Origin of the sequence: Lentilactobacillus otakiensis DSM 19908 = JCM 15040 (assembly GCF_001434145.1) — a bacterium.
Taxonomy (GTDB): Bacteria; Bacillota; Bacilli; order Lactobacillales; family Lactobacillaceae; genus Lentilactobacillus; species Lentilactobacillus otakiensis.
In genome coordinates, this window is sequence record NZ_AZED01000013.1 from 1 (window position 1) to 57,671 (window position 57,671).

The window sequence follows — 57,671 nt, forward strand, 5'->3', positions numbered from 1 at the left end:
TCGTTGTTGGAAGAGATGAATCATCTCTCGCGACAACTATTTAAATATACCACGCTGATCTTTTCATGTCAACAAACAATTTCAATCGATTTGATTGGCGTCACTCGTTAACAACAAAAACAGCATCTATAAATATATCTAAAATTCATCGATCAGTCAATACCTAATTGCAAATTAATCTCGATTTGATTATTTTAAGTATCACCAAAAATCATTTAGCCAAAACAAAAAGGCAAGACACTATCGTCTTGCCTGATCATTCTAAACTTTATTTTAACTCTGGTGCATCTGTCTTATATAGATTCATCGTTGACTTGCCATCGTTCTTTGCTTCGATACTCGTTGGTGCTTCCTTCTGTGCCTTCTTCAAATTATCCAAGGCTTTGGTGTACTGATAAGTGAAGTCTTTGCGATTGACCTTCTTAAATCCTTTTGGTGTATAGAATCTAAGCAGATCTCCCCAAATGACACGATCAGATAAGGATAATTCAGTTGTAACATGGTTTTGAATGCTTGCCAACTGACGTTTCTGTTTAGCATTCGGCTTGATTTCTTTTCCAGTCTTAGTCAAATAAACATCGCTACCAACCTTGGTGTATTCCGGTGTGACAAAATCGCCATCACGGAAGGCAACTCGTTGATCATGCTGTTTCGAAAGCAAGTCTGTACCAAATTGAATGGTGTTATTATTCTTGTCGCCCAACAAATGCAAAATCGTTGGTAAAACGTCAATTTCACCACCATAGGAATGATCGATTCCACCTTTGAGTCCAGGAGCGTGGATCATAAAGGGTACCTTCTGAAATTGAGCCAAATCATAATTGTTAACGGACTTTTTGTGTAAGAGTTGGGCAATTGCGGGTCGATGGTTGTTTGAGATCCCATAATGGTCACCATACACAACAATCATACTGTCCTTCATCAAACCGGTCTTCTTTAAGTAATTCATAAACTCGGCAAACGCCTGGTCAAGATAATGGGCTGTCTGAACATATGGATCAACTGTCTCATCCCCTGTCTTGGTAGCAGGGAAATCCGTATTCTGTTTATCCAACAGGTATGGATAATGGTTCGTCAAAGTAATCAGCTTTGCATAAAACGGCTGAGGCAATTGTTGAATATAATTGGCAGCATCGCGGAAGAAGATCTTATCTTTCAATCCATAGCCAACACTGTACGACGGTTTAGTCTTATAGTACTGAGAGCTGAAGAAATAATCATAGCCCCAAGACTTGTAGGTGCTGTCTCGGTTCCAAAAGCTTGGAACATCCCCGTGAAAGGCCGCAGTAGTATAGCCGCGTTGATCTAAAATGGCAGGTGCCGCCTGGTACGTATTCTGAGCACCATAGGTAACCATCGCAGATCCCTGTGGCAGACCATACAAGGAATTCTCCAACATCATTTCAGCATCGGAAGTTTTACCTTGTGCCACTTGATGATAGAAATTATCAAATCCAATGGTATTTTTGTTATGGAAAAATGCATTCAAGTGTGGTGTAACTTCTCGGCCATCAACTTTATAGTCAATTAAGAACTGCTGGAAACTTTCCAAATGAATAATAAAGACATTTTTACCCTTGGCCTTACCAAAATAAACCGGGTTGGCTTTTGCCCGACTGTGATTCAAATATTTCAAAATACTATCCATATCACTGGCTTTGGCTTTTGAACGAGTTGCAGATTCTTTCTGCGTTTGATAAGCGTTGAACGCCGCATATTCATTAAGCCCGAGATATTTAACAATGTAGTTGTTATCGAAAGTTCTGGTCAGCAAACCAGAGCGATCCGTACTTGCGAGGCCATATTCACCGCCCATTAGCAGAAAAGAAACGAAGGTAATGAGGAGCGCCCAACGCTTTTTAAACGGTTCTGCATCAATTCGAATCACATGAAACGCCAGCAAAATAACTAAAATGATGATATCTAGGAAAATAAAAAAGTCACTGAAATGAATGATTTCAGCCAAACTCTTCCCCAAATTGTTTTGAACATTGCCACTTCCCTTAATGATTCCCAAGGACAGGAAGTCAGAGAATTCACGATAATAGGCGATGTTGGCAAAAATCCAAACCGTCTCCAAGGTATCAATAATCATCATCAGCCAATACGACAAACGGCCACTAAAATAAAGGGCAATCCCCAAAGTTAACAGAGCTGCCGGGATCGGATTGACTGCGAGCAGAAACTCCTGCATGCCACCTTTAACACCCAAACTAAATTTGGTCTGATATGCAATATAAGTCTTAATACAAAATAAAAGGACCACCAGTAAAAAGAAGCCAATCCTCGTGTTTAAAAGATTTGAAAAACGATATTTCTTATCCGTTAACATTCCTGTTCCTCCAAATATTTCTTATAATCAGCTATTTTACCCGATTATCAGAATCATCAACTTTATCTGGTTTGACTAATAAAGCCCCGGCTCCAGCGGCCATTCCAAAGTAATACGTTAAAATTCGCCAAATAATCATTGCTAATACCAGCTTGCTGTTACTCGACATAAAGCTGTGGAAAAGTGACTCGAAACTGAATTCAGCACCACCGGAACCACCTGGTATCGGAAACAATGAAATGATCATGACGATCATAATATGCAAGCTTGTCACCATAATCACGTTAACGCCCGTGTAACCAAGCGACAACATGATAAAGTATGGAATTAAGTAATAAAAAAGCAGTTGGAAAAAGGTTAAAACAATGATTTTCAATAACAGTTTGGGTTGGCGGCCAATGCGAACACTTTCTTCGAACAAATTATCGATTTTTGAATACATCGTTTCCCGCATTGCGTAAAACTTTTCGTCTTTTATAAACCATTTTACAGGATGAAAAAGCAATGTGGCCAATTTTTTTGTGAACGACGGCCAATACATGATGAGTAAAAGGCCAACAATAACAAAAAAATGAATTAGAAAGCCAAAAATGACAAACAGTGCCAAAAAATGAAGCTTGCTGGCAACAAAATGAAAGCCAATTAGTAGACTAATGAAAAAGTTGACCACAATCATCCCTTGGTAAACAACGAATTTCATCAGTAAAGCAGAACTGGCGCGTCCACCATCGATTCCCGTCTGCAGCATCACAATCAGTTGACCTGGCTGGCCGCCAGATGAAAATGGTGTGATCCCGTTGAACAACTGCTCAACCAGTGGCACTCGCAAAGCATCCTTAAAAGTAAAGTTCTCAACTCGATTAGACACGAGTACCTTGGTAATCACACCCTCAATTAACAAATAGGCGCAAATACATAAAAAAGCCACCAGGATCCACCACGGGTTCAGCGTGAACAGGTCATGAATCAGCAGACTCAGTTTAACGTCCCTCATTGAGTATGCGATAATCGCAATCCCAATTATCACCATCGTAAAGAGGGTAATTTTATTATTTCGTGACATTATTAACCTTCCTTAGCCTGTTGATTATAAAAATCATACCAAACTTTAGCTAAATGATTTTCAGAATAACGCTCGCTGGCAATAGTGGTCTCCTTTTGAAGGGCTGCCAATTTGTCGGGGCTTAAAAGAAGCTCGTGAAGCTGATCGTTCATTTGATTTTCATCAGTTGCGGGCAGATAGTAGCCGCTGATGATGGATTTGTACAAGTCCAAATCTCGCAGCATGACTGGTGTATTTGTCGAAAATGCCTCGAGGACAGACATTGGAAACAATTCATTATACGACGGCAGTAAAAACAAGTCGGACATGTTGTAGTATTGCACCATTTTGGCCCGATCAATAATGCCTGGAAATGATAGGTTGCTGGGTGGATCCTTCACGATTTTCTCGAGGTCCGCATAACCCTCGGTGATTTTGCCAAATGAAAAGCCACCAGTCCAAATGAACTGAACACTTGGGTTTTGTTTGGCGAGTTTGACGAAATCCAAAACGCCCTTTCGCGTTTGAATCTGACCACTGCCTAGAACCGTAAAACGGTTTGGATCATAGCCGTGCTTAACTCGAAGGGATCGTTTAGTTTGATCATCAACGTCATAAAACTCATCTTTGCTGACAAAATTAGGAATGTACGTAATTCTCTCTTTGGGAATCCCATAACGTTCCAACTTAGGGATAAATGACGGGTTGACCACAACGATGTGGTCCATTCGTTTATAAAACGCAATCACGTACTTATAGAAAATGGTCTTGAATGGTTGGGGAATTTTGATGCTGCCTTCTAAGGTTTCCGGGATAAAATGCACATAGCCGATTTTACGACCACGTTTTTTCGAAAAAGTCGAAAAATAAAAACTGGGATTAATTGTATGATAGTGGCTAATATCCGCAGAGGCGTAGCTATTAATTTTGATATCAAAGTCATTTGGAAAGTGGTCTTTAAGCATTCGGACAAGCTCTACATAAGCACTGCCAACCCCCTGCCCTTTGACCTTATCTGCGGTTGAGAACATATTAATCTTTAACATACAAACTCCTTATGGAAAAATTCTAATCTATGTTAGTTGTTGCATCGTCTTGTAATTCTTGTGCAACGGCAACTGAATGGTAAAAATCAATGACGCGTTTACCAAATGTTTCAGCGGAAATAGCCGTCAACTTCGTCTTTAAAATCTGTTGGGCCTTTGGCGTCTTGGTATCAACCTCATGCTTCAAGTAATGAGTCACAATTCCAACAAATTCGTCATCTTGTTTAAATGTTTGACCAAGAGTTTCAGCATTTAGCAAGCCATTGGTATAGTCACTTGCAGCGACAACTACCGGCAATCCAGCTGCCATGGCTTCAATATAGGTCAGGCCTTGAGACTCGGATTTTGATGTTGATACAAAAACATCACATGCTCGGTAAAATGCGTTGACATGATCATTTTCAACTTCGCCAGTAAAGATAACGTGATCATCAAGCTGCAATGCATGGGTTTGACTCATCAAATCATCTTTGGCAGGGCCGTCACCAACAATCATTAACACGGCGTTAGGTACCCGCTGCAAAATCTTTGGCAAATAATCGATTACTTCAGAAATATTCTTCTCATATGCGAGTCGACTAATTGAAAGCATCAATGGCGTATCCTTTGAAATGTGATATTCCGCGCGAATATCGGTTTTGATTTCTTCAGCATACATATCCACATCAATTCCAGTTGGGATAATCCGGATTTCACTTTTAACACCATAATCGGTTAATTTGTCCAACACTCGATCACTAGGTGCAATCACGCCGGACAAGTGGTAACAAAACGCCAAGGTGCCTTCTTTGACATGAACAGGCTTGAGCAATTTACCATTGGCGACATAATGCAGATAATCTTCATACATCGTATGGTAAGTGTGGACAACTGGAATGTTCAAATTTTTGGCAACAAATTTGCCAATCATTCCCATAGAGAACTCGGTTTGTGTATGAACAATATCCAAGTTGAGTTCTTTAGCTATTTCATAGGCTTGGAACAACCCACGAACCGCGATTCGCCGGTCAGTAAACGAAATAAATGGAATACTCGAGAACCGGAAAATATTTTGCTCATATGTGTCCTTATCAACATGGGGATCAGTCGTTGTAAAAATATAGACCTGATTTCCCTGTCGCTCCAATTCATTCTTAAGTGTCTTAATCGAGGTTGCAACACCGCTTACCTGCGGAAAATATGTATCGGTAAAAATTCCAATATTCACGGCTGACACCCCTTTCTGATAAAAATCGGTATTGATACGTTGAATCACGTCGTTACCTTGCGTAAACACACGGATTCACAATCATTGTAATTATATTTGTTTAGTTCTGGTATTGCAAACCATCCAAACAAAAAGGACAAGCCGACAACAGACGGTTTGACGCCCTTGACAGCTTGTTCTTTAAGTTATTTATAAATCTATTGGATTTCATTAGTTGCCTGGCGAATGAACGCGGTGACTTCTTCACTTGTACTGGCCATGGTAACTGCCTTATTGGCAAGGGTGACCATTTCTCTGGAATCCAGGCGCTTAATCAGTGCCCGAGACTTCAAAATCGAGGACGCACTCATGGAGAATTCATTGAGGCCCATGCCAACCAGAACTGGAATAGCCGTCTGATCACCAGCCATCTCCCCACACATGTAGGCAGGGAGATTGTTATCGTGACAGGCATCGATAATGTTTTTAATTAATCGTAACACGGCTGGATTGTATGGTTGATATAAATATGAAACCATCCGATTACCGCGATCAGCTGCCATGACATACTGGATCAAATCATTGGTCCCGATACTCATGAAGTCAACTTCATTGGCAAATTGATCAGCCAACAAAGCAGTCGCTGGTACCTCAACCATAATTCCAATTCTAATAGGCTTTACTCGAACCTTGTCCCGAATCAATTTAATCCGTTCCTGGTTCAAAATGTTTTTGGCCTTTTTGAGCTCATTAATCGTTGTCACCATCGGGAACATGACGGATAGGTTTCCAAATGCTGAAGCCCGCAAAAGTGCCCGCAATTGTGTCCGGAAAATATCCAACTTATCCAGACTCATCCGGATTGCCCGATAGCCTAAGAAGGGGTTGGCTTCTTTAGGCACATCTAAGTAAGGCAAATCTTTGTCCCCACCAATATCGGCGGTTCGAATGATCACCGGTTTATCCCCCATCTTCTGGAGAACGGTCTTATAAGCATTAAATTGTTCGTCTTCGGTTGGTAAATGGTTGGAATCCATGTATAAAAACTCAGTTCGAAATAAGCCGATTCCCTCGGCACCATTTTCAACCGCACCATCAAGATCGTCTAAAGTTCCAATATTGGCGGCAATAATTGGATGCTTCCCATCGGAAGAACTCGTCTCCCGATACTTAAAATCAGCCAGTTGAGTTTTTCGTTGTCGATAATCAACTTGTTTTTGAGCATATTCATCTTTTTGCGCATCGGATGGATTCACAATGATATTGCCGGTCGATCCGTCAACAATCACCGTATCGCCATTTTTAATTTCAGCAAGGTTGCCTTTAAAACCAACCACTGCCGGAATCTCCAAAGAACGGGACATAATCGCTGAATGAGAAGTTCGGCCACCCATATCTGAGACAATCCCTTTTACATAAGTTGGCACAAATTGAGCGGTATCGCTTGGCGTTAAGTCATGGGCGATAATAATCACCTGATGATGAATCAGAGCTGGATCAACTAACGGCACACCCAAGAGGTGACTTAACACACGTTTAGTCACATCATGAATATCGCTTGAACGCTGCCTAATGTATTCGTTATCTGTCATCGAATTGAAGATTTTAATATAACCATCAGTCACTTTGTTCAAAGCGTATTCGGCATTTACCTTCTCCTTTTCAATCGTGGATTTAACCCGCTTGAGCAGTTCAGGATCGGATAAAATTGCCACATGAGCTTTAAAGACCTCAGCTTCACTGCTGCCGAGGTCTTCAAGTGTTCGTTGTTGAATTGTTAAAAGCTCATCTTTTGAGACATCAATTGCGGCATAAAGCCGCTTAATTTCATCAGAGGCATTAGTAATGCTCCGCTTCTTAAAGCTTAAATCAGGTTCAGTTAACCGAAATGCAGATGCAATGGCAATTCCATCACTTGCGGCAATCCCCTTAAACTCTTTCATGAAATTATTCAGTCAGTCCTTCTGCTTTCATTGTTTCAGTAATTGCATCAATTGCTTCTTTTTCGTCATCACCGTCTGCGGTAATGGTAACAGCGGCACTTTGGCCAACACCAAGTGACATAACACCCATGATTGACTTCAAGTTAACCGACTTTTCTTGGTATTCAAGTGTAATGTCTGAATTGAACTTGCTGGCAGTTTGTACCAATAAAGTTGCTGGACGTGCATGAATTCCTGTTTCTGCAATGATATTAAATTGACGTTTTTCCATTATTAATCAATCTCCTCTGATAAGATTATAAATTTTGAAGATGATGCTCAAAATTTAAATTTATTCTTTACTTAATTAAGAATAGCAATATATAAGGGAAAATACAAGTTTAAACTTAACCGCTTACAGGGTTTTTAAGACTTTTTTTCTTTGTTGTCACTTTCATACACATAAGTAATCACACCACCCTCGGTTGCGGAACCAATCACCCGTTTTCGATGGTCAAAGTTCATGTAAGCCGTCTGGAATTGCATGAACGATTCCGGCTTGACTTCAATCTTGTCAATCTCACCAGATTCCAATTTTGCTAACAATTGGCTGTAGTCTTGCTTTTCGTCTGCCAAAACACTTCATCTCCTTTCATCTCAATTGAAGTTCAATTACTTGATTACAAATAATCATGTTGTATAATTATTTCAAAGGTCAAAGTTGGTCAGTGATTATCAGATCCCCCTTGTCCTTTTATTTCTATATTAAAGGAGGAAAGCAATTAATGCTATGTCAAAATTGCCATAAGAACCCAGCAACAATTCACCTATACACTAACGTGAATGGGCAAAAGCAAACTATTAACCTTTGCCAAAATTGCTATCAACTCCTATCCAATAAACAACGTAATACAGGAGGTGCTCAAGATATGGCTCAAGATCCATTTGGTTTTGGTGGATTAGATGACATTTTCCGTGCCATGCAAGGCGGAAATGTTGACCCAACTAACGGTCAACAAGTGCCACCAACCCAACCGATGGGACCCAACAATGGTGGACCCAACCGACCGCGAACAGGCGGCCAGGGTGGAAATTCACTGCTTGGTCAATACGGTATCAACCTGACTCAGCTTGCTAAAGACGGTAAGGTTGACCCAGTTATTGGTCGTGATAATGAAATTCAACGTGTCATTGAAATCCTTAATCGCCGGACAAAGAATAACCCCGTTTTGATTGGGGAAGCCGGTGTTGGTAAAACTGCCGTGGTCGAAGGACTTGCGCAAGAAATTGTTTCCGGCAACGTTCCTTCAAAACTTCAAAATAAACAGATTATCCGTTTGGATGTCGTTTCGCTGGTTCAAGGAACCGGTATCCGTGGACAATTTGAACAAAGAATGCAGCAGTTAATTAAGGAAGTTCAAGACAACCCAGACATCATCCTGTTCATTGATGAAATTCATGAAATTGTTGGTGCTGGTAACGCTGAAGGCGGTATGGATGCCGGAAACGTTTTAAAGCCAGCTTTGGCTCGAGGCGAATTCCAGTTAATCGGTGCCACGACTTTAAAGGAATACCGTGATATTGAAAAGGATTCAGCATTGGCTCGTCGTTTACAACCAGTTACGGTTGATGAACCAAGTCCAGAAGAATCCATCAAGATTTTGAAGGGTATTCAAAAACGTTATGAAGATTACCACCACGTTAAGTACACTGATGATGCGATTGAAGCAGCTGTTAAGTTGTCCGACCGTTACATTCAGGATCGATTCTTGCCGGACAAGGCGATCGATTTACTTGATGAGGCTGGTTCACGTAAGAACCTGACCATCAATGCTGTTGATCCTCACACAGTTGATGAAAAGATTCAAAGTGCTGAAAAGCAAAAGCAGGCTGCTTTGAAGAGTGAAGACTACGAGAAGGCCGCCTACTACCGTGATCAAGTAACCAAACTTGAAAATGCCAAGAATAACGATAATGTCGATTCTGCAGACACACCAAAAGTGACTGCTCAAGACATGGAAAAAATTGTTGAAGAGAAGACTGAAATTCCAGTTGGTGAACTTCAAACCAAGGAACAACAACAGCTTCGTAATCTAGCCCCTAACCTTGAAAAACACGTTATCGGTCAAAATGAAGCTGTTGAAAAAGTTGCTCGGGCAATCCGTCGTAACCGGGTTGGTTTCAATGGAACCGGCCGTCCAATTGGTTCGTTCCTGTTTGTCGGCCCGACCGGTGTTGGTAAAACTGAAATGGCTAAGCAGCTCGCTTATGAACTGTTTGGCTCAAAGGATTCCATGATCCGGTTTGACATGTCTGAGTACATGGAGCCGCATTCAGTGGCTAAGCTGATCGGTTCACCTCCTGGCTATGTTGGGTACGAAGAAGCTGGTCAGTTAACTGAACAAGTTCGTCGTCACCCATACTCATTGATCTTACTCGATGAAGTTGAAAAGGCCCATCCTGATGTTCTTCATATGTTCCTGCAGATTCTTGACGATGGTCGTTTAACCGACAGTCAAGGACGAACAGTTTCATTTAAGGATACCATCATTATCATGACCAGTAACGCCGGCCAGGGTAATGCGGAAGCCAACGTTGGTTTTGGTGCTGCAGCCAGTGGAAAGACTCATTCAATTATTGATAAGTTGACCGACTACTTCAAGCCTGAACTGTTGAACCGTTTCGATGACATTGTCGAGTTCCACTCATTGTCAAAGGACAATTTGATGAAGATTGTTTCTTTGATGATTAACGATGTCAACGGCATGCTCAAACAACAGGGTTTGCAGATCAACGTGACTGACAAAGCGAAAGCCAAATTAGTCGACTTGGGCTACAATCCAGCTATGGGTGCCCGTCCACTTCGAAGAGTCATTCAAGAGCAAATCGAAGATAAAGTTGCCGACTACTATTTGGATCACGAAAATGCTGCAACCTTAACAGCTGACGTGGACACTAAAGGTAACATTGTCATCAAGAGTCAAGCCAAAGCTGAAGCAAAGACTTCAACCAAAGCAAAACCCGATACCAAGAATTCAGATAAATAAGCATTTACTAAAGGCTGGGACAAAAGTACAAACTTTTATCTCAGCTTTTTTTAGTGGTTTCATTATTACGTAGTCAACACGTGCTCAAATCGGCTGATCCCGGCCATTTAAGGGAATAAACCAATCATTCCAGAACCGGGAATAATTGGTTTATTCCCTTAAATTCTGGGATCAAAACGCCTTTTCCCACTCTCTTATTTTACATAAATAATTCTTAAATTTACTTGAGCCAATGGTGATTATGCTATAATTTTTATTAGAAGATTTATGAAGGAGTTTCAAAACGATGAAGTTCGTGGATTGGCTTAAACAAAAATTAAATACGTTTGTGTCGCCGCAATCTCACGGTCAGTTGAATCGTCGTGGTTGTCGACATGATTACCATCAACGTAAACGTTGGCAAGGTCGAAATTCTGAGCCAGTCGAAGATGTGGATGATGGCAAGGTTGATATCCAATCAGAATCGGTTGCATCCGATAGCGAATCCGACGATCTGCTTCAGCAGCAAAAACCGGCTCCAGTTGAAGTTGAACCAATTCCAAAAATTCAATCACGGGTCACCTTCTTCTATCTTGATGAAGACGACAACCCGATTAAAGAACCTGATATTTTAATTGGCAACAGTGGTGAACGTTTTTCAATTCAGCTGCCCAGCTTCGATCGGTACTATTTGAGTGCCATTGAAGATTTTTCAACTTATTTTGAGGATGACGATCAGGAAGTCACCTTGAGATACGCCTTAAAGGACGGCTTACCGGTTCTAGTCTACTTTCTAGACATTGACACCGGTAAAGTCCTCCATCACGTCAGAATCCTCTCTGACAAGCTTGGTAAGCCCTATGACGTCCACGCGGAGGATATCCCGGATTACCGGGTCATTAATAACACAGGGCAGACATACGGCTACTTTGACGATCGGACACATGGTATCATCTTTTACTATCGTCGAATTAATTGGCAGACGGTTCAGCCGGTTGAATATTATGTCCGCTTAAAATCAGATCACGACGTATTTGATGAACCAAGTGGCAAGGTGCTGAAAACCGGCTTGCCAGCTAATGTCATTGCTAAAATTTTTGCGCGCATTGATACGACCGACAATCAAAGTTGGTTAAATATTGGCGGCTTTGAATGGATTCAAAATGATCATCTTGAGCCCAGCGACCCGCCAACCAACCACTTGATTCCGCCGATCACTAAAACTTCCAGAAATCCAGTGATGCTGTTTGGAACGATTAACTTCGTTGCCGGACAGCAAATCGACGTCTTTGATGAACCATATGGAACCACGATTGGTGCGTTGGAAGACGGCAGTCGGGTTTCAATTAAAGCGCGGATTGTGGATGATCAGGGATTGATTTGGTACGAATTGGCAGATCAATCAATTATCTTTAGTGAATATGTTCGAATAGATGAATAATGTAAAAAGCGGTTGAAATCAGAGCTTTTCTCTGACTTCAATCGCTTTTTTGTATTTTTGACTATCTTTCTGTAAATCAAGCTCAAACTTAGCCTACAGATTTTTATCCATATTAAATGTCAACTTCGACAAAGTCAATCCCTTTTCAATCAATTGATGATTGAAGTGCTCCGTTGCAATCCGCATCATTTTAACAACTTCATGATTTTGTTCGGTCAAGTAACTGGTAAGTTCTTCACCTTTGAGTACTTTACCCTCGTCAAACGTGTTTTGCACGTGACGGCGTAACTTTTCTTTAACGTCGGTCAAGAAGTCGACATCATCTTGAATAAATTCAGAATAATGGGATTCCACTAACATTGATAGCTTGCGATACATCCAGTAAGCACTCACATCATCACAATGAACTGGTGTGTTGGCGTAAGTGGCGTCCGTATCCGTCGCATTAGCAAAGAATGGGACATATGGTGAAAATGCTGGCACACCAAAGCATAACCACATAATCGCATTACTGTTATTGGCAATGTCATTGCGAATCTGTAGAACATGCGAGTTCTGGGTCCGGTTCATTGAAATCGGCCGGAATAGTGTTTTTGTGTCTTCATGGCCCCTACTAAATGGGTCATATGGCGTCTCATTGTAGTGTGAACTCAAAATGTACTCAACATCTTCAACGCTGATTTTATGATCGGTGTGACAAATAAATGGCAGGTTGGAAGAAGTTGGTGACTGTTCAATTTCTGGGTTGAGATATTTTTGACCAAACCAAACCCGAGGTGTGTTGTAATGACGATCCTTCTCGTTGTCAGTGCCAAAAATGTGACGGAAGTTAAAGCCTTCCTGATCAGTATTCAAGTGAAATTTTTCGACAAATTCTTGAATACCTTCTGAATACATAAAGTTATCGGGATCATTAAAGTCAACTTGTTGGATGGCAACTTGGTTGGCAGCAATTGCATAGGCATCATCCGGAATCCGTTGGGCAACCCAGTGATGACCAGTGACAATTTCCATGTACCAAACTTCATTGTTGTCACTGAACAAGACACCATTGCCTTCAGGCGAACCATACTGTTTGATCAACTTGCCAAGATATTGAACACCATCTCGTGCAGAGTCAATGTATGGCAATACCATGGATTGCAAAGAGTCTTCTGCTAAGCCGTCTTTTACCAATGGATCAAATGCCAATGCCCGTTCATTGCCATAGACACTTTCTGTGGCACTCATGGCAACATTCTTTTCGTTAAAGCCACTTTCGGCGTAGACACCCTCTTTGTCGACTTCCACATTTGGCGTCAACGAATAACGATAGGCTTTTTTAGGGAATGGTGCTTTAAACCCGTTTTGGTTTGAAGCCCACTCACCAGTTTGGTGATCGTTAGCCGGCTCAACATAGAATCGTTGCGGCGTTAATGGCAAGAATGTGTCGTCATTTCTGGCGATCATCGTTGAGCCGTCGATTGAAGCCTTTTTACCTACAAGAACTGTTGTACATGCTGACAAATGTTTGGAAACCATCATATCTCTTCTTTCAAAGTTAAATTATAGTTTGGCGGTTAATGTAACATCGGGATACTTGTCCTTGAACCAACGCAAGGCAAATTCATTTTCAAATAAGAATAATGGATTGCCGGCGCGATCCTTGACCAACAGATTTCGTGATGAGGACATCTTTTCGTCCAATTGATCAGGATCAATCCAACGGGCAATTTTATGGCCCATTGGTTCCATGTTCACTTCAGAATTATATTCATTCTGCATTCTGAATTGGAAAACTTCAAATTGCAGCTGACCAACCGCACCCAAAATGTAGTCGTTGGTGGTGTATGACTGGTACAGCTGAACGGCTCCTTCTTGAACCAGTTGGTCAATCCCCTTATGAAATGACTTTTGCTTCATCACATTCTTGGCAGAAACTCGAACAAATAATTCAGGCGTAAATTGTGGCAGCTTTTCAAATTCGACTTTCTTCTTACCGGTGTAAATGGTATCACCAATCTGAAAATTACCAGTGTCATATAAACCAATAATATCCCCGGCAACCGCAGTTTGAACGTTTTCCCGGGTATTGGCCATGAATTCGGTCACGTTTGAAAGTCGTAACTTCTTCTGGGTCCGATACAGGTTCACATCCATCCCCTTCTCAAACTCACCAGAACAAACTCGCACAAAAGCGATTCGGTCACGGTGATTGGGGTTCATATTTGCCTGAATCTTGAAAACAAAGCCAGAGAAGGTATCGTCATCAGGCTTGATCACGGTCCCTTCTTCAGTCTTATGGGCGCTTGGTGCTGGTGCATATTTTAAATAAGCATCAAAGAAGGTCTTCACACCAAAGTTAACCAGTGCTGAACCAAAGAATACAGGTGTCATATCACCAGTGGCAATTTTGCCTTCATCAAATTGATTGCCGGCCATATCCAAAAGTTCGATGGCATCCTTAGCATCTTCAAACTGGTCGTCTTCAGCCAATTTGTCGTTGTTAATTGGGTCATTATTGTCATCCAAATCAACAATTTCAGACGGCTTGTTATTTTTATCATGATTATAAAGTTCAACGTTATGATTGTAACGATCGAAGATACCTGTCAAAGTCTTACCCATGCCAATCGGCCAATTCATTGGGTAAGCTTCAATTCCCAAGACATTTTCTAACTCGTCGATCAGGTCCATTGGTTCACGGCCATCCCGGTCAAGTTTGTTCATAAATGTAAAAATCGGGATTCCCCGCATCTTACAAATTTGGAATAGTTTCTTAGTCTGTGGTTCAATTCCTTTGGCAGAATCGATGACCATGACAGCAGAATCCACGGCCATCAAAGTCCGATAGGTATCTTCGGAGAAATCCTCATGTCCTGGAGTATCCAAGATATTAATCCGTTTGCCAGCGTAATCAAACTGCATGACTGAACTGGTAACGGAAATGCCACGTTTTTGTTCAATTTCCATCCAGTCGGATTTGGCAAAGTTACCGGTCTTTCTGGCCTTAACTGTTCCGGCTGAACGAACAACGCCCCCAAATAAAAGCAACTGCTCAGTGATGGTCGTTTTACCAGCATCAGGGTGAGAGATAATCGCAAATGTGCGGCGGGTGCTGTCTTCCTTTTCTAGTTGTTGGGTATTCATATTTACTTCCTTTCAGGCGAGTCAATAACTAATTAATTTTAACACGTTTTCGGCAACTCTCCTAGAAGCCTCCCTTAGTTTGATAAAAAAGAGATTGTGACAAAGTAAATTTCTTTGCCCAATCTCTCATTTTGAATCAGCCATTTACAGACTTAAATGCCTCTTTCATACTATTTGCAACTTTACATGCCACTCTCAATTTGGTGCATGACATAGTTAACAACTTTCAATGAACTCAAACCATCATTAATTGCACAGAAACGATTGTAGAAGTTCATGAATTTTTCGTTGGCTGACATGTCGGGATGGGCCAGCGCGTGGTTAATTTCTTCGAGTAACTGCTTGGAATTTTCGGCAATTTTACCAGGCAAATCCTTTTCGTAATTGAGGTAGAAGCCCCGCAATTCTTCCTTGTACAAATGATAATCGTAAGGATAGAACAAAATTGGTCGCTTCAAGTAAGCATAGTCAAAGAATACCGATGAGTAATCGGTAATCAACAGATCTGATACCAAGTACAAATCACTAATGTTTGGATAATTCGAGTAATCGTAGACGAAGTCAGAATAATCAGAAATATCCAATGCATTGGAAATCAAGTAGTGCATCCGCAAAATCAACACGGTGTCGTCCCCAAACGATTTTCTGAAATCATCAAGATCAAATGGTAATTCGAAAGTATACTTTCCCTTCTCGGCAAATTGGTTATCACGGTATGTTGGTGCATACATGACAACCTTCTTGTCCAACGGAATTCCCAATTGTTCCTTAATGGCGTCAATATCTTCAGGTTTGGTATTAATTAATTCATCGTTTCGAGGATACCCAATCTTCAAGATCTGGTTATTAAACCCAAATGCAGAACGAAAGATCTGGGTCGAATAATCGTTAGGTGAAACCAAGGCATCCCAACGGTTAGCTTCTCGAACAAAGTTCTTATGGTACTTCGCCGTTGTGGTTCCAGGCATTGAAACGTTTTCGATGTCCAAACCAAGTTTCTTCAAAGGGGTCCCATGCCAAGTCTGAATATATGTGACATAGTTGGGTTTCTTAACCCAAGTTGGGAAACGGGCATTACTGATCCAGAATTGAGACTTTTCCAAAACTCGGACCCATTTGTTTGTTCGGCGAATGACATATGGAATTTGATTTTCTTTACAAAACTTCTTCTGAACCCGGTCAATTGACCAAATCATATTGATTCCAGGATACAAAGTCTTGAAAACTTTATAAATGGCGTAAGGGCTATCACTGACTTGACGGCCGCCAAAACTTTCAAAGATAATCGTGGTATTTTCGTAAGGTGAATGACCAGACTTGAACAAGAAGCGCATCCGAACCAAATTCAACTTATCTTGAATCATCCGAATAACGTCAACCATAGTTGAGGCTTTGCCACCAGCTGCTCCAACCTTTTCAAACAATGAAGCACCAGGAAATTCCTTCACTAAAATCCCGTTATCAAAACGCTTTTCCAACGTGATTTCACGGTTACCCGCTAACCGAATATCGGTTGATTGGCCAGCAAGTGACTTGGAAATAATCAGTCGCTGTTTGATCTGTTTGCCGTTCAATTCATATTCAATGAACAGCTCACCAACCGAGTTCTGTGGAATATCGGTCAAAGGAATCGAAACGGTGAACATCCCCTCGAACAACTTCTTGGTAACCGGATATTCCAATGTCCCGTCAGTTGAGTGATTCTTCAAAATAATCTGTTGGTTCTTAATTAACGTACCGTTGATCTTGTTATAGCCGGTAATTTCCAGGTCAGTGTCAGTCAAGTTGACAGAGTTAATCATGAACTCGTCGTTGGACTGGTGCGTCCGAATATTAAATAACGCCATTCCCTGGGCATCACTGTTAAATTGATAATAACTGGTCAATTCCAATTGATGCCGATCACTTAAGTATTCACTTTCAACCTGAATGACATTTTTATTGGTCAAACTGTTGCTAATCAGAAAAATCTGCCATTCAAACTCAGTTTGGTCTTCTGATTGGAAATGAAAATCCTGGGCATCAATGTTCACCCGGATAATGTTATGAGATAACACCTTGGTGATTGGCTTCATGATTGAAGCTAAACTATTTTTTTCGACAAACAAAACATAAGCCGCATCTAATGACACCGCCATGTCCAGAAGCTCAAATTCAAGAATTTGTTTGCCCTTTTTTTGATGTACGCCTGATAATATCGCTCGCAATGTAATTTCCCCTTAATAATTAAAGATTCGTTTGCCTGGCAAATACTTGGATGCATCGACAATGTTGTCAATGTCAATATAGGTCCGGGCATCTTCAATGTTCATATTTAACAGTACCTGGTGATAGAAGGCGTTAATATCATCATATCGGTGATAGTCACTGTAAGACAATGCTTTGGTAAAAACGGATTTACCTTGGCCTTCGTAGGTTTTGAGTGATTCATCAGCTGACTTGGTATTATCATCTTGGATTTCTGTTAAGTCCTCTGGCGCTGAAATTGTCGCACTCGGTGTGACGTTATAACTGACTTTTTGATTCTTAATATAGTTGGTGAATCTGTAAACCAATTCTCCTTTGGCGTTTAGCAAAAGGCTTTCGTCCAACACATCGTTTTGATATTTTTCAATACCAAACAGCTGATCTTCGCTGTTGTAATTATTCGTTTGAATAATTCGACTGTTCTGATCAAAATACAGAGTATGTAAACGCGTAGAATCAGAGTCAAATAATGTTTCAGCAACAATGTCACCATCGTGGTTAATATATCTGGCAACGGTCAATTTGCCTTCGTGTGAATCAATTTTCTTTAATTGTGTCAGGTCAGGATCCAAGAAATCCGTCTTTTTAAGTTCCACTCCGTCATGATCAGCGTAAATGTCAGCCAAAGAAATCAAGCGGACATCCGGCGTCCCAGCTGGCAAGTCGATCTTAGAAAATTCGCGTTTTGCTTGCCAGATCTCATCAAAATCGGTCATTGCAAACAACACAACCACCTGGTATTTATTGCTAATCAATGACAATAGCTGCCGTCTAAAGGTTGCTTTGCGGATCCCTTGAATTGTCGTTGCCAAAAAAATTGCTCGTCCCATAATATTCCTCCTGAATAAAATAAGGCTGAGACAAAACATGTAGTCTTGTCCCAGCCTCGTTTGAATCTTCTGTGCTACACGTGTGTGCATATTGGTGGTGAGTGGAATGTGGACGCCATATGTACTTTATCCATCGGCGACCTAGTCGAAACGTGATCGGGCAGCCCTGACCCCGACTGCATAAGTCAAAGCTAGCAACAATGAACAAAAAACGTTCATTATTGCTACCTTCGCCTTATGCTCCGGGGTCAACCCGAGCCTACTCACACTCTAAGCTTTCCAATCTGCTTCATCCGTCAAGCCCAAATCTTCCTTGATCTTGGTGGTTGAGATACCTTCCGTTCTTGGGAGGTAGACGACTTCACAATAATCCTTCAAGAAGTCAAACTTGCCCTTCCAATCGTCACCCATGACGAAGACATCAATGTCTCTATCCTGGACGTCGTGAATTTTTTGATCCCAGTTGGTTTCAGGAATCACTTCATCAACGTATTTAATTGCTTCAAGAATATATTTACGATCTTCGTATGACGTGTATGCTTTCTTACCCTTTTCAGCGTTAAACTCATCGGATGACAAACACACTGTCAGGTGGTCGCCAAGTGCCTTGGCCCGCTTCAACAAACGAACGTGGCCCTTGTGCAGCAAATCAAACGTTCCATACGTAATTACTTTTTTCATAGAATCTCCTACTTAATCATTACTCTGAATGTGAACTAAAATAAACACATCTTAAATAGTAGCATAATCACGGTCAACGTCAATATTTATTAAAGATTATTAACGTTTTTGTGTTATTCCAGTTGATAAATATTATACATGTGTACCACAACAACCTTGACCACCGCGTACAGTGGGATAGCGAGAATCATTCCCATTAGACCGGCAATGTTACCAGCTGCCAGTAAGATAATGATGATGGTCAGCGGATGAATTTCCAACGATTTTCCGATCACATTTGGATAAACCAAATTACCATCAATTTGTTGGACAATCAAAACCACGATAATATTATAAACCACCAGCCAGACGCCGCCGCTGGAAAAAGAAACAATCAATGCCGGTGCAATCCCGATGTAAGGTCCAAGATAAGGAATAATATTGCAGACACCGGCGATAACCCCCAGCAGCAAGGCATATGGCGTACCAATGATAACGTAGCCGATCGCGGTAAAAGTCCCAACAAACAAGCACTCGATCATTTGTCCGGAAATGTACTTAGAAATTGTGTGGCTCATTTTGCCAAGCAATTCCATGGTTTGCTCACGATGACGTTCCGGCAAGAAATTCTTGATAGTTGGTGCGAGGCGATAACCATCTTTAAGCATATAAAACAGAACCACTGGAACCGTTACGGCAATAATCACAGCGTTGGCGGCAGCAGAAATAAAACCGCCTAATCCATTGGTGACACTATTAAAAATCGTTTCAGCATACTTGTTGACGTTTGCCGATAATTTATCCGTCAATGAAGTAAAATCAATTTGCTTCAGTAATTGCTGGGAGTTCATATCTTTAAACAATTTGTCAATCATCTTTTGGCCCTGACTGGCAGCATCAGGAATTTGATTAGCCAACGTGACCAACTGATTCAAAATTTTGGGGATGAAAACCGTTGCTGCTAATGCCACCAAACCAAGTAAGAGCAAGAATACCAGCGTTGTTGCCCAAGTTCGGCCAATTCGATGCTTGCCGAATTTAACTTTGGTGATTAAATTGACGATCGGGTTGAGCATATAAAACAAAATACCAGCCAACAAGATCGGAATAAAGACCGTTGAAAAGAAGATGGCAATTGGTGAAAACACAAAGCTGATCTTTGTGCAGATCCAAATAATTGCCACCACAATCAAGATCTCTAATGACCAAAACATGAGTGGTGATTTTTTTAATCGTTCGAGCATTTGTCGGCTCCTTTTTTTAATCAATATCATTTTTTCCTATAAAGGTAATTGTAGCATAAATAAAAAACCGGAGTGCGACAAAAAGGTGGCTATGACAAAACGCGTGTTTTGTCGCAGCCACCCCTTAAAGAATCATTTATTGATTTTGACGAGACAATTCCAGATAGCGTTCATACCAAATGGCGATGAATTCTTTGGAAAAAGGCCCTTTCTCGTTTTCAATCCAATCAACGAGAATCCGGACGTTACGTTTTAGAATATGATCAATCTCAGGGCCATAATTCCAACGTTTGCTAAAAGTCAGGTACTCATCGGCATCTAACAACTTTCGTTTACCGTCCGGAAATACTTTGACGTCCAAATCATAGTCAATGTATTTTAAAGCTTCTTTATCCAAAACGTAAGGTGACGCTAAGTTACAGTAATACGCAATCCCGTCGTCTCTGATCATCGCCACGACATTAAACCAATAATGCTTGTGGAAATAAACCAGGGCCGGCTCGCGTGTTACCCAATGCCGACCGTCATCTTCTGTCACCAAGGTATGATTATTACAACCAATCAACGAATTTTCACTCGTTTTCAGTACCATCGTATCTCGCCAAACCCGATGCAAACTACCATCATGCTTGTAGCTTTGAATCGCAATAAACTGACCTTCTCCAGGTAATTTTTGAAGTCGTGGCATGTATGGTACCCACTTTCTGACTAACCTAACAGCATCGATTGTTACCAATCCATTTTTCATTATATCAGAGTGGGGATTATTTTCGAAATTATTTTATTCAGTCAGCTTGGCCATCGCAATCGTGATATCATCCATCAAAAATCCTTTGCGATAAAGCGCCTGCTTCACTTTTTGATTGCGTTCATATGGCTGCAGTCGCCGATATTGCCGCCAATACTTCTCAGCGACTTGATCAATGACTTCGTGATCCTGTTGGTCCATTTCTGAAGTGTCAGTTTGATTCATGATCTCTTCGATGTCCCCATACGGAAAGCCGCGGCGCATCAGCAGTTCTTTGGTTTTGGTCACTGCCATTTTGGCAGAATCACGCTTGTAACGTTTCAACTGCTTTTCGGCAACGGCCACCCCAATTTCAATGGCTTCCTGCTCGGGATAATAGTGGTCAAGGGCCGTTTCCACGTCATTTGCCGGAACATGCTTATCCTTCAAGTGTCGACGAATCCAGTCGGGCCCGTTCTTGCGCTCTCGAACCACCGTCCGCACATAGCTGTCGGCATATCGCTGATCATCAATTAGGGTCTGATCCGCTAAAATGTCGATGACTTTATCAATGGCATCCCCATCTTCAGTGATATCAGCGAGCTTTTCTCGAACTTCATATTCAGTCCGCAGATTATGGGCCAAATAATTCAGCGCGCGACTGTGGATTTTTGAAATGTTATCCGCATTTTTCAGGGTTTCGATTAGTTGATCGTCAACTTCCATCCCTTTAAAGATACGATATTTGATGAAAACTTCTTCACTGATTGGAAATGCATACTGCCCATCCACGTATACATTAAATCGCCCTTTACGTTTCTGAGCTTCAATTTTGGTAATCGTTTTTGCCATGGAAATCCTTTCCTTCTCGCGTTGTCGAAATTCACTTTGTCTTTTCGATTTGGTATACTAAAATCAATTTAAGATAGAGGATGAAAAAATATGATAACTGCTCACGTAGTTTACGCAACAATTACTGGAAATAATGAGGATATCGCCGACATCGTCACCGAAGCACTCGAAGATGCCGACGTTCAGGTCGAGGAAACCGAAATCTCGCAAACCGACCCGTCAGTCTTTGAGGACGTTGATATTTGTGTCGTTTGTCCATACACCTATGATGAGGGTGCACTTCCCGAAGAAGGCATGGACTTCTACGACGATCTCAGCGAACTGGATCTCAAAGGTAAAATCTTCGGTGTTGCCGGTTCCGGTGATGTCTTTTATGAAGAATTCTACAATACCTCAGTTGACAAATTTGAGGAAGCCTTCGAGAAAACCGGTGCCACTAAAGGTTCTGAAAGCATCAAAATTAACTTGGAGCCGGATGAAAAGGATATTGAAAAATTGGATCAATTTACTGCAGAATTAGTAGCTAAAGCCAGTAAATAATCAATTAGAGTTAAAAAGGGCGCGGGACAAAAGTATAAACTTTTGTTTCAGCCCTTTTTTGAATATCTTGATTTATGTTTGCGCATTCTGCGGGCTTGCTTCCAAACAGATTCAATCGCATCTTCCTGCTCTTGAATCTTACCTTGGCGAATTTCTTGAATGGTCGCATTCACCACACCGCCAAACAGCATAATCACCCCAGAAAAGTCCAACCAGAACATTAAAACAATAAACGTTCCGATTGTTTTATAAGCATCAATTCGTTGGGCAAAAAATTTGAGGTAAACCGTGAACCCTTGGGCTAACAACATTAATCCCAGAGTGGCAATCAACGCTCCAACCCACACATAACGGAACTTGACTTTCGCTGTCGGCACAAAATAAAACAGCAGGCTTAAGAGCAGCCAGGCAACGGCAATGGTTCCGGGCCATTTCACAGTGCCAATCAGATTTAATATCCAATGAGGGACATTTAGGATTGGCGTTAACCATTCGAAAAACATTTGACTAAATGCAAAGACCATCATGAGGACGACCACGGCCAGAATTAACATCAGCATCCAAACAAATGAAATTAATCGGTTGGAAATAGCCGTTTGATTTTCAGCCACGCCATAGGTTTTGTTAATACTGCGTTGGAACGCGGCAATCGCTCGGCTAGCAGACCAGATTGTCACAATCAAACCTACTGACAACTGGCTGGCACCCCCGCTTTGAAGGGTCGAGTTAATAATCGGTTGTAGCATTGAATAAATTCGGTCAGGAAACAGCGGCCGGATGTAAACTTCCACTTCGCTCAAATGAATATGGAACAGATTTAAAACACTGCCAATAATAAAGAAAATTGGAAAAATCGACAACAGTGTATAAAACGCTAGAACTGCGGCGGAATCAGACACGTTCCCGGATGAATAACGTTTAATGATTATTTCGATAAAATTTTTAATTGATCCATACAATCGTTTCATCATTCATCGACTTCCCGAAATTATTTGCTGAAATGTTCTTTAATGGCATTCAAAATTCGCTCCGAGGCATGCCCATCCCCATAAGGATTCTTGGCTTCCGCCATTTTTTCGTATTCTTTTGGATTGTCGAGCAATCGTTCCATCTCGCGCTTGACAACTTTGGGATCGGTTCCCACTAACCGTAAGGTGCCAGCCTTAATCCCTTCAGGTCGTTCTGTGGTATCACGAAGGACCAGCACCGGCTTTTTTAATGACGGGGCTTCTTCTTGGACGCCACCAGAGTCGGTCATGATGAAGAAGCTTCGAGCAGACATGTTGTGAAAATCCAACACATCTAAAGGCTCGATTAAGTGAACAGCCTTAACGCCATCAAAGACTTCATGAGCCACTTTTTGAACTGCTGGGCTCAAATGAACCGGGTAAACAACTTCGACATCCGGATGATTGGCCAGCACTTCTTTGATTGCCTTAAACGTCCGTCGCATTGGTTCGCCTTGATTTTCTCGGCGATGCATCGTTAAGAGAATCATTTTGGAATTTTCGTTCAATTCATCAAAAACTGAATGCTGGTAATTGTCAGTAACTGTTTGTTTGAGTGCATCAATGGCGGTATTTCCTGTGACAAAAATATTTTTGTCCGGATGATTTTCTTTAAGTAGATTATCGCGACTTAATGAAGTTGGGGCAAAGTATAAGTCTGCCAAGACATCAGTCAGTTGCCGGTTCATCTCTTCCGGGTATGGTGAAAGCTTATTCCACGTGCGCAGACCAGCCTCCACGTGGCCAATTTTAATTTGGTGATAAAAGGCACTGATGCTAGCTGAAAAGGTCGTTGTCGTGTCACCGTGGACTAAAATAATATCAGGTTGGGCTTTTTCGATAATGGGGTCCAGTTCAGTGATGACACGAGTAGTAATGTCACTGAGCGTTTGCCCCTGTTTCATAATGTTTAAATCATAGTCCGGGGTGATGTGAAAGACATCCAGGACTTGGTCGAGCATTTCCCGGTGTTGTGCGGAGACCACGGTGATCGGTTGAAATTCATCTAAATGTTGCTGCATCATTAAGATAATCGGTGCCATCTTAATGGCTTCTGGACGCGTGCCGAAGATGGTCATGACTTTTATTGGTTTCATCAGTTCATTCTCCTTTATATGTGATCAATTATATCAAAAATGATGAGAAACTTAACAGCTACTTAATTTTGTAAAAAATATGATATGGTATAATCTGTTAGATGTTCATTTTTACATAGGCTAGCTGGAGCGAATACTTCAGCTACTCACTTGGTCTGGTAACCCAAACGGATTCCAGCTTACCAATAAAGATTCACAAAAGCAAAGTCATAAACAAACGTACTGGAGGAAATATTTTGAAAACGATCAGTCTAATTGTTCCTTGTTATAATGAGGAGCCAACGGTTGAACTTTTCTACGACACAACAGAAAAAGTATTCGATAAATTAAACGCATCCCATGAAGAACATTACCAGCCAGACTACCTGTTCATCAATGATGGCTCGGCTGATAAGACCCTGGATGTCATGCGCAAACTTAATTCGGAACATCCTGATGAAGTCCATTACATTTCATTCTCAAGAAACTTTGGAAAAGAATCCGCCTTCGCTGCTGGGCTTTCAAATGCCCATGGTGATTACGTTGCCGTCATGGATGTTGACCTCCAAGACCCACCGGAGTTGTTGCTCCAGATGGTTGATATTCTTGAAGATCCCAAGCAGGATTATGATGTGGTTGGTTGCGTTCAGACCAGCCGCAAGCAAAATCCAATTCGAGCATTTCTGTCAGCAAGCTTCTATAAAATTATCAACAAGATGTCCAAAGTCCAGATGAAACAAAATGTCCGTGACTACCGCTTAATGAGTCGCAAATACGTTGATGCAATTTTGAAATTGCCTGAATATAACCGGTTCAGTAAGGGCCTGTTTTCTTGGGTTGGTTTTAATACCAAATACCTGGAATATGAAGGTCGTCCCAGAGCTGCCGGCGAAACTTCATGGTCAATCTTTCAATTATTTGAATATTCCATGGAAGCGATCGTTGATTTTTCAGACGTCCCATTGAAGTTAGCAACCTTCGTTGGTATTGTCACCTTCTTTTTGTCTGTGATTGGCCTATTTTTCGTTGTCATTCGGGCCATGTTCTTCGGCGGATCAGTCAATGGTTGGGCATCAATGGTTTCAATCATTTTGTTATTAAGTGGTGTTCAACTATTCAGTTTAGGAATTTTAGGAACCTACATTGGTAAAATTTATTTGGAAACCAAGCATCGTCCTAAATTTGTGATTGCGGAGAAACGTTAATATGATTGGTCAAATCAAGCAGCTGTATTATAAATACGAAGAAGTGATCTCCTATCTTTTTTGGGGAATCATGACAACTGCAGTCAACGTTTTAATCTTTTCCGGACTGCATATCTTCACAAATATGAACTATATGATCAACAACTTCATTGCGTGGGTGATCAGTGTTCTCTTCGCGTACATTACGAATAAAGCGTACGTTTTTCACTCCCCATCCAAGTCGTTTTTAAGTGACTTAAAAGAAATGACCTCATTTTTTGGCGGTCGGGTTGCGACATTAGTTGTTGAGTGGATCTTGCTTTGGATCGGAATTACATTGATGCATCAAAATCAAATCTTAGTTAAGATACTTGAAAACATTGTTGTGATTATTTTGAATTATTTCTGGTCAAAATGGGCCGTCTTCAAAAACAGTACGAACAAAAACCAACCTAAGTAAGGACGGTGAATAAATTGCCACATATCAATCGACAAACTTTAAGACAAAAACGTCAAGAATTTCCCAAGGGTTACTACACCAAGAGCGACGGCTTTAAATTACTTGCCATGGCAGTTGTCATGATTGCGATTCTTGCCGTAATTGCAAAAACCTTAATGTAGTTATCGATACTAAAAAAACTAGCCCAAACTGAGTGATCCCTCGGTTTGGGCTAGTTTTTTTCATGTTCATCAATATTAATTTACTGAAACGCGTCTACGCAAGTTGTCGTTCCAACTGGGTTTGACCGACCGTCATTAACCAGCAGAAGAACCAATAAATCACAGCAATCGTAATATAAATCGTCATGTAATCTTGATTAGCACCAGCGACGATTTGGGCATCCATAAACATTTCACTCACAGTAATCATCGCAGCAAGCGACGTTCCTTTGAACAAGTCCAGTAAAATATTTCCAAGTGCCGGAATTGCAATTCGAAATGCCTGTGGAAAGACAATTTTGGAAATGACCTTTCGATATGGCAAGCCTAACGAGTAGGCTGCTTCCCACTGACCATGATCAACCGCACTGAACGAAGAACGGTACACTTCCGAAACAAAGGCACTACAGTTAATCGTAAATGCTATGACGGCAGCGGGTAATGCGTCCGCCCGAAAGCCGAAGTAAATGATGAACAACAGCACCAGCATCGGAACACCCCGCATAAACGAAATGAAAGCCCGTGCCGGATAATGTAACAGTTTGTGCTTACTCAATTGCGCCAGGGTGAGGAATAATCCCAATATCAAGGAAAGAATAAAGCTAATTGCAGTTAAGGCAATCGACATTGGAAACCCTGCCAAGATCCTAGGAATTGAACGAAAAGCTAATGGTGCATTAAAAAAATCTGGAATCGATAAATACTTAATAATATCCAAAGACAACGCCCACCTTACTTAATCGTAAAGGTCTTTGAAATATGAACATGCGGCTGCTTAGTCACATCGGCATGATAATATTTCTCTGAAAGCTTCTTCAAAGTCCCATTTTTCTTGAGTTCTTTGAGGGCCTTATCAACTTGTTTCTGCAGCTTTGTGTTGCCCTTCTTCATTAAGATACCAACACCCTTGCCATCTTCATTGGTTCTGAAGTACATGTTTGGCATAATCTTCAAAGTATTGTTTGGAACTGCAGCCAAAGCTAATTTTTGAAGATAGTAATCATTCATGATCAAATCAGTTTTACCACTTTCAACATCTCTCAAATAAATATCATTTGAAACGTTGTTGTAGTTGACGGTCTTGGCACCCAGCTGCTTAGCCAAGCGTTGATAACCTGTCCCGGCTTCTCCAGCGGCTTTCTTGTCTTTGATATCGGCCCAGGAATGGATCCCTGAATCATCCTTTTGACGAACAACAATACTATTAAAGGAATGTTTGTATGGTGTCGAAATAGCAAATTGTTTTGCTCGTTGTGGTGAAACGGCAAAATCATTCGCAGCCATATCGGCCTTGCCGGTCTTAACGGCAGTTTCTTGACCATCGACATTCATTTCCTTAAAGACAACTTTTCTCCCCAACTTTTTGGCAACAGCACGGACAACTTCGACGTCAAAGCCGGTTAGCTTATTCGTCTTTTGATCATGGAACGATGTTGGGTAAAGAGTTCCTGACGTTGCAACTGTCAGCGGGCCCTTATCAGCGGACTTCTTCTGGCCGCAGCCAGTGATGATTAAGCCCAACACAGCAAATACACCCAGTAACATCAACCAACGTAACTTAATTCTGCGCATAAATTGTCAACCTCCTAAAGTTTTTGGATCATTATCATTATAGGCATGTGAAACCGATTTCACAATGCCCAGTTATTTACTTGTGTGATATGATAAATATCACACAATTTTAGTAAATTTGATCATATACACTGATTTATAACGAGTTTTTTATTCTCTTGAAAACGCCTTCGTGACGGTGATAACTCCTTATTAAATTATTTATAAAGGTCAAAAACGGTTGAACAAGTTTGGAATTGGCATATAATAAAAATATTTGCAAATACAGTTAAAGCTTGTTAATTGATTTGATTGGAGGATTTTTAATGGACGTAAAGGAAGAAGAGGTCGAGGCCAACGCGAAATTGCCGACTCTCGAAAAAATTAGTTATTCTTTTACCGATATGGCTGGAAACTTGCTGTACGTCAGCATGTCCAGTTATATTCTTTATTTTTATACGGATGTTTTTGACATCCCAGTTTCAGCAGCGGGCATGATCATTTTAATTGCCTGTATCGTTGATGCGGTCAGTGCGATTTTTTGGGGATCAATCGTTGACCACACACATACTAAATGGGGGCAGAGTAGGCCATATTTCTTATGGCTTGCTGTCCCTTTTGCTTTAAGCACCTTTTTAGCATTTACAGCCCCCAATCTCCACGGGACCGCCAAACTTTTATATGCTGGAATTACATATGTCTTGGCCGCCGGTGTCATCTACACCGGTATTCAGACCACCATTTCAGCGATTCTGCCAAATTTGACCCTGAATCCTAATGAACGGATCGGCGCCAATTCATATCGAATGGTCGGGAGCTTAATCGGTTCGTTTGTCACGAGTACATTCACTCTGCCGTTAGTTGCCTTTTTTGGTAAGGGTAACGACAAACACGGATTTATGATCACGATTGCGTTGTTCGGGATTGCTGCCATTTTCCTTTTAATCACAGCATTCAAGAACATGCGTGAACGCGTGCCCGTTAGCCAAAAGTCCCTGCCCTTCAAGCAAAGCTTAAAAGCCACTGTTGGCAATGTTCCTTGGTATTTGCTGGTTATCTCGTTTGCAACTTTCTGGATCGCTCAGGCGGATCGGAATAGCTTCTCGACATATTATGCCAAATACAATCTAGGAAATGCTGAGCTCGCCGCTGTGTTCAATGGCCTACAGGTTCTTGGCATTATCTCCAGTATTTCAATTCCATTTATTGTCAAAATTACTAATAAGACCGCAACCATGCTAATCGGATTAGGCATCGGTGCAGTTGGCCAGGCAATGATGGCACTGGTCGGTGGGAATTTTCCGCTGGTCATCTTATCATGGTCAATCGGAGTTCTCGGCTCTGCACTGGCAATGTCAATGCCGTTTGCAATGCTGGCCGACACGGTTGATTTTGGTGAATGGAAGAGTGGTATCCGGGCGCCAGGCTTTCTGACAGCCGTCGGAAGTGCCTTTTGTATTCAACTTGGATCAGGTTTTGGGAGCTTCATTCCATCAAAGATTTTGGACATTTCCGGATGTGTGGCAAATAAGACTCAAAGCGCTCAAGCTTCATCAGCAATTAGTTTTTGTTTCATCTGGCTACCGGTGATCATTTATGCGATCGTTGCTGGTATCATGTTCTTCTATCTCAAGTACGAAAAGATGGAACCACAAATTAAAGATGACTTGTTAGCTCGTGCCGAAACACGAAAATAAGAATCAAAATGCAGAACCAGTTTCTCCCAATGGTGGGAAAGCTGGTTCTGCATTTTTTATGGATAATTGGTGGTGATCGTGATAGCTACGCATCGACAGAAAATGGCAATGAATGAACAAACATCATTAATTAATTCCATAATCAAGTAATGTATTAGTTAGAATATAAGGCTGCAAGCTGATTAACGGTCGTTTTACTTGCTGGTCCCTTTGTCCTCCAAAATACGTTCTGACAGCCCTGATCCCTGCTACATAAAGCAAAAGGGTCCATTAATGAACAATAACCGTTCATCAATGGACCCTTTTGCTTTATGCTCCGGGATCACCCGGGCTTTGTCGCGCTCTCATAGATGACCCCACCCGGACTCGAACCGGGATCAACCGCTTAGGAGGCGGGTGCCCTATCCAGTTGTGCTATGGGGCCAAAACAACTGCACTACAATTTTCTCATTTATCCGCAAAGCTGTAAAGAGAAATTATCCTTCGGTCCGCTTGTGGTGCATTCCCTTACGTTTGGAATGTTTGTGTTTCTTCTTGCCCTTTGGTTTTGGTGGATTAGGCCTGCTTGTGGGCTTCTTGCGATCCTGTTTGTTCTCAGCCTTTTTTTGTGACTTTGATTCTGAAGGTTGCTCATCCTCCAGATTAACAGGTTCGGTCGGTCGCGTGTCAGACAGTTGGTTACCGTCAAAATAAATATTCTTTGGCTGGTATCCGTAAGGCTTGACTAACTTCTTCAAATCACGCAGGTCGTGATCGTCTCCCATGTTGATGACCAAACCATCTTGGTGCATCCGGCCGGTTCGACCGACTCGGTGAATATAAGTTTTAGGATCAGATGGTAAATCAAAGTTCACCACAGCTGGCAGCTTGTCAATATCCATCCCCCGGGCAGCCACATCCGTCGTCAGCAACAAGCGGATTTTGCCATCCCGGAAGTCACGCAATGCCTTTTGACGAGCGGTTTGCCGCTGTTCACTGGTTAACTGGGCAGCTTCCTTAATGTGTCGATGAGATAAGAATCCGGCCACCTTTTGCAAGGTATCCATCTGATCAAAGAAAACGAGTGCTTTGAAATCCTTCATATGGAGGAATCTCAATAGCATCTGCTCTTTTTTACGGTTAGAAACTTCTAACAGCGTGTGCTTTACTTCACCGCGGGTATCGTCAATATCGGAAACATCATACGTTTGAATGTCTTGAACAAACCAGCGATTAATATGTTCCAGCAGATCGTTTTTGGTTGCAGAAAAGAAGCCTAACGAGGTTGTGTCTGGTGCCAAATCAACCAAAGATCTAATTGAGGCCAACGTATCCTCACTTAACAAATTGTCAGCTTCATCAATCACGATTGCGTGAAGTGAATCCAACTTCAATTTGCCAAGGTCAATGAGGTTCATAATTCGCCCGGTGGTGCCGACGATCACGTTTGGCCGTTCCTTTAACTTATCGACTTGTCGATTAATATTCGCACCGCCGATGATTCCCTGAACGGATAATCCAATCAGTTGGCCCCACTCCAGCAAAACTTTTTGCGTTTGCATTGCAAGTTCTGCGGAGGGTTCGATGACCAATAATGATAAGCCATCTTCTGGTTGAATATTTTCCAGCAGTGGCAAAGCGAATGCCACAGTTTTCCCGGAACCAGTTGGTGCCAGGCCGAGGACACTCTTACCATCTTTCAGTGGTTGATACACTGCCTTTTGAATCGCAGTCGGTTTTTGATAACCTAATTTGGTTGCATGTTGTTTAAATTCTTCTATCAAAGTGGTTCTCCATTTTCTAATCGTTTACTTTTTCTCGCCCACAAATGAAATGTGAGCATCTTGGCGCAAATTGTAAATAACCTTATTGACGTATACACTGAGCTGTCGCCAATAATTATAATCTTTTTGGTTCTGAGGTTTTTGGGGATCATTAATCACCCTGGCAAAATCATCAGCTTCTGGCAGCATCGGGTTTTCATCGATGGTATTGCCGATCACCTGCTTGTTGCGATCATCGTCAATATAAATGACCGCGTTAATTTCGCCGGCATCATCGATCTCAATTAAATCCTTTAAGCCATATATCTCAGAAGTCATGTGTGAGTTCGTGATCTTCGAGAAGTTTAAAGTCACATTATACTCCGGATAGCGCAAAATTGCTGTGCCTTTCCCATCAACCCCTGTCCGAATCAACTGTGGGAAGTAGGCGGTCTCCTCTGGCATTCCAAACAGGGCAACCGCATCATAGACCGTATAAACGCCCAAGTCCTGCAAAGCACCGCCCGCGTATTTCAAAGAGAAGACATTTGGTTCCTCGCCATCAAGGACAAGATCGTAGCGTGAAGAATATTTTGAATACGTAAATTCGGCGCCCTGAACGGTTTTAAGTTGACCCAATTTCTTTTCAATCGCGTGGAAATTCTCAGTATGAATATTTCGGGCGGCCTCGAAATATAATACTTTAGGATTGTCATCTAATAACTTTTGAATTTTGGTCATTTGTTTTTGGGTACTGAATGCTGGTTTCTCAACAATCACATTTTTGCCGTGTCGAATTGCCAATTCTGCCTGTTCAAAATGCAAACTATTTGGTGATGCAATATATACCGTGTCAAATTGGCCTTTGGCAAAGAACTGCTCGAGATCGGTAAAGGTCTCTTGAGCGCCATTTTTGACGGCAAATTTTTTGGCAGTCTCATCGTGGCGTGAGTAAACACTGGTTAATTCGAACTTTCGTGATAGTTTAATTGCGTCGACAAATTGCTGCGTAATCCAGTTGGTTCCGATAATTCCTAGTTTAATCAATTTGACAACCACCCTTCTTTAATTAAATTGTAACAAGGTTTTAACCCAATGAAAACGAAATCAGACACTCTCTGTTATATTTATCCATTATACTAGGGTTCTAATATGCACTAGGGGATGATTTTTTGCGCAAACGGAGTCTGTTTATTTTTATGGTGTCGTTTTTAATCAGTCTGTTCCATACCAAAAAAACGCCTAAGAACCAGCCGGATCCAGCTGATCCATTGTTCTTTGTAGGCACTTGGCAATTTAAGGATCATCGGGATCGGCTTCATCGAATCGAAATTGGTCCGGATCTGAAATTGCTGATCGATGGTAAGGACATGGCGGCCAAAGTTTCATTGTTAACCAGATACGAATTGTCGTACGTCGACAAGTTTGGTTACAAATTAGAAATTCGGGGAAATGAAGCGCGGCCAATCAAGTTTTACGATGAATCGGAAAATTATACTTATGATTTACAATCCGCAAATGAAGTTGAACATGCGAATTGATGGCCTGACTTTGGTTGGGCTTTTTTTGTTGGGTTTTGCGCGGGGGAAGTGTGAACCGTTTAGTGGTATTTGGGTGGTTCTACATAGTTCTACATAGTTCTATATTTCCCTATTTCTATCCTGTTGTTTGGTTGTCGAGAACTGTTGTGGAATGGTATTGAGATTGATTTGCTTTTGTGATTGCTTTTTCTCTAGCCGAAACGTGTTCCGACGACCCAAGGCCCTACTGCCTAAGTGAAAAATTCCACTGATGAACAAGGCCCGTCCATCAGTGGAATTTTTCACTTAGGCTCCGGGCCTTAATGGGGTCTCGCCACACTCTAGCCGAAACGTGTTCGCCAAGCCAGATTCCTCCGCTTTATCTAATAAGGAGTCCCGATGCAAAACCCCGCATCGAAACTCCTTATTACATAAATGCTCGGAATCTAACCGGCTTGGTTCACACTCTAATCTACATACCCTCTCCACTCCCGACGATTACCATTGAACACCGACATTGGGAGGAAGACCAGCTGTTTATCGAGCTTAAAGCTCGCTTTATCATCTGCTTGGATAAACGTGGCATCGGCATTTGGTTTGCCAATTTTGCCGTCCGTCAACCAGAATTGGGTTTTCGCATTGGCCTTTAACTGCAGACTCTTGATAATCTGCTGGGTGGCCGAAATCACCACCGGCCGCTTATAGTAGTTTCTCAACAATTTTGATAGATATCGGACTTCTTTTCTGACCGTCTTCCAATGAACCGACGACTGATCAAACGTTCCGTAATACTGGATTTGAATACAAATTGGCAAACTTCCCGTATTGTATTTCACCTGACGGACAAAATTCTTGAACTGGGCAGTCGGTGAGCTCGTGAAGCTAAAGTAATGATAAACCCCAATTGGCAGCTGAGATCCCTGACTACGTTCGAAGTTGGTGTCAAAGCTGTCATCGGTGTACGCTGCTCCTTGGGTTGCCTTCAGATAAACAAAACTGATGCCTTTATTCTTCAAGCTTTCAAAGTCAATATACCCATTACTCTGGTTGACTGTGACCCCACGAATTGGGTATTTTTTTAGCTGTTCATTTTCATGCCAACGGACTAATAAAAATCCTGAAAGCAAAACCAACACCAGCAAAAAAATGCCGAGACCTACCCTACGCGTGCGTTTGCGGCGTTGATAAGTTTCAGCATATATTGGTTGAATGTCTCTTCGCTTCATATAAAAGTCATCTCAGTTACCCCGGCGAAGAATGATGATCTAACCGCGGGTGCTCTCAATAATATTTTGAACGTTGCGAATCGTGTCTTCCGTAGCAGGTCCCATTCGAACCGTTGCCATCATAAATAATGTATCAACAATTGCCAACTGGGCAAGAAGTGAATACATTCCTTCAGAACGGTAATTGGATTCATCACTGGATGAGATAAAAGTGATATCACTGTGCAGTGCCAAAGGTGAATCTGGATAGCTGGTAATGCCAATAATCGGCACCTTTCGTTTCTTTAATGTTTCGGCAACTTTTAAAGTCTGGCGGTTCTTGCCTGAATGAGATACGACGATCGCGCAATCTTCCTCAGTCAATTTTACTGCTTGCATCAACTGTACGTCAAAGTCTGGATAATAAAAACAGTCAATGGAAGTCCGCAAAAATTTGTGATAACCGTCGAGTGCTGCAACAGACGAACCGCCGAGACCAAATAGTCCCAAACGATGGCAGTGAATAATTCTTAAAACAGCGCGGGCAAATTCGTCTTCATCAATGCCTGCACGGGTATCTTGGATGGCACGCTGACTGCTGTTAAAGATTTTATCAGCAATCGTCCCCAAAGAATCATTGGCGTCAATGTCTTTGAAAATTGGCAGGTTCTGTGGGCGCAACTGCGTATAGGCAAGTGCAAGCGTAAACTCGCGGAAGTTGCCGTAACCCAATGTTTTAACAAGCCGGGAAACTGAAGCCGTGGAAGTTTCAGTAACTTCCGCGAGGTCCTCAATGTTGGCCTCCGATGCTGCTTGAGGATTCTCCATTACGTACTTTGCGATTTTTTTGTTGGTTCGACTTAATTCGTCAAATGATTGTTTTAATAATTGGACTGGCGAGCTCATAATGATCACCTTTCATGGATTGTAAGTGTCTTATTTTCATCAATGTAAATATTTTACAACAAAATTCTTGCATTGTGAAATTGTTTTTCATATAATTGTGATTGCGTTTACAGAACCAGGAAATTCAATGGTCGAAATGTTTGAAGTATCCTGGCGATAATGATATTTTTAGTGAGAAGCGGTACCGAGCCAATTCTTCAGCATTCGATATTGGTTTTACGATGCAGCTATATTTTTTGCCATTATTTGAAAGCGCTTCGGCCGTTGATTGAACTAATACAGAAGGGAAGTTATTTACATGGATTATACGCTAGGTGTTGATATTGGAACAACCAGTGTTAAAACCGTGCTCTACGATGTTAAGGGTAAGGTGCACGGATATTCTAACAATGGATATCCACTATACCAGGACACCCCTGATATGGCCGAGGAAGACCCCGAAGAAATCTTTTCAGCGGTGTCTGACGGCATTACCGAGTTGGTTCGAAAGGCCGATATGAATCCAGGAGAACTCAAGGGGATTGCATTTTCATGTGCCATGCACAGCTTGATCCTTCTAGACGAGAACCATAAGCCTCTCACCCGGGCGATTACTTGGGGTGACAATCGAGCCGTTAATTATGCTGACAAGTTGAAAGCCAGTCCTGAAGGTATGGAGATCTATAAGCATACTGGAACCCCGATTCACCCAATGACCCCACTGACCAAATTGATTTGGCTGCGAAATGACAAACCCGATTTGTTCAAAAAGGCGCGTTGGTTCGTTGGGATTAAGGAATATATTCTTTATAAGTTATTTGGTACGTTAAAAGAAGATTATTCAATTGCCAACGCAACTGGAATGTTTAACATTTATAACATGGATTGGGACGAGCAGGCATTGAAACTTGCTGGTGTCACCCGTGATCAATTACCCGAGCTGGTTGACACTACTTATCAATTAAAGGGCATGCATGAAGAGTATGCCAAGGTATTGGGAATTGATATTAATACCCCATTTATCATTGGGGCTTCAGATGGTCCACTGGCCAACTTGGGCGTTAACGCTATCCAACCCGGCGTCGTCGCGGTTACAATTGGGACTTCCGGTGCCGTTCGAGTAGTTACTGACAAACCGCATACCGATCCCAAGGCGCGGGTCTTCTGTTATTACCTGGCCAAAAACATGTGGGTCATTGGTGGACCGGTTAACAACGGTGGTGTTGTCTTCCGTTGGGTCAGAGATCAACTTTGTGCGCCTGAAAAGGTCACTGCAGAACAAATGCACATCGATCCATATGATTTATTAACAGAAATTGCTGCCAAAGTGCCTGCTGGCTCAAACGGCCTGCTATTCTTCCCATTCCTGGGTGGTGAACGAGCACCAATTTGGGATGCCAACGCCCGTGGTTCATTCTTCGGTTTGAACAGAACCCATACCCGTGCCGACATGATCCGTGCTGTCCTTGAAGGGATCGTCTACAACCTCTATACCGTTGCTTTGGCATTGGAAGAAGTTGTTGGCCGACCAACCAGTATTCAGGCCAACGGTGGTTTTGCCCGGTCTGCTCTTTGGCGTCAAATGCTCACTGATATTTTTGAACAAGACGTTGCCATTCCTGAAAGTTTTGAAAGTACTGCTTTAGGGGCTGCAACTTTAGGAATGTACAGCTTGGGATTGATTGACAGTCTTGCCGACGTTTCGAACTTCGTTGGCACCACGGTTGTCCATCATCCAGATCCAAAAAACTTCCAATCATACCGGGAACTGATCCCAATTTATATTCGGTTAAGTCGTTCACTTCAACCAGAATATAAGAATATTGCCGAGTACCAACGCCGTCATGAGCAAGTCAATAATGACGACAAGAAATCTGAGTAGCAACTGTTCAGTCTTGTATTTTGAAAGGGGAAAACTATGATATTAAAGCTGCTTGCCTTGCTGATCGGAATTATTTTCCTGTTAGTTCTGATTATCAAGTTCAAAATTAATACCTTCGTTTCGTTGGTATTAACCGCTGTTGTAACTGCGGTCATGCTGCAGATGCCACTGGGCACGATTGCTGATTCCGTCTCAAATGGTATCGGAAGCCAACTTGGTGAATTGTCCATGGTCTTTGGCTTTGGTGCCATGCTAGGGCGACTGGTTTCCGATTCCGGTGGTGCTTATATGATCGCCGAAACTCTTATCAAACGTTTTGGTAAGAAACGTCTCCAGATCGCCGTTATGATTGCTTCATTTATTTTAGGAATTGCGCTGTTCTTCGAAGTTGGAATGGTTTTACTGGTTCCAATCGTCTTCGCAATCGCCGTTGAAGCCGGTGTGCCAATTCTTTATTTGGGAATTCCAATGGCCGCTGCTTTGTCAGTTACCCACGGATTCCTGCCACCCCATCCAGCACCAGTTGCCATTGCGCAAGTCTTGGGTGCCAACGATGGTAAAGTTCTGTTATTCGGATTTGTAATTGCAATTGTTGCTGCTTATATCGCCGGCCCATTATTCTCACGAATGGCTCGTAAAATTGTCCCAGCTGCCTTCGAACGTAAAGGTAACCTTTCTTCAATTGGTGAAGTTAAACAATTCACCCCTGAAGAATCACCATCGTTTGGACTTTCAGTTTTAACCGCCCTCTTCCCAGTTCTCTTGTTGGCAATTGCCACAATTTATAAGATGACTGTTAACGGTGGTGTTGATCCTAAGAACCCTTCAATGATCGATTCAATTATCGAATTCATCGGTTCACCAAGTATTGCAATGTTAATTTCATTATTCTTTGCTATGTATACAATGGGCTGGGGTCGTAAACGATCAACTGCCCAAATCATGGAATCACTTGAAAATGCCGTTAAATCAATCGCTATGCTGCTATTAGTTATTGGTGGTGGTGGTGCCTTCAAGCAAGTCCTGATCGACGGCGGTGTTGGTAAAGCCGTTGCTCAACTCTTCATCGGTTCACCAATTTCACCACTGATTCTTGGCTGGTTGGTCGCCGTGGTTCTCCGAATTGCCTTAGGTTCCGCAACTGTTGCGTCATTGACTGCCGCAGGAATTGTTGCCCCACTAATGGCTCAAGCCGGAGTTGACCCAGCATTGATGGTTCTGGCCATTGGTGCCGGTTCACTTGCCGCATCACATGTTAACGATGCCGGCTTCTGGATGTTCAGAGAATATTTCGATTTAACCATCAAGCAGACCCTGCAGACATGGACAGTGCTTGAATCCCTTATTTCTGTAGTAGGTATTGTGATGGTTATGGGACTTAACTTGCTATTCCATTAAAAATCATTATTCTAAAATTTAAAGGTGCCAACAAACCAATCCGGTTTGTTGGCACCTCTTTTTTTGTACTAGCCGCTATCGGCCGCTAACAGCACCACTGAGCATCTTCATCCGCACCGCTACCAAATACACGGCAACTGATTTCAGTGTGTCCCCAGGAAGAAATAACAGTCCCGAAGTCAACGCACCAATTAAAGAGATTGGCGTGACGACCCAAAGCCACAACGCACCAATCAAATTGACAATCAGAACGCCGGATATCCAAATGGCGATCAGTTGACCCCCTGCATGGCTCACAAATCGCCGTGACAGGCTGTAATTCATAACGAGAGGAGTTATGAACCAACCAAGCAAATAACCCGCTGTGGGGCCAATAAAGACCGCTGGGCCCGCCTGACCACCGCTAAGCACCGGAAAGCCTAAGAATGCCAGCACCAAGAACCCGCCGACGGCCATTGTACCGTTTTTGGCACCCAACACGATGCCCGCCAACATGATTCCCAAGTTTTGCATCACAATTGGCACCGGAATCACACCTAATGGAATCGGTGGAATCATCCCCATCACAACAATGGTTGCAATCATCAATGCCGTCAGGACCACTTCTCTGATTTTCACGCACCTGCTCCTTTCAAAAAAAGCGGTTAACCAGCAACGAAGCCGCGATTAACCGCAATTCCAAATAAATTAGCCCTGGTAACCATTACCAGGTAAATAAACTTTTGTTACTTCGCCACTGGAGACAGTCACCAACTGCCCGGTTGGTTCCTTTACGACCAAAGCACCGTCATGGGTGAAATGATCAGCTAAGCCAGTGATAGTCTGATTTCCCATCACGACTTCGACTTGTTTACCCAAAGTGTCTGACAGCTTCGAATACTCTGTCAGAAAATTACCGCTGGTGTAGGTCTGATACATGTAAAAGAAATGATCAATGATGCTGGCGGCAATCTGATTCTTATCAATTGACGTATTTGCAACAATTGCGCCGGCCTTATGGGCAATCTGCTTGGGAAAGTTAGTAGAGTCAACATTTAATCCAATGCCGACAACCACGTCTTCGTGAAGGCCGTCTTCCAAACTGGAAATCGTTTCAGTCAGAATACCGCCACATTTCTTGTCATGTACCAAAATGTCGTTGACCCATTTTACCCGGAAATCTTCTTTTGGGAAGAACTGTTTTAAGGTTCGAACAACACAAACCGCCGTTCCAGTTGTAATCAGCCCGGAATGAATTGTCTTTCGGTTCTGAAGTGGAATCAAAATACTCAGGTAAATCCCACCATTGATTGGCGAATAAAAGTGTCTGCCAAGCCGACCATGTCCACGGGTCTGACTATCAGCCACAAACACTTGTGGATCAGTCAAATCCTGATTATTGCTGAATTGCTTGGCGTAATCGTTAGTTGAAGAAACAGTTCGAAAGGTATGGATGCCCACTGGAAAAGTAGTCGTTCGATAATGATTAATCACATCGGCATTGAAGAATTGTGATTTTTGATAGCAATACCCCAACCCTTTTCTGGTGTTAATCAAATGACCACACCGCGCCAATTTTTGAATATTGTTGTATACTGCCGGCCGACTAATTTGAAACGTCTTCGCCAGATCATTTCCAGACACGTAGCGACCGTCTGCTTTCAACAATGCATCTAAAATTTGAGCTTGATGATTTCTCATTTGGCCATCCCTCGCTAACGATACTCCGTTAAATCAAATGCACACCTTTATCAACATAAACCACGTCGCCGGTCATCCCAGTCGACAAATCACTCATTAAGAAGGCGGCGACATTTCCGATTTCACTCGTGGTGACACTCTTTTGGTCAACCGTTCGTGATTCGGATTCTTTCAATAATTCGCCATGGTGCTTAATCCCAGTAACGGCTAATGTTTTAACCGCACCAGCTGAAATCGCGTTCACCCGGATGCCATTGCGCCCGAGGTCAGAAGCCAGGTAACGAACGTTGGCTTCCAAGGCAGCCTTGGCAACCCCCATCATGTTGTAGTTCGGAATTGCCCGGGTTGACCCAAAGTAGGTCAATGTCAAAATACTGGCGGGATCATTTAAGACCGGCTGTGCATAGCGCGCAACTGAAATCAATGAGTAAGCACTGATATTCTGCGCCAAATCATAGCCGTCTTTGGTCGTATTCACCAAACCTGAAGTCAATGTATCCTTGTCTGCGTATGCGATGGCATGAATGACGCCATCAATCTTGCCATACTTGGTGCCGATGGCTTCAAACGCCTTCTTGACGTTGTCATCGTCAGATACATCACATTCTACCAAATCTAAATTGTCGGGTACAAAGCGTTCCAAACTCTTCTTAATTCGGTCGTTTTGATAACTCAAAATCACTTTGGCACCCTGATCTAAAATTGCTTGGGTACATCCCCAGGCAATACTACGTTTATTTGCAACCCCCATGATGACGATTGTTTTTCCATCTAAAAAGCCACTCATATTTGAGCCTCCAAATCTTATCTTCAACTAAAAATTCCGGTAACGTTGATTCCGACGGTCAACCAATTCATCAATTGGTAACTTTGCCAGTGTGGTAAATTCTTGATCCAGGAAATCTCGCAGTGGACTCAAATCATCGCCCGGTTTATATTCATGAATAATCTTATCAATAATACCATCTGCTAATAATGCTTCGGGGGTTAATTTGAGTTCTTCAGCTGCTTCTTGAACCTTCGATGAATCTTTCCACATGATGCTGGCGTATCCCTCAGGAGAAAGCACTGAATAAATACTGTCCTCGAACATCAAGACGCGGTCGCCGCACGATAATGCCAAAGCACCACCGCTACCGCCTTCGCCAACGATAATCGTGACGTAGGGAACCTTTAACTGCATCCCTTGCAGGATATTTTGTGCCACTGCCGAACCTTGGCCATGATACTCGGATTCAACATCCGGCCAAGCACCGGGCGTGTTAACCAATGACAAGATTGGCCGATGAAATTTTTCTGCCTGCTTCATCAAGCGTAATGCTTTTCGATAACCTTCAGGCGTCGGACTACCAAAATGTCTGGCAATATTTTCATCGGTATCGGTCCCCTTTTGAATGCCAACCACTGTGATCGGCTTATCATTCAACAATCCAATACCGCCAATAATTGCCGGATCATCGGCTTCCAGACGATCGCCATGTTGTTCAAAGAAATCGCTGGTCAATCCGTGGATCAATTCGGCGGTTGTGATCTTATCCGGCCGTCTAGCAGCCTTTACCCGCTCATACGCTGTTTTATTTGCCATAGCCATTCTCCTTTGTGTGCAGAGAAATCAACCGACTCAAAGTCTGCTTCATTTCCTTACGCGGCACAATCGCATCGATAAATCCATGTGCCATGACGGTTTCTGCACTCTGAAAGTCCTTTGGTGGCTTTTGCATAATTGTTTGTTCGATCACTCGTCGACCGGCAAAACCGACCAAGGCATGGGGCTCAGCCAAGATAACGTCACCCTGCATCGCAAAACTCGCAGTCACGCCACCGGTAGTTGGATCACATAAGACAACGGCATAGAATAAGCCAGCCTTGCTGTGCTCTTCAACTGCACCAGAAACTTTTGCCATCTGCATCAGGGAATGAATCCCTTCCTGCATTCGCGCACCACCTGAGGCAGTGAACATGATGACCGGCAGCTTCTTTCTGGTGGCTTCCTCGAATAATCGAGTGATCTTTTCGCCGGTTGCGCTGCCAAGGCTTCCCATGACAAAGAACGGATCCATGATGCCGACGCCCACTTGCTGCTTGTCAAGCGTGCCGATCCCCGTCAGCACACTTTCGTTGATGCCAGTTACTTTTTTGGCCTTTTTAACTTTAGCTAAGTATTTTTCATCCGTATACTGTTCCGGAATGGTCATTTGCTTATCAATTTCATCAAAGGAATCAAAGGTGATCTTCGCCCGACGTTTGGCAGTGATTCGAAAACCATAGCCACAGTTGGGACAAGTCTTACTGCTGCCTGCTCGTAACGAAAAAAAGGTTGAGTGACAAACTGGACATTCCCGGAGTACATGATCGGGAATGGCATCCATTCGCTTAACCAGTTCTTCATGACTTGGCATATTAAACCGACTCCGTAGCATGGAATCCCTCCTTGTCGCTCAACACTTCATTTTGAATATAACTGGTTGAATAAGTCCCCTGATGAAATTTATCAGTATTGATTAAATAATCCAAGAAATCCTGATTGGTTCGAATGCCTTCGATTTCAAGTTCCCCTAAAATTCGGTTCATCTTTGAGATAACCGTATCCCGATCGTTTAAATGAACAATGACCTTGGCGATCATTGAATCATAGAATGGTGAAATGAAGCTCCCCGTGGTGACACCTGAATCAATCCGCACACCCAGTGAACCAGCCGGGAAAAACAAATGATTAATTTGACCGGGCTGAGGGGCAAAGTTGTTGCTGGGATCTTCCGCATTTAGCCGACATTCCAGCGCGTGCCCTTTGACGGTCGCATCTGCCTGGGTAAATGCCAATTTCTCGCCAGCCGCCACAGCTAAATGCGCCTTGACCAGCTCAATGCCAGTCACTTCTTCAGTAATCGTGTGTTCAACTTGAAGCCGCGTGTTCATTTCCATGAAATAAAAGTGATGATCGTCATCCATCAAGAATTCATAGGTTCCGGTATTGGTATAACCCAGTTTGAGGGTCGCATTCGAAACAATTTCACCTAAATGCTGCCGCTCTGCTGGTGAAATCAAGACACAGGGACTTTCTTCGATGACTTTTTGATGATTTCGCTGAAGTGAACAATCACGTTCAGGTAAGTACACCACGTGGCCAAAGTTGTCGGCAACGACTTGCATTTCCACGTGTTTAGCCTGACGGATCAATTTTTCAACATAAATATCTTCGTCATCATATGAAATCCGGGCTTCCTGCTGGGTCTGCTCAAATGCACTGCGCAGATCTTCAGGACGATCAACTTCACGAATGCCCTTACCACCGCCACCAGCTGCCGATTTTAGCAAGACTGGAAAGCCAATTTTTTCAGCGACTTTTTCTGCTTGGGCAACGGTGTTGACGACCCCGTCACTACCAGGAATGACTGGGACACCCGCTTTTTTCATAGCTTCTCTGGCATTGGCCTTGTCACCCATCAATGAGATGAGCTGGTGACTTGGGCCAATGAATTTAATGTGGCAGGTTTCGCAAAGCTCAGCGAATTCAGCATTCTCTGACAAGAACCCGTAGCCGGGGTGAATTGCTTCACACCCAGTTAGATTAGCAGCACTGATGATCTGAGCCATATTCAAGTAAGACTCGCTGGGCTGAGGCCCACCAATACAAATCGCCTCATCTGCTAAATGAACAAAAAGGCTGTCTTTGTCGGCACTGGAATAAACGGCCACAGCTGTAATTCCCATATCATGAAGTGCCCGGATAATTTGCACGGCAATTTCACCGCGATTTGCCACTAATACTTTTTTAAACATCCGCTCACCTCTATTACTCAACTGCAAAAATTAAATCTGCTTCACAAATTTGGACATCGTCGCGGGTAATAGTGCCATGTCCCAGACCGATGTTGTGCTTTAGTTTCTTGAGTTCAACAGTAAATGTCAACTTGTCACCAGGACGAAAGTCATCTTGGAAAATTGCATTTTTGATGCCACCAAAAAAGGCATTCTTGCCTTGATATTCAGGCATCGACAAAATGGCAGCCACACCAGTCTGAGCCATTGACTCAATCATAATTGGCCGCGGAACGACCAAATTATCGGCCTGTTTGTTGGCGAAGAACCATTCGTTAATCGAAATTAGCTTCACCGCCGAGGCGCTTTCGCCTGGCTTGACGTCAACAAATTTGTCAATCATCTGGAAGGGATAGCGCTGTGGAATCACATCTTGAACATCTGGTTTCATCTTATTACCCCTTCGTTACTTGAAAGATTGGTTGATCATATTCGACCATACTGCCGTCTTCAACTAAAATGTTGGAGATCGTTCCGGTCACATCACTTTTGACTTCGTTGATCATCTTCATCGCTTCAATCACACAAACGACGTCGCCTTTTTCAACGTGATCGCCCTGCTTCTTGTAAGCCGGTTTGTCAGGGCTGGGCGCAAAGTATACGACACCGACCAGTGGTGCTTTGATCTCAGTAACGTTTTGACTAACTGGCTGATCGGATTGACTGGCTGTCTGAGCCTGACTATTTTGTCCATGGCCTAAACTATCAGCCGTGGTCGATCCTGGCTGAGCAGGATCTTCAACGACAACGTGTTCGTCATCGTCTCGTTTGCTGAATTTAAGCTTAAAGTCATCCTGAGCTAATTCAAAGTTTTTGAGTGACGAACGGTCGAATTTATCTAGTAAACGTTCAATTTCTTTTTCATCCATTACCTAATCACACCCTTTGAATGCAATAACGGCATTATGGCCTCCAAAACCAAAGGAGTTACTGATGGCGTAATTGACTTCAGCATGTTTATTGCTGTCATCAACCAGGTCGACATCACATTCTTCGTCTTGGTTGACCACACCGACATTGACTGGCATTTGATTGTGCTGAATGGCACCAATGGTTGCAACAGCTTCAATGGCACCCGCAGCACCCAACGCATGACCAGTCATTCCTTTTGTACTGCTGACTTTGACGTGATCGTTATTGGCGAAGACTTCGTTAATCGCCTTGGCTTCGGCACTATCGTTGGCATGGGTACTGGTCCCGTGAGCGTTGATGTAATCCACTTGGGTCTCATCAATGCCAGCTTCTTTAACCGCCTGCTGCATGGCCCGTTTGGCACCCTTACCTTCAGGATCAGGTGCGGTCATATGGTAGGCATCGCTGGTCGTCCCATAGCCGACAACTTCGGCCAAAATCTTGGCACCACGCGCCTTGGCATGATCGTAGTCTTCCAGAATCAACGTCCCGGAACCTTCACCCATGACAAACCCGTTGCGATCTTTATCAAATGGAATCGAGGCTTTTGTCGGATCGGTTGCCTTTGACAATGCAGTCAAAGCAGCGAATCCGGCAATTCCAATTTCGTTAACTGATGCTTCAGTTCCTCCAGCAATCATCACTTGGGCTTTGCCTTGTTTGATGTACTCGAAGGCGTTTCCAATTGCGTTGGTTCCTGAAGAACAAGCCGTGACAATTGCTTGGCTGGTATTCTTGGCATTAAAGGCAATTGAAATGTTTCCGGCTGCCATATTAATAATTGAGTCCGGCACGAACAGTGGTGAGACCCGTTTTGGACTCTTGTCGTGCATCTTGATGACCTGTTGTTCAATAGTCGTCAAACCACCAATTCCAGAACCATAGATGACACCCAGTTCTTCGGGGTCAACCCCACCGTCGAGGAGACCGGCATTTTCCATGGCCTCAGTTGCACTATATAAAGCATACGTACAAAAGAGGTCATTGCGTTTGGCAAACTTCTTATCAACCCGTTTTAACGGATCAAAGTCTTTTACTTCACCGGCAACGGTAATGCCGGTGGGTTCTGAATCAAATTTCGTAATTGGGGCAATCCCAACCTTGGATGCAAATAAGTTTTCAAGAAAACTATCCACATCGTTTCCGATTGGCGTAACGGCGCCCATTCCTGTAACAACGACTCTACTCATTTAATTACTCCTTCAACAATCTAAATTGTCAAACCACCGTCAACTGTGATGACTTGGCCGGTAATGTACTGGTTATGAACCAAAAATGCGACTGCATCAGCGATTTCGGTTGGCTCAGCGAAGCGTTTCAGCGGAATCTGATCCGTGAATTCGCTTTGGCGGCGTTCACTCATTTTTTCAGTCATGTCGGTCTTAACCATCCCTGGTGCAACCGCATTGGAACGAATGCCACGCAATGCGCCTTCTCGAGCAGCGGTTTTGGTTAAACCAACCAGACCGGCTTTGCTTGATGAATAGTTGGCTTGGCCAAGATTTCCATGGAGACCTGAAATGCTGGAAATGTTAACAATTGAACCTTGACGGGCCTTTTGCATGATTTTCATCGCAAACTTAATCATATTAAAAGCCCCAACCAAATTGGTATCCAAAACGGCTTTGAAGTCAGCTAATTTCATCCGACTCAACAATTTATCTTTAGTAATACCGGCGTTGTTGACCAATACGTCAATTTGACCGTACTTTTCAACCACCGAATTAATCATTTGTTCAGCATCATCTTCATTGGCTACATCGCCAACCAAAACATCAAAGTGATAGCCGGCATCTGCCAACTGCTTGGCTGTTTCATCGTCCAGTTCGTGGTGGGCGTTGATAATCACTGTCAAACCGTCGTCGGCAAGTCGTTTAGCAATTGCCAAACCAATTCCTTTAGCAGCTCCCGTGACTAACGCAATTTGTTTTGTTTCTGTCATTATTTCACCAGCTTTTTATTTGATCGAACCTGATTCAAGGTCTCAACACTATCGATATGAAATTTGTTGGCATTGCAAAGAATCGTCTTGGCAAATTTCATTAAGGTGTCACCGGGACCGATTTCAATCAAGACGTCGGCTTCCAGGTTCAATAGTTCCTTGAGACACTCGTTAAAATGGGTTGGATTAACCAATTGTTTGACTAAGGTCTGCTTCACATTGAGTCTCGTAAAAGGCTTGACGATGGTGTTACTAATCACCGGAAAGTCCATTTCAGCAAATTCAACTGTCTGCAGTCGCTTGGCCAAAGCATCACTGGCTTCCTGCATAAATGGGGTGTGGGAAGCAACCGTCATTTTTAACGGTACAACCCGCTTGATTCCATGTTCATGCAGGTAATCAGTGGCGGCATTCAACCCAGCCTCTGAGCCGCCAATCACAATTTGGGTATCGGTATTGTAGTTCGCCGGATAGACAGGTCCCTTTTGTGAACCAACCCGACAAGCTTCATCTACAATATTTGCCGTGGCTTTTAAAACCGCCGCCATTTTGCCGGGATGATTGTGCCCAGCTTGATCCATATAGAGATTGCGATCGCGAACCAGCGGCAAACCGTCTTCAAAACTCAAGCCGTTGGCAGCGATAATCCCGCTGTATTCGCCCAAGCTCAGTCCGGTGGCCCCGACAGGCTGACCTAAATCATGTTCGAGAATTCTATAAATTCCGGTACTCAGGGTAACGATTGAAACTTGAGTATTTGCGGGATCATCAAAAATTTTCGAGTCACTCATGTCTTTTCCAAGTATCTGAGAAGCTTCTTCAATTGTTTGACGGTAAATGGGCTCTTGTTGGTATAGGTCGTGTCCCATACCGGCAAATTGTTTACCCTGACCGCTGAATAAATATCCTAGTTTCAAACTATCTACCTGCCTACTTTCTAACTACTTAGCTTGTTGTTTAACGACGTAGTCCACTAATTCGCCAACGGTTTCCATACCTTCGTCAGTGTCAATTTCGATATCATAAGTATCTTCAATCTTGTCAACAACTTCGAAAATGTCCAAACTGTCCAAATCAAGATCGTTCTTGAAGTTAGTGTCTTGCTTAACCTTGTCTGCATCGACATCCAATTGATCCACGATAATTTCTTTTACCTTGTTAAATACTTCTTCTTTAGTCATTTTTATTTCCTCCAAATTTTATGTTTCCAAGTTATATTTTTAGTACTTAATAATCATTGTTCCAACAGTTAATCCGCCACCAAATCCGGATAGGGCAACGACATCCCCCCTTTTAATGATGTGTTGATCAATCAGCTCAGCCAGCAAAATCGGTTCGCTGGCAGCTGAAGTGTTGCCGTATTCATTGATGTTCACTGGAAATTTGCTCATTGGTGCTCCCAGCGTTTCGGCAATCTTCTCAATAATCCGTTCATTAGCTTGATGCAGGACAAAACAATCAATATCGTCAATTGACAATTTGGCTCGTGCCAGAGCGCGATTAATCGATTCCGGCACGTTCTTAACTGCAAAGCCATAAACCCGATGACCATTCATTTTGAAAAACGGTGAGTAGCTGACATCATCATCGGCAAACGGTGATTTCACGCCAACCTGACCAGCTGTCAAATGCTTCCCCAGCTTGCCCAAAGTTGCCAGATCTTCTGAAATAAAGGAACCAGGTTCCCGAGGCTGATTGGAAATGAGCGCCCCGGCAGCCCCATCTCCGAATAAAACGGCGGTGGAACGGTCATGCCAATCCAATAATTTACTTAAGGTCTCAGCCCCAATGAGGATGGCGTGCATTTGATGATCTGCCTTCAGCATTTGCCGAACGACTTTCAAGCCATACACAAATCCGGAGCAGGCAGCATCGATATCAAAAGCAATCGCATCATCGGCGCCAATGTTGCCTTGGACCATCGCCCCCACAGATGGCGTTAAATAATCCGGCGACATGGTGGCGACGACAATCAGGTCAATATCCGCTGGTGTCAACCCACTTTGATCAAGCAATTTTTCGGCAACCTCAGTGGCCAATGAACTGGTTGTTTCAGTCACTGCCACGTGGCGGCGCTTAATGCCAGTCCGCTGGGTAATCCACTCATCTGAAGTATCCATCATTGTTGAGAGTTCGTCGTTATCCACCACCCGCTTTGGTACTGAACTGGCGGTTGTGATGATTTTGAAATCTTCAAAGGTCATTTTGCAGATACCTCGTCAATAAAATCTTCCAGGTTAACCATCGCCTGTTTGATCAAATGAATATCGTCATCGTTGAAGCCCTTGAGGAACCGCTGAACCAGCAACTTATGGAACGCATCGTGAGCACGGTACAACAGCCGTCCCTTACTGGTTAATCCCAGATTAATAATCCGATGATCTTCAACGTTGGGGATCCGCATCACGTACCCTTTCCGTTCCAAATTATTCAAGTTGGCAGTTAAAGTTCCCTTACTTAGTTTCAAAATGTGGGCAACTTCTGAGGTCGTCTTTCGATCATGCAGGCCAATGGTATGAACCAAGTGAACTTCCTTCGCAGTGATGTCCTTAAATCGACTTTTTCGAATTTCGCTCTCTTCAATCCGCATGATACTGTCATACACGTTGATTAGAGATTCATTGATAAAGCCGGTATCTTGTTTAATTTGATCACTTTGCGAATTCATTTCTTAGCTCTCCTAGATTGATAATTAGATTTTCTTTTTTGGATCGGGAACGATGAAGGTTAATTCGGCCGAACAGGCAACTTTATCGTCAACCTTAGCCTCACACTTAACCTTGCCCATATTTTCGCGTTGCTTTTCCATGGTCACATGCAGTTTTAACACATCCCCTGGACGGACAACTTTTCTGAACTTGGCGTCATCAATCGCACCAAGATAGGCGGTCTTACCTTTGTATTTTTCAGTTTTCAAAATCAAGATTGAAGCTGCCTGAGCCAAGGATTCAATAATCAAGACACCGGGCATAACCGGGTTCCCAGGGAAATGGCCTTGGAAAAATTCCTCGTTAATTGTGACGTTCTTGGTAACAACAATTGACTCACCAGGGTTTAATTCATCAACTTTATCCATGAACAAAATTGGATAACGGTTGGGAATTAAATCCATAATTTCAGATGCATCTAATACACTCATTGATTTCTTCCTTTCACTTACAGGGTGGCAAGCACTTTCCAAAAATTAGTTCGAGTATCAAACTATTAGTTCAAACTAATTTCCAAAAATACCGGCTTACCGATGTTCTTTTAGGAACACACAACATGATAACCTAATTTAGTTTGAATATCAAACTAAATTTCGATACCACGTGTTCCGTTTCTGAATTCTACCATATTTAGGGTCTGACAGGCAACGGGTCCTCAATCAATAGGAAAAGGCAATTCATGAATAAATAACGTTCATGAATTGCCATCTCCACTTTCATTCACTTATCTCATCCACTCAGCTAGTCCACTGTTTCGTATATCAGCGTTGGTGCTTGAGCTTTATCTGAGATTTCAATATTATCGTACAATAATTTCTGAATATCAGTGACATCTTTGCGGTTGCTAAAGATGGTCAATAAGGAATCTCCTTCGTTAACTGGGTCGCCAATCTTTTTGTGCAGCATAATGCCCACTGAATAATCCAACTGATCGTCAGCCTTCTGCCGGCCACCGCCTAACAGCATGCTGGCCACACCGACTTCATCGGCAACAATCTTGGATACGACTCCACTGGACTTGGCCAAGAGTTCAATTTTGAATTTAGCTTGCGGCAAGATGCCCTTGTAAAGATTTTTGTTGAAATTTTGTTCTCCCATGTGAATCCGTGAACTTTTTACAGATACAAAAAGCCATCGATCTCGATAATCGATGGCTCTGAAGCACATTTTAACTTAAATTAGCCTGAGGCGGCAACCTAGTCTTCCAGCGTGTGGCTAATTCTACTTAAGATCATTAATCGTATTGACGTTCTTCATATACGTTGGAACTGCCAAGCCAACCTTAGCACCCTTTAGGTTCACACCCAGGTCGTCAAATTTGCCCTTGTAGTCCTTGTAATACAGTCCTTGGGTTGTCGGCAGCCAAGCACTCACCATGCCGTCTGCGGCGTCTGTGGCGATTGAAGCCCACAGTGGTTGAACTTCCATTGCTTGGATTTCAACCTTATATCCTAATGAACGCAAGACGTTGGCAACCACATTAGTTGACGCAATCTCGGAATCCCAGGCAACATAGGTGAGTTTTATCGATTGGCCACGGACGTGTTTAATGCCCTTGGTCCAAGTATCAACCTGCTTTTGGTTGGCCTTGATCCAGTCATTAGCGGCCTTATGTGGATCTTCTCCGTTATTCACCTTCAACATCACATTTGCCATCTGAGTTGGCTTCCAATTGAACCGGTTCAGCATTTCGTATGCTTCAGGCTTATCTTGTTTCAAACCCTTCCGAACAATCGTATGAATGTTTTCGGCTTTACCATAAACATTTTTAGGATCCTTCAAGAACTTTAAATTGTATTTAGTAAACATCCAATGCGGTGTCCAACCAGTCACAACAATCGGCTGGTGATTCTTGATTGCTTTGCCCAACGTACTGGTCATTGCAGCCGTCGAACTGGTCTGCAGCTGCCATTTACCATGATCCAATCCGTACGCTTTCATCGCTTTTTGAGTACTGGACATGATACCGGCACCGGCTTCAATCCCGGTAATTGTGTAGTTAATCTGTTTGCCGAGACTTTCATTAGCGTGATACTTTGCCGGTTTACTGCCACAGGCAGAAAGGAGAATCATCGAGAAGAACAACACCATCGTTAACAGAAATTTATTGTTGATTTTTCGCATAATAACCCCTTTCTATGACTTAGGGACTTTGTTGCGGTTGATAGCTTGGGTAATTCGGTCAAGAATGATGGCCAGAATTACAATTGCCAAACCAGCGGCAAATCCACCACCGGCATCGTTTCGACCAACGGCGAAGTAGACCTTGTTTCCAAGCCCCATGGCACCGATCATCGAAGCAATCACAACCATTGAAAGTGACAACATCATGCTTTGGTTAACCCCAGCCATCAAGGTTGATTTGGCCAGTGGCAATTGAACTTTAAATAATTTTTGCCAGCCAGTCGATCCGTATGAATCAGCGGCTTCAGTCAAATCATTTGGTACTTGCCGAATTCCCAAATTGGTCATTCGAACCGTCGGCGGCATTGCAAAAATCACTGAGGCAATGACACCGGGTACCATTCCAATCCCAAAGAATGCAACGGCTGGGATCAGATAAACGAAGGCTGGCATAGTCTGCATGAAGTCCAAAATTGGTTTGTTGATGACCGCGAAGACTTTGGATTTTGCCATCCAAATTCCCAATGGAACACCGATTACCAAGGCAATCAAACTAGATGTAAGAACCAAGGTCAATGTCTGGGTCATATCACGCCAGAATCCTTGATTCCAAATGTATAACAGGCCAATCGCTTCAAAAATCAGCAATGTCCAGTGCTTCGTCTTTCGGTTCAGCCAATATGTGGCACCAAGAATGATTAACATGAACAGCCAAATTGGCAGGATGTCAAAGACCCATTGGAAGCCGTTGATGATGCCGCCGATAAAGTTGGTGACACCATTGAAGAAGCCTTCAAAACTGACAAGCCAGTCGACAAATTTATCAATCCAGCTTGAAACTGGTAATTGTGGAATGTTATTCATCCTCTGTCACCTCATTTCCTGAAATGGCACCCAGAACGGCACCTCTGATAATAATTCCGAGTAAGTGCTTTTGGTCGTCAACCACAGCGAACGGAATTGGGGTCTGCGAAATCTTTTCCATAATCTCGGTAATTGGTGTATCGGGACCAGTTGTTGGGACATCTTTTTGAACCACTGACATCAAGTCAGGATTCTTTTGCTTGATCAATCCCATCACGTGATCAGCGTCAGCGACTCCAACGAATTCACGCTTACTGTTAACAACGTAGACGGATGAAATTTCATTTTCCCGCATCCGCCGCATCGCAATCCGGGGACCATCTTTATCAATGTTGACGAAGGTAGGTCGAATCATCACATTCGATGCCGTCAAGACCTTGGTTCGGTCAACATCTTCGATAAATTTCTCAACGTATTCATCAGCTGGTTGAGTCAGAATTTCTTCTGGTGTCCCAGTCTGAACGATCACCCCATCCTTCATGATCATGATCCGATCACCAATTCGCAGTGCTTCATTCAAATCATGGGAAATAAAGACAATCGTTTTGTGCAGGTTTTCCTGCAAATCCAGCAGTTCATCCTGCATGTCCTTTCGGTTCAAAGGATCAAGCGCGGAGAACGCCTCATCCATCAAAAGGATTTCAGAATCGGTTGCCAATGCTCTAGCCAACCCAACTCGTTGCTGCATCCCGCCTGATAATTGAGTTGGATACTGATCGTCGTAACCGTGCAGGCCAACCAGTTCCAAGGCGTCATGAGCTTTCTTTAAACGCTCGTCTTTATCAACACCCTTGATTTCCAAACCATACGCAGTGTTTTCGATAATCGTTCGATTTGGGAACAGTGCAAAGTTCTGGAAAACCATACTCATCTTGTTGCGTCGAACATCCAATAATTCCTTCTTACTGAGATCGGTGAGGTTCTCACCATCAATCAGCACCTTGCCTGACGTGGGTTCAATTAAACGGTTGATCATTCGAATCATGGTTGACTTACCACTTCCTGATAGTCCCATGATGACGAAAATCTCTCCGTCATTGACCTCAAAGTTGGCATCATTCACACCAACTGTTGCGCCAGCGGTTTTTAAAATTTCAGCTTTTGACTTACCTTGTTTTAATAATTCCTCAGCCTTGGGAATCCGTCGACCAAAGATTTTGGTAAGATGTTGCACTTGCAATTTTGCTGTCATGTGCTCCTCCTTATCAATATTCATGTAAATAAAAATCAACTACCAGCGGACAACACAAACGTGTGTGGCTGCCAGTAATTGAACGACATATAAAACCTTAACAAAAATATGCATCGAGTTCAAATGATTAGCATATCAGTAAAATTCAAGTACGCGGGCATTGTAACCGCCTTTATAGTTGATGTTGATGGCATCAGACGGATTTTATACATTTAAATTGAATTTAGTTGCCAGGGTTGCTGTGATTGCTTTTAGGATAGGATTCTGAGCTGGTTTTCAAAAAAAGTTCAACTTTTTTGATTTTGGCAACAAAAAAACGCCAAAAATGAATGATTTTTGGCGTTACAAAACTATTTGTTTCGTTCCAGAACGGTAATTGATTCCACATGAACGGTCTGCGGGAATTGATCAACAGGTTGAATTGGTTGGTTAACCTCATAACCTTGATCAGTGAATAATTTGACGTCTCGTGCCAAAGTTGCAGGATTGCATGAAACATAGACAACCCGCTTTGGCTGCATCTTAACGACACTATCGATCAAGCTGGCTTCAAGGCCCTTGCGTGGTGGATCAACGGAGATGACATCAGGCTTCAAGCCATCTTCCTGCCACTTAGCCATTTGTTCTTCGGCTTTACCAGCAACGAAGTGCACATTGGTCAAATTGTTGAGTTTGGCGTTCTTCTTAGCATCTTCAACAGCTTCAGGGACAATTTCAACCCCATAAACTTGTTGGGCAACCCGGGCCATCGAAAGTGAAATCGTTCCGATCCCACAATAAGCATCAATCACCACATCATCAGCTGATAAATCGGCCTTCTTGGTGGCTAAATCATATAACTTTTCGGTTTGAACCGGGTTGACTTGATAGAAGGAACTCGCTGAGATGTCGAATTTTAATCCCAGCAAGGTATCTTCGATCGTACTCTTGCCAGCGAGCGTTTTATTCTCTTTACCCATCAAGGCGTTAGTCTTTTGTGGATTAACGTTTTGGACAATACTCTTGACTTCGGGCAATGATTTCTGGATTTCAGCGACAATCTCACCGCTGCTTGGTAATTTTTCAGTCCGGGTAATCAAAACGATCATCATATCGTGGGAATAGTAACCGCGACGAACCATGATGTTTCGGACCACACCCTTATTGGCTTCTTCGTCATATGGCTGAACCCGAAATTTTCTTAAAATATCTCGGACAACGACAATGGCTTCGTCAATTTTAGGATCTTGGATATAGAAATCCTCAATTGGCACTAAGTCATGGGAATGCTTCCGGTAGAATCCGGTTTGGAGCTTGCCATTAATCAAACGGACAGGAATCTGGGCCTTGTTTCGATAATGAGTCGGATCATCCATGCCGATGGTTGGACTAACTTCAACATCCAGTTTCATCTTATCAAAGTCGACTTCGATTTGATGCTGTTTGAATCTAAGTTGGGCATCATATTTTAAGTGTTGTAGGGGTGCAATACCGGTCTGAGTATAGGCCTTATCAACCAACTCAACTCGATCCTTGCTCTTCTTGTTAATCTTAACAACTCGGCCAAAGGCAAAGTTCTTCTTAACCTTGATGACTTTCATTGTCACATTTTCAGTTGGCAATGCATTTTCAATAAAGATTGGGAAGTCATCAATCTTTGCGACACCCAAGCCCTGGTAGGTCAGGTCGGTTATATCAACATCGTAATTCTGGTTCTTTTCAACTGGTACCATCTTTTTCATTTATTCACCTTTTTTTACTCTTAGAAACAAAAATTGCGAAACGAAAACTTCGTAACGCAATTATAACATCTTATTAAACTATTCTTTATCAGGGAGTTTGTCAACGCCTTTGACGAAGTTCTTTTCGACCCGTCGCATCTCATTAGTTTCCTCTGAGTACGCATCGTCTGGAATTTCATCCGTGTTGGCAAAAAACTCAATATGTTGCTTGAGGTCAATGAAAGTCATTGGTGCATCCCCACCGTATTCACCGTCGAGATTGATCTGCATACGATCATGGACTGGCTTAGCAGTAACTTTCCGGACCTTTTTGTAGATAATTCTAGGATCATCCACATGTCGACCGCCATTCAAGACTTTCGAAGCAAGATGAAGAATTTCAACCAAATTGCTGGTTTTGACGATAATCAAAGTGAATTTACCGTCATCCAATGAAGCATCCGGAACAATCTGTTCAAAACCACCTACTGAGTTGGTTAGTGCCAAGAAAAACATTGAGGCCTTTCCCTTAAACTCTTCATTATCGTACTTGAGATCCATTTCAATGGGCTTGATTCGCGGCAATAATTCGGCACCACGAACCAAGTATGCCAAATAACCGAAGAAAGTCTTCAAATCTGAAGGCACATCATAAGTCAACTCGGTCAATAGCCCACCAGCGGCAATGTTGATGAAGTAATTGCCACCGGCTTTGCCAATATCCATCCTGATTGTCTGGTCCTTCAAGACAACTTTAGCGGCATCGACTGGATCTTCCCGTGGAATATGCAAAGCCCGCGCATAGTCATTGGTAGTCCCTGCTGGAATGATTGCCATTTTGGGTCGCTTCTTCAACGGCGCAATGCCATTGACAACCTCATTGATTGTGCCATCACCACCAGCAGCAACCACCAACTCAAAACCGTCTTCAGCAGCCCGGCGAGCTTCATTCTTGGCAGAGTCTTTCGCAGGAGTTGTCGCATAAGCACTGGTTTCGTAACCAGCCTGCTCAAAAATATTCAAAATGTCGACTAGCTTTTGCTTGAGAAGTTCTCTTCCCGAAGTGGGATTGTAGATCACCCTGGCCCGTTTTCGCATATTCATCCTGACTTTCTATTTACTCATTGACTCTTTTAGCATTTTGTTGATAACTTGTGGGTTAGCTTTCCCATGAGTTTGTTTCATAATCTGACCAACCAAGAAACCGATGGCCCGATCTTTACCATTATGGAAATCTTCAACTGATTGTGGATTGGCAGCCACAACTTCGTCAACGATTGGTTGAAGTTTGGCAGGGTCAGATAACTGAACCATGCCTTTATCTTCAACGAATTTCTTAGGTTCTTCACCATTTGTGATCGCCTTGAAGACCTTTTTAGCCATCTTGGATGAAATGGTTCCATCGGTGATCAGTTTGATCATGGTTGCCAAATGTTCAGGCGTAATCTTAGTGTCCTGCAATTCAACTTGATTGTCGTTCATGTAGGCATTAACGTCACCCTGTAAGTAGTTGGCAGCCAATTTGGCGTCAGCACCATCAGCAATCATCTTATCGAAGAAGTCAGACATTTCCTTGGTCTGAGTGATAACCATTGCATCATAATCAGTAATGCCAAGTTCATTGACATAGCGTTGACGACGTTTAGCAGGTGGCTCTGGTAGTTCCTTCTCAATAGAATCGATCCAGTCTTGAGAAATATTCAAAACTGGCAGATCTGGTTCTGGGAAGTAACGGTAGTCATCAGAACCTTCCTTCGTCCGCATTAAGATGGTTTGACCATTTGCCTCATCAAAACGACGAGTTTCCTGGGCAATCTTACCGCCTGACATCAAGACTCGTTGATGGCGTGCTTCTTCAAATTCCAAACCTTTTTTCACGTAATTAAATGAGTTCAAATTCTTCAATTCAGTCTTAGTACCCAATTCTTTTTGGCCGACTGGTCGAACTGAAATGTTGACATCAACCCGCATGGACCCTTCTTCCATCTTAACGTCAGAAATACCAGTAAACTGGATAACTTGACGTAATTGTTCCAGGTATGCATATGCTTCAGCAGGTGAAGAAATATCAGGTTTGGAAACAATTTCAATCAATGGGGTTCCTTGACGGTTCAAGTCAACGTATGAATATTCAGAGGCATGGGAGTTCTTACCAGCATCCTCTTCAATATGCATTTCAGCAATTCCAATCTTCTTTTTCTTGCCATCAATCTCAATTTCGACCCAGCCATCATGGGCAATTGGGGTCTCAGATTGAGTGATCTGATAAGCTTTTGGATTATCAGGATAGAAATAATTTTTCCGATCAAAATGTGGGTGGCGTTCAATTTGTGCATGCAGCGCCAAGCCAGCCATGATGCCGTCGTGAACAACACCTTTATTGGTAGTTGGCAGCACACCAGGATAACCCCAATCTATCACGTTGGTGTTGGAGTTAGGTTCATCACCAAATTCTACAGGAGATGGACTAAAAATTTTGGAGTTGGTTTTTAATTCAACGTGGACTTCAAGTCCAATAGTCGTTTCAAAATTCATTAGTTGTTGCCTCCCATCTTTGGTGTTTGTTTAGCAAAATCAGTTGATTGTTCGAAAGCACTACCAGCTTGGTAAACGGTTAATTCATCGTAAGGACGACCGATTAATTGGACACCAACTGGTAAGCCCTTGGAGAAGCCGGCAGGAACTGACATTCCTGGCAG

General features: G+C 42.7%; 55 protein-coding genes, 1 tRNA gene and 1 pseudogene (1 of these 57 running past the window's edge). 10 read left to right on the forward strand and 47 right to left on the reverse strand.

Annotated features, from left to right (window positions below):
- Window positions 1-268: 268 nt before the first annotated feature.
- The 7 genes from FD05_RS05920 to FD05_RS05950 form a co-directional block, all read right to left on the reverse strand.
- The gene (locus FD05_RS05920; protein ID WP_020281196.1) at window positions 269-2,332 is read right to left on the reverse strand and encodes an LTA synthase family protein; all 2,064 of its coding nucleotides are present in this window, start codon (window positions 2,330-2,332) and stop codon (window positions 269-271) included.
- A 31-nt stretch (window positions 2,333-2,363) separates the two neighbouring features.
- Window positions 2,364-3,395, reverse strand: coding sequence for a lysylphosphatidylglycerol synthase transmembrane domain-containing protein (locus FD05_RS05925; protein ID WP_039932854.1), 1,032 nt, complete (start codon window positions 3,393-3,395; stop codon window positions 2,364-2,366).
- Window positions 3,396-3,397: 2 nt separating this feature from the next.
- Window positions 3,398-4,420: a glycosyltransferase family 4 protein gene (locus FD05_RS05930; protein WP_020281194.1), complete on the reverse strand. Its 1,023-nt coding sequence runs from the start codon at window positions 4,418-4,420 to the stop codon at window positions 3,398-3,400.
- A gap of 22 nt (window positions 4,421-4,442) precedes the next feature.
- Window positions 4,443-5,627: a glycosyltransferase family 4 protein gene (locus FD05_RS05935; RefSeq protein ID WP_191980523.1), complete on the reverse strand. Its 1,185-nt coding sequence runs from the start codon at window positions 5,625-5,627 to the stop codon at window positions 4,443-4,445.
- Between the two features lie 197 nt (window positions 5,628-5,824).
- Window positions 5,825-7,549, reverse strand: coding sequence for a phosphoenolpyruvate--protein phosphotransferase (ptsP, locus tag FD05_RS05940; RefSeq protein WP_020281192.1), 1,725 nt, complete (start codon window positions 7,547-7,549; stop codon window positions 5,825-5,827).
- 4 nt (window positions 7,550-7,553) lie between these two features.
- The gene (locus FD05_RS05945; RefSeq protein WP_020281191.1) at window positions 7,554-7,820 is read right to left on the reverse strand and encodes a phosphocarrier protein HPr; all 267 of its coding nucleotides are present in this window, start codon (window positions 7,818-7,820) and stop codon (window positions 7,554-7,556) included.
- A 134-nt stretch (window positions 7,821-7,954) separates the two neighbouring features.
- Window positions 7,955-8,164, reverse strand: coding sequence for a hypothetical protein (locus FD05_RS05950; RefSeq protein ID WP_020281190.1), 210 nt, complete (start codon window positions 8,162-8,164; stop codon window positions 7,955-7,957).
- A gap of 149 nt (window positions 8,165-8,313) precedes the next feature.
- Here FD05_RS05950 and FD05_RS05955 point away from each other — a divergent pair, with 149 nt between their 5' ends.
- Window positions 8,314-10,575, forward strand: coding sequence for an ATP-dependent Clp protease ATP-binding subunit (locus tag FD05_RS05955; protein WP_039932852.1), 2,262 nt, complete (start codon window positions 8,314-8,316; stop codon window positions 10,573-10,575).
- A gap of 286 nt (window positions 10,576-10,861) precedes the next feature.
- Window positions 10,862-11,995, forward strand: a complete 1,134-nt coding sequence (locus FD05_RS05960) for a MucBP domain-containing protein (protein WP_020281188.1) — start codon at window positions 10,862-10,864, stop codon at window positions 11,993-11,995.
- Window positions 11,996-12,088: 93 nt separating this feature from the next.
- On the opposite strand, the gene FD05_RS05965 is transcribed toward FD05_RS05960, so the two are convergent.
- The 8 genes from FD05_RS05965 to recX all read right to left on the reverse strand — a co-directional run bounded on the left by FD05_RS05965 (window position 12,089) and on the right by recX (window position 21,684).
- A complete protein-coding gene (locus FD05_RS05965) occupies window positions 12,089-13,519 on the reverse strand; it encodes a C69 family dipeptidase (protein ID WP_020281187.1) in 1,431 nt (476 codons plus the stop codon).
- 21 nt (window positions 13,520-13,540) lie between these two features.
- A complete protein-coding gene (locus FD05_RS05970) occupies window positions 13,541-15,124 on the reverse strand; it encodes a peptide chain release factor 3 (RefSeq protein WP_020281186.1) in 1,584 nt (527 codons plus the stop codon).
- A 182-nt stretch (window positions 15,125-15,306) separates the two neighbouring features.
- Window positions 15,307-17,331, reverse strand: coding sequence for a CDP-glycerol glycerophosphotransferase family protein (locus FD05_RS05975; protein WP_020281185.1), 2,025 nt, complete (start codon window positions 17,329-17,331; stop codon window positions 15,307-15,309).
- A gap of 12 nt (window positions 17,332-17,343) precedes the next feature.
- Complete coding sequence (locus FD05_RS05980; RefSeq protein ID WP_020281184.1) at window positions 17,344-18,201, reverse strand: hypothetical protein; 858 nt, start codon at window positions 18,199-18,201, stop codon at window positions 17,344-17,346.
- Window positions 18,202-18,471: 270 nt separating this feature from the next.
- Complete coding sequence (tagD, locus tag FD05_RS05985) at window positions 18,472-18,882, reverse strand: glycerol-3-phosphate cytidylyltransferase (protein WP_020281183.1); 411 nt, start codon at window positions 18,880-18,882, stop codon at window positions 18,472-18,474.
- 113 nt (window positions 18,883-18,995) lie between these two features.
- Window positions 18,996-20,105 (reverse strand): AI-2E family transporter, encoded by a 1,110-nt coding sequence (locus FD05_RS05990; RefSeq protein WP_020281182.1) that lies wholly within the window; start codon window positions 20,103-20,105, stop codon window positions 18,996-18,998.
- Between the two features lie 136 nt (window positions 20,106-20,241).
- Window positions 20,242-20,793 (reverse strand): nucleoside tri-diphosphate phosphatase, encoded by a 552-nt coding sequence (ntdP, locus tag FD05_RS05995; RefSeq protein ID WP_039932850.1) that lies wholly within the window; start codon window positions 20,791-20,793, stop codon window positions 20,242-20,244.
- Between the two features lie 93 nt (window positions 20,794-20,886).
- On the reverse strand, window positions 20,887-21,684 hold the full coding sequence (gene recX, locus FD05_RS06000) for a recombination regulator RecX (protein WP_020281180.1): 798 nt from the start codon (window positions 21,682-21,684) through the stop codon (window positions 20,887-20,889).
- A gap of 90 nt (window positions 21,685-21,774) precedes the next feature.
- On the opposite strand from recX, the gene FD05_RS06005 reads away from it, so the two are divergent.
- Window positions 21,775-22,224: a flavodoxin gene (locus FD05_RS06005; protein ID WP_020281179.1), complete on the forward strand. Its 450-nt coding sequence runs from the start codon at window positions 21,775-21,777 to the stop codon at window positions 22,222-22,224.
- A 47-nt stretch (window positions 22,225-22,271) separates the two neighbouring features.
- Here FD05_RS06005 and FD05_RS06010 read toward each other — a convergent pair whose 3' ends face one another.
- Complete coding sequence (locus FD05_RS06010; RefSeq protein WP_020281178.1) at window positions 22,272-23,195, reverse strand: YihY/virulence factor BrkB family protein; 924 nt, start codon at window positions 23,193-23,195, stop codon at window positions 22,272-22,274.
- Between the two features lie 17 nt (window positions 23,196-23,212).
- Window positions 23,213-24,328 (reverse strand): non-hydrolyzing UDP-N-acetylglucosamine 2-epimerase, encoded by a 1,116-nt coding sequence (wecB, locus tag FD05_RS06015; protein WP_020281177.1) that lies wholly within the window; start codon window positions 24,326-24,328, stop codon window positions 23,213-23,215.
- 236 nt (window positions 24,329-24,564) lie between these two features.
- On the opposite strand from wecB, the gene FD05_RS06020 reads away from it, so the two are divergent.
- From FD05_RS06020 to FD05_RS11715, 3 genes are read left to right on the forward strand one after another with little or no spacing between them, the layout of a single operon-like run.
- Window positions 24,565-25,512, forward strand: a complete 948-nt coding sequence (locus FD05_RS06020; protein ID WP_020281176.1) for a glycosyltransferase family 2 protein — start codon at window positions 24,565-24,567, stop codon at window positions 25,510-25,512.
- 1 nt (window position 25,513) lies between these two features.
- Window positions 25,514-25,951: a GtrA family protein gene (locus FD05_RS06025; RefSeq protein ID WP_020281175.1), complete on the forward strand. Its 438-nt coding sequence runs from the start codon at window positions 25,514-25,516 to the stop codon at window positions 25,949-25,951.
- 14 nt (window positions 25,952-25,965) lie between these two features.
- Window positions 25,966-26,112: a hypothetical protein gene (locus tag FD05_RS11715; protein ID WP_020281174.1), complete on the forward strand. Its 147-nt coding sequence runs from the start codon at window positions 25,966-25,968 to the stop codon at window positions 26,110-26,112.
- Window positions 26,113-26,206: 94 nt separating this feature from the next.
- Here FD05_RS11715 and FD05_RS06030 read toward each other — a convergent pair whose 3' ends face one another.
- Together FD05_RS06030 and FD05_RS06035 are read right to left on the reverse strand one after the other, a co-directional pair.
- Window positions 26,207-26,869, reverse strand: coding sequence for an amino acid ABC transporter permease (locus FD05_RS06030; RefSeq protein WP_020281173.1), 663 nt, complete (start codon window positions 26,867-26,869; stop codon window positions 26,207-26,209).
- 14 nt (window positions 26,870-26,883) lie between these two features.
- A complete protein-coding gene (locus tag FD05_RS06035) occupies window positions 26,884-27,723 on the reverse strand; it encodes a transporter substrate-binding domain-containing protein (protein WP_020281172.1) in 840 nt (279 codons plus the stop codon).
- A gap of 305 nt (window positions 27,724-28,028) precedes the next feature.
- Between FD05_RS06035 and FD05_RS06040 the strand changes: the two genes are divergently transcribed.
- Window positions 28,029-29,399, forward strand: coding sequence for a glycoside-pentoside-hexuronide (GPH):cation symporter (locus FD05_RS06040; RefSeq protein ID WP_020281171.1), 1,371 nt, complete (start codon window positions 28,029-28,031; stop codon window positions 29,397-29,399).
- A 351-nt stretch (window positions 29,400-29,750) separates the two neighbouring features.
- On the opposite strand, the gene FD05_RS06045 is transcribed toward FD05_RS06040, so the two are convergent.
- From FD05_RS06045 to FD05_RS06055, 3 genes are all read right to left on the reverse strand, one after another.
- Window positions 29,751-29,823, reverse strand: a tRNA-Arg gene (locus tag FD05_RS06045).
- 52 nt (window positions 29,824-29,875) lie between these two features.
- Window positions 29,876-31,162 carry a DEAD/DEAH box helicase gene (locus FD05_RS06050; RefSeq protein ID WP_020281170.1) on the reverse strand — a complete coding sequence of 429 codons (1,287 nt, stop codon included), beginning with the start codon at window positions 31,160-31,162 and terminating at the stop codon, window positions 29,876-29,878.
- A gap of 24 nt (window positions 31,163-31,186) precedes the next feature.
- On the reverse strand, window positions 31,187-32,188 hold the full coding sequence (locus FD05_RS06055) for a Gfo/Idh/MocA family protein (RefSeq protein WP_039932847.1): 1,002 nt from the start codon (window positions 32,186-32,188) through the stop codon (window positions 31,187-31,189).
- 125 nt (window positions 32,189-32,313) lie between these two features.
- On the opposite strand from FD05_RS06055, the gene FD05_RS06060 reads away from it, so the two are divergent.
- A complete protein-coding gene (locus FD05_RS06060) occupies window positions 32,314-32,682 on the forward strand; it encodes a DUF4828 domain-containing protein (RefSeq protein WP_020281168.1) in 369 nt (122 codons plus the stop codon).
- 446 nt (window positions 32,683-33,128) lie between these two features.
- Here the strand turns inward: FD05_RS06060 and FD05_RS06065 are convergent, their stop codons facing one another.
- Window positions 33,129-33,887, reverse strand: a complete 759-nt coding sequence (locus tag FD05_RS06065) for a GH25 family lysozyme (protein ID WP_039932844.1) — start codon at window positions 33,885-33,887, stop codon at window positions 33,129-33,131.
- Window positions 33,888-33,926: 39 nt separating this feature from the next.
- On the reverse strand, window positions 33,927-34,772 hold the full coding sequence (locus FD05_RS06070) for a MurR/RpiR family transcriptional regulator (RefSeq protein ID WP_020281166.1): 846 nt from the start codon (window positions 34,770-34,772) through the stop codon (window positions 33,927-33,929).
- 298 nt (window positions 34,773-35,070) lie between these two features.
- Between FD05_RS06070 and gntK the strand changes: the two genes are divergently transcribed.
- Together gntK and FD05_RS06080 are read left to right on the forward strand one after the other, a co-directional pair.
- The gene (gntK, locus tag FD05_RS06075; protein ID WP_020281164.1) at window positions 35,071-36,633 is read left to right on the forward strand and encodes a gluconokinase; all 1,563 of its coding nucleotides are present in this window, start codon (window positions 35,071-35,073) and stop codon (window positions 36,631-36,633) included.
- Between the two features lie 36 nt (window positions 36,634-36,669).
- A complete protein-coding gene (locus FD05_RS06080; RefSeq protein WP_020281163.1) occupies window positions 36,670-38,031 on the forward strand; it encodes a gluconate:H+ symporter in 1,362 nt (453 codons plus the stop codon).
- A gap of 75 nt (window positions 38,032-38,106) precedes the next feature.
- Here FD05_RS06080 and FD05_RS06085 read toward each other — a convergent pair whose 3' ends face one another.
- From FD05_RS06085 to gatA, 23 genes and pseudogenes are all read right to left on the reverse strand, one after another.
- Window positions 38,107-38,649, reverse strand: coding sequence for a biotin transporter BioY (locus FD05_RS06085; protein WP_020281162.1), 543 nt, complete (start codon window positions 38,647-38,649; stop codon window positions 38,107-38,109).
- 69 nt (window positions 38,650-38,718) lie between these two features.
- Window positions 38,719-39,711 carry a biotin--[acetyl-CoA-carboxylase] ligase gene (locus FD05_RS06090; protein ID WP_020281161.1) on the reverse strand — a complete coding sequence of 331 codons (993 nt, stop codon included), beginning with the start codon at window positions 39,709-39,711 and terminating at the stop codon, window positions 38,719-38,721.
- A 28-nt stretch (window positions 39,712-39,739) separates the two neighbouring features.
- Window positions 39,740-40,498 carry an enoyl-ACP reductase FabI gene (fabI, locus tag FD05_RS06095; protein ID WP_020281160.1) on the reverse strand — a complete coding sequence of 253 codons (759 nt, stop codon included), beginning with the start codon at window positions 40,496-40,498 and terminating at the stop codon, window positions 39,740-39,742.
- A gap of 27 nt (window positions 40,499-40,525) precedes the next feature.
- The gene (accA, locus tag FD05_RS06100; protein ID WP_020281159.1) at window positions 40,526-41,296 is read right to left on the reverse strand and encodes a carboxyltransferase subunit alpha; all 771 of its coding nucleotides are present in this window, start codon (window positions 41,294-41,296) and stop codon (window positions 40,526-40,528) included.
- Window positions 41,286-42,131, reverse strand: a complete 846-nt coding sequence (locus tag FD05_RS06105) for an acetyl-CoA carboxylase carboxyltransferase subunit beta (protein ID WP_020281158.1) — start codon at window positions 42,129-42,131, stop codon at window positions 41,286-41,288. Before FD05_RS06105 ends, accA begins: the two co-directional genes overlap by 11 nt.
- Window positions 42,112-43,491: an acetyl-CoA carboxylase biotin carboxylase subunit gene (gene accC / locus FD05_RS06110; RefSeq protein ID WP_020281157.1), complete on the reverse strand. Its 1,380-nt coding sequence runs from the start codon at window positions 43,489-43,491 to the stop codon at window positions 42,112-42,114. Before accC ends, FD05_RS06105 begins: the two co-directional genes overlap by 20 nt.
- 13 nt (window positions 43,492-43,504) lie before the next feature.
- The gene (locus FD05_RS06115; protein ID WP_020281156.1) at window positions 43,505-43,921 is read right to left on the reverse strand and encodes a 3-hydroxyacyl-ACP dehydratase FabZ family protein; all 417 of its coding nucleotides are present in this window, start codon (window positions 43,919-43,921) and stop codon (window positions 43,505-43,507) included.
- A 4-nt stretch (window positions 43,922-43,925) separates the two neighbouring features.
- A complete protein-coding gene (accB, locus tag FD05_RS06120) occupies window positions 43,926-44,399 on the reverse strand; it encodes an acetyl-CoA carboxylase biotin carboxyl carrier protein (RefSeq protein ID WP_020281155.1) in 474 nt (157 codons plus the stop codon).
- Window positions 44,400-44,402: 3 nt separating this feature from the next.
- A complete protein-coding gene (fabF, locus tag FD05_RS06125; RefSeq protein ID WP_020281154.1) occupies window positions 44,403-45,632 on the reverse strand; it encodes a beta-ketoacyl-ACP synthase II in 1,230 nt (409 codons plus the stop codon).
- Window positions 45,633-45,652: 20 nt separating this feature from the next.
- On the reverse strand, window positions 45,653-46,384 hold the full coding sequence (gene fabG / locus FD05_RS06130) for a 3-oxoacyl-[acyl-carrier-protein] reductase (protein WP_020281153.1): 732 nt from the start codon (window positions 46,382-46,384) through the stop codon (window positions 45,653-45,655).
- Window positions 46,384-47,301: an ACP S-malonyltransferase gene (locus FD05_RS06135; RefSeq protein ID WP_039932841.1), complete on the reverse strand. Its 918-nt coding sequence runs from the start codon at window positions 47,299-47,301 to the stop codon at window positions 46,384-46,386. The genes fabG and FD05_RS06135 overlap by 1 nt, the downstream gene beginning before the upstream one ends.
- Before the next feature lie 24 nt (window positions 47,302-47,325).
- Window positions 47,326-47,565: an acyl carrier protein gene (locus FD05_RS06140; protein ID WP_020281151.1), complete on the reverse strand. Its 240-nt coding sequence runs from the start codon at window positions 47,563-47,565 to the stop codon at window positions 47,326-47,328.
- 39 nt (window positions 47,566-47,604) lie between these two features.
- Window positions 47,605-48,588: a beta-ketoacyl-ACP synthase III gene (locus FD05_RS06145; RefSeq protein ID WP_020281150.1), complete on the reverse strand. Its 984-nt coding sequence runs from the start codon at window positions 48,586-48,588 to the stop codon at window positions 47,605-47,607.
- Window positions 48,585-49,052 (reverse strand): MarR family winged helix-turn-helix transcriptional regulator, encoded by a 468-nt coding sequence (locus FD05_RS06150; protein ID WP_020281149.1) that lies wholly within the window; start codon window positions 49,050-49,052, stop codon window positions 48,585-48,587. Before FD05_RS06150 ends, FD05_RS06145 begins: the two co-directional genes overlap by 4 nt.
- Before the next feature lie 24 nt (window positions 49,053-49,076).
- Window positions 49,077-49,523, reverse strand: coding sequence for a 3-hydroxyacyl-ACP dehydratase FabZ (fabZ, locus tag FD05_RS06155; protein WP_020281148.1), 447 nt, complete (start codon window positions 49,521-49,523; stop codon window positions 49,077-49,079).
- A gap of 310 nt (window positions 49,524-49,833) precedes the next feature.
- A pseudogene (locus FD05_RS06160) lies at window positions 49,834-50,151 on the reverse strand (pyrimidine-nucleoside phosphorylase); the annotation flags it as partial.
- 162 nt (window positions 50,152-50,313) lie between these two features.
- Window positions 50,314-51,216 carry a glycine betaine ABC transporter substrate-binding protein gene (locus FD05_RS06165; RefSeq protein ID WP_020281146.1) on the reverse strand — a complete coding sequence of 301 codons (903 nt, stop codon included), beginning with the start codon at window positions 51,214-51,216 and terminating at the stop codon, window positions 50,314-50,316.
- 12 nt (window positions 51,217-51,228) lie between these two features.
- Window positions 51,229-52,080 carry an ABC transporter permease gene (locus FD05_RS06170; protein ID WP_020281145.1) on the reverse strand — a complete coding sequence of 284 codons (852 nt, stop codon included), beginning with the start codon at window positions 52,078-52,080 and terminating at the stop codon, window positions 51,229-51,231.
- Complete coding sequence (locus tag FD05_RS06175) at window positions 52,073-53,272, reverse strand: quaternary amine ABC transporter ATP-binding protein (RefSeq protein WP_039932840.1); 1,200 nt, start codon at window positions 53,270-53,272, stop codon at window positions 52,073-52,075. The genes FD05_RS06170 and FD05_RS06175 overlap by 8 nt, the downstream gene beginning before the upstream one ends.
- Window positions 53,273-53,622: 350 nt before the next feature.
- Complete coding sequence (gene rlmD, locus FD05_RS06180; protein WP_039932837.1) at window positions 53,623-54,993, reverse strand: 23S rRNA (uracil(1939)-C(5))-methyltransferase RlmD; 1,371 nt, start codon at window positions 54,991-54,993, stop codon at window positions 53,623-53,625.
- A 78-nt stretch (window positions 54,994-55,071) separates the two neighbouring features.
- Window positions 55,072-56,070, reverse strand: a complete 999-nt coding sequence (locus FD05_RS06185) for a diacylglycerol kinase (RefSeq protein ID WP_020281141.1) — start codon at window positions 56,068-56,070, stop codon at window positions 55,072-55,074.
- 15 nt (window positions 56,071-56,085) lie between these two features.
- Window positions 56,086-57,507 carry an Asp-tRNA(Asn)/Glu-tRNA(Gln) amidotransferase subunit GatB gene (gene gatB / locus FD05_RS06190; protein WP_020281140.1) on the reverse strand — a complete coding sequence of 474 codons (1,422 nt, stop codon included), beginning with the start codon at window positions 57,505-57,507 and terminating at the stop codon, window positions 56,086-56,088.
- On the reverse strand, window positions 57,507-57,671 hold the 3' portion of the coding sequence (gatA, locus tag FD05_RS06195) for an Asp-tRNA(Asn)/Glu-tRNA(Gln) amidotransferase subunit GatA (RefSeq protein WP_020281139.1). It continues 1,299 nt past the right edge of the window; the window shows 165 of its 1,464 coding nt (coding positions 1,300-1,464); its start codon lies off the right edge, out of view — the gene reads right to left on this strand; the stop codon is at window positions 57,507-57,509. Before gatA ends, gatB begins: the two co-directional genes overlap by 1 nt.

Excerpts from the sequence above, each read along its gene's own strand:
- FD05_RS05920 (WP_020281196.1), bottom strand. The coding sequence starts at position 2,332 with ATGTTAACGGATAAGAAATATCGTTTTTCAAATCTTTTAAACACGAGG.
- FD05_RS05925 (WP_039932854.1), bottom strand. The coding sequence starts at position 3,395 with ATGTCACGAAATAATAAAATTACCCTCTTTACGATGGTGATAATTGGG.
- FD05_RS05930 (WP_020281194.1), bottom strand. The coding sequence starts at position 4,420 with ATGTTAAAGATTAATATGTTCTCAACCGCAGATAAGGTCAAAGGGCAG.
- ptsP (WP_020281192.1), bottom strand. The coding sequence starts at position 7,549 with ATGAAAGAGTTTAAGGGGATTGCCGCAAGTGATGGAATTGCCATTGCA.
- FD05_RS05945 (WP_020281191.1), bottom strand. The coding sequence starts at position 7,820 with ATGGAAAAACGTCAATTTAATATCATTGCAGAAACAGGAATTCATGCA.
- FD05_RS05955 (WP_039932852.1), top strand. The coding sequence starts at position 8,314 with ATGCTATGTCAAAATTGCCATAAGAACCCAGCAACAATTCACCTATAC.
- FD05_RS05960 (WP_020281188.1), top strand. The coding sequence starts at position 10,862 with ATGAAGTTCGTGGATTGGCTTAAACAAAAATTAAATACGTTTGTGTCG.
- FD05_RS05965 (WP_020281187.1), bottom strand. The coding sequence starts at position 13,519 with ATGATGGTTTCCAAACATTTGTCAGCATGTACAACAGTTCTTGTAGGT.
- FD05_RS05970 (WP_020281186.1), bottom strand. The coding sequence starts at position 15,124 with ATGAATACCCAACAACTAGAAAAGGAAGACAGCACCCGCCGCACATTT.
- FD05_RS05980 (WP_020281184.1), bottom strand. The coding sequence starts at position 18,201 with ATGGGACGAGCAATTTTTTTGGCAACGACAATTCAAGGGATCCGCAAA.
- tagD (WP_020281183.1), bottom strand. The coding sequence starts at position 18,882 with ATGAAAAAAGTAATTACGTATGGAACGTTTGATTTGCTGCACAAGGGC.
- FD05_RS05990 (WP_020281182.1), bottom strand. The coding sequence starts at position 20,105 with ATGCTCGAACGATTAAAAAAATCACCACTCATGTTTTGGTCATTAGAG.
- ntdP (WP_039932850.1), bottom strand. The coding sequence starts at position 20,793 with ATGCCACGACTTCAAAAATTACCTGGAGAAGGTCAGTTTATTGCGATT.
- recX (WP_020281180.1), bottom strand. The coding sequence starts at position 21,684 with ATGGCAAAAACGATTACCAAAATTGAAGCTCAGAAACGTAAAGGGCGA.
- FD05_RS06005 (WP_020281179.1), top strand. The coding sequence starts at position 21,775 with ATGATAACTGCTCACGTAGTTTACGCAACAATTACTGGAAATAATGAG.
- FD05_RS06010 (WP_020281178.1), bottom strand. The coding sequence starts at position 23,195 with ATGATGAAACGATTGTATGGATCAATTAAAAATTTTATCGAAATAATC.
- wecB (WP_020281177.1), bottom strand. The coding sequence starts at position 24,328 with ATGAAACCAATAAAAGTCATGACCATCTTCGGCACGCGTCCAGAAGCC.
- FD05_RS06025 (WP_020281175.1), top strand. The coding sequence starts at position 25,514 with ATGATTGGTCAAATCAAGCAGCTGTATTATAAATACGAAGAAGTGATC.
- FD05_RS06035 (WP_020281172.1), bottom strand. The coding sequence starts at position 27,723 with ATGCGCAGAATTAAGTTACGTTGGTTGATGTTACTGGGTGTATTTGCT.
- FD05_RS06040 (WP_020281171.1), top strand. The coding sequence starts at position 28,029 with ATGGACGTAAAGGAAGAAGAGGTCGAGGCCAACGCGAAATTGCCGACT.
- FD05_RS06065 (WP_039932844.1), bottom strand. The coding sequence starts at position 33,887 with ATGAAGCGAAGAGACATTCAACCAATATATGCTGAAACTTATCAACGC.
- FD05_RS06070 (WP_020281166.1), bottom strand. The coding sequence starts at position 34,772 with ATGAGCTCGCCAGTCCAATTATTAAAACAATCATTTGACGAATTAAGT.
- gntK (WP_020281164.1), top strand. The coding sequence starts at position 35,071 with ATGGATTATACGCTAGGTGTTGATATTGGAACAACCAGTGTTAAAACC.
- FD05_RS06080 (WP_020281163.1), top strand. The coding sequence starts at position 36,670 with ATGATATTAAAGCTGCTTGCCTTGCTGATCGGAATTATTTTCCTGTTA.
- FD05_RS06090 (WP_020281161.1), bottom strand. The coding sequence starts at position 39,711 with ATGAGAAATCATCAAGCTCAAATTTTAGATGCATTGTTGAAAGCAGAC.
- fabI (WP_020281160.1), bottom strand. The coding sequence starts at position 40,498 with ATGAGTGGCTTTTTAGATGGAAAAACAATCGTCATCATGGGGGTTGCA.
- accA (WP_020281159.1), bottom strand. The coding sequence starts at position 41,296 with ATGGCAAATAAAACAGCGTATGAGCGGGTAAAGGCTGCTAGACGGCCG.
- FD05_RS06105 (WP_020281158.1), bottom strand. The coding sequence starts at position 42,131 with ATGCTACGGAGTCGGTTTAATATGCCAAGTCATGAAGAACTGGTTAAG.
- accC (WP_020281157.1), bottom strand. The coding sequence starts at position 43,491 with ATGTTTAAAAAAGTATTAGTGGCAAATCGCGGTGAAATTGCCGTGCAA.
- FD05_RS06115 (WP_020281156.1), bottom strand. The coding sequence starts at position 43,921 with ATGAAACCAGATGTTCAAGATGTGATTCCACAGCGCTATCCCTTCCAG.
- accB (WP_020281155.1), bottom strand. The coding sequence starts at position 44,399 with ATGGATGAAAAAGAAATTGAACGTTTACTAGATAAATTCGACCGTTCG.
- fabF (WP_020281154.1), bottom strand. The coding sequence starts at position 45,632 with ATGAGTAGAGTCGTTGTTACAGGAATGGGCGCCGTTACGCCAATCGGA.
- fabG (WP_020281153.1), bottom strand. The coding sequence starts at position 46,384 with ATGACAGAAACAAAACAAATTGCGTTAGTCACGGGAGCTGCTAAAGGA.
- FD05_RS06140 (WP_020281151.1), bottom strand. The coding sequence starts at position 47,565 with ATGACTAAAGAAGAAGTATTTAACAAGGTAAAAGAAATTATCGTGGAT.
- FD05_RS06145 (WP_020281150.1), bottom strand. The coding sequence starts at position 48,588 with ATGACCTTTGAAGATTTCAAAATCATCACAACCGCCAGTTCAGTACCA.
- FD05_RS06150 (WP_020281149.1), bottom strand. The coding sequence starts at position 49,052 with ATGAATTCGCAAAGTGATCAAATTAAACAAGATACCGGCTTTATCAAT.
- fabZ (WP_020281148.1), bottom strand. The coding sequence starts at position 49,523 with ATGAGTGTATTAGATGCATCTGAAATTATGGATTTAATTCCCAACCGT.
- FD05_RS06165 (WP_020281146.1), bottom strand. The coding sequence starts at position 51,216 with ATGCGAAAAATCAACAATAAATTTCTGTTAACGATGGTGTTGTTCTTC.
- FD05_RS06170 (WP_020281145.1), bottom strand. The coding sequence starts at position 52,080 with ATGAATAACATTCCACAATTACCAGTTTCAAGCTGGATTGATAAATTT.
- FD05_RS06175 (WP_039932840.1), bottom strand. The coding sequence starts at position 53,272 with ATGACAGCAAAATTGCAAGTGCAACATCTTACCAAAATCTTTGGTCGA.
- rlmD (WP_039932837.1), bottom strand. The coding sequence starts at position 54,993 with ATGAAAAAGATGGTACCAGTTGAAAAGAACCAGAATTACGATGTTGAT.
- FD05_RS06185 (WP_020281141.1), bottom strand. The coding sequence starts at position 56,070 with ATGCGAAAACGGGCCAGGGTGATCTACAATCCCACTTCGGGAAGAGAA.
- gatB (WP_020281140.1), bottom strand. The coding sequence starts at position 57,507 with ATGAATTTTGAAACGACTATTGGACTTGAAGTCCACGTTGAATTAAAA.